At 51.1% G+C, this 56,920-nt stretch carries 56 protein-coding genes, 4 tRNA genes and 2 pseudogenes; 53 read left to right on the top strand and 9 right to left on the bottom strand.

Features of this window, described 5'->3' with window-relative positions:
* From BUB67_RS11620 to BUB67_RS11635, 4 genes and pseudogenes are all read left to right on the top strand, one after another.
* Positions 1 to 336, top strand: a pseudogene (locus tag BUB67_RS11620) (IS200/IS605 family accessory protein TnpB-related protein); the annotation flags it as partial.
* Between the two features lie 307 nt (positions 337 to 643).
* Positions 644 to 1,552 (top strand): GTPase Era, encoded by a 909-nt coding sequence (gene era / locus BUB67_RS11625; protein WP_073239600.1) that lies wholly within the window; start codon positions 644 to 646, stop codon positions 1,550 to 1,552.
* A gap of 24 nt (positions 1,553 to 1,576) precedes the next feature.
* Positions 1,577 to 2,926: a magnesium transporter gene (gene mgtE / locus BUB67_RS11630; RefSeq protein ID WP_238457038.1), complete on the top strand. Its 1,350-nt coding sequence runs from the start codon at positions 1,577 to 1,579 to the stop codon at positions 2,924 to 2,926.
* A gap of 152 nt (positions 2,927 to 3,078) precedes the next feature.
* Complete coding sequence (locus BUB67_RS11635; protein WP_073239602.1) at positions 3,079 to 4,290, top strand: S-layer homology domain-containing protein; 1,212 nt, start codon at positions 3,079 to 3,081, stop codon at positions 4,288 to 4,290.
* 70 nt (positions 4,291 to 4,360) lie between these two features.
* Here the strand turns inward: BUB67_RS11635 and BUB67_RS11640 are convergent, their stop codons facing one another.
* Complete coding sequence (locus BUB67_RS11640) at positions 4,361 to 4,915, bottom strand: UbiX family flavin prenyltransferase (RefSeq protein ID WP_073239603.1); 555 nt, start codon at positions 4,913 to 4,915, stop codon at positions 4,361 to 4,363.
* Positions 4,916 to 5,081: 166 nt separating this feature from the next.
* Positions 5,082 to 5,501: a ferritin-like domain-containing protein gene (locus BUB67_RS11645; RefSeq protein WP_073239604.1), complete on the bottom strand. Its 420-nt coding sequence runs from the start codon at positions 5,499 to 5,501 to the stop codon at positions 5,082 to 5,084.
* 131 nt (positions 5,502 to 5,632) lie between these two features.
* Here BUB67_RS11645 and recO point away from each other — a divergent pair, with 131 nt between their 5' ends.
* From recO to BUB67_RS11740, 20 genes are all read left to right on the top strand, one after another.
* Positions 5,633 to 6,403 (top strand): DNA repair protein RecO, encoded by a 771-nt coding sequence (gene recO, locus BUB67_RS11650; protein WP_073239605.1) that lies wholly within the window; start codon positions 5,633 to 5,635, stop codon positions 6,401 to 6,403.
* Positions 6,404 to 6,536: 133 nt separating this feature from the next.
* Positions 6,537 to 6,986 (top strand): DUF4342 domain-containing protein, encoded by a 450-nt coding sequence (locus tag BUB67_RS11655; RefSeq protein WP_073239606.1) that lies wholly within the window; start codon positions 6,537 to 6,539, stop codon positions 6,984 to 6,986.
* 338 nt (positions 6,987 to 7,324) lie between these two features.
* Positions 7,325 to 8,212: a glycine--tRNA ligase subunit alpha gene (gene glyQ, locus BUB67_RS11660; RefSeq protein ID WP_073239607.1), complete on the top strand. Its 888-nt coding sequence runs from the start codon at positions 7,325 to 7,327 to the stop codon at positions 8,210 to 8,212.
* Positions 8,205 to 10,292, top strand: coding sequence for a glycine--tRNA ligase subunit beta (gene glyS / locus BUB67_RS11665; protein WP_073239608.1), 2,088 nt, complete (start codon positions 8,205 to 8,207; stop codon positions 10,290 to 10,292). The genes glyQ and glyS overlap by 8 nt, the downstream gene beginning before the upstream one ends.
* A 119-nt stretch (positions 10,293 to 10,411) precedes the next feature.
* Positions 10,412 to 11,047 carry a transcriptional regulator CcpN gene (ccpN, locus tag BUB67_RS11670; RefSeq protein WP_073239609.1) on the top strand — a complete coding sequence of 212 codons (636 nt, stop codon included), beginning with the start codon at positions 10,412 to 10,414 and terminating at the stop codon, positions 11,045 to 11,047.
* Positions 11,022 to 11,891, top strand: coding sequence for a pyruvate, water dikinase regulatory protein (locus BUB67_RS11675; protein WP_073239610.1), 870 nt, complete (start codon positions 11,022 to 11,024; stop codon positions 11,889 to 11,891). The genes ccpN and BUB67_RS11675 overlap by 26 nt, the downstream gene beginning before the upstream one ends.
* A gap of 50 nt (positions 11,892 to 11,941) precedes the next feature.
* Positions 11,942 to 14,590, top strand: coding sequence for a pyruvate, phosphate dikinase (ppdK, locus tag BUB67_RS11680; RefSeq protein WP_073239611.1), 2,649 nt, complete (start codon positions 11,942 to 11,944; stop codon positions 14,588 to 14,590).
* Positions 14,591 to 14,892: 302 nt separating this feature from the next.
* Positions 14,893 to 15,459 carry an RNA 2',3'-cyclic phosphodiesterase gene (gene thpR / locus BUB67_RS11685; protein WP_073239648.1) on the top strand — a complete coding sequence of 189 codons (567 nt, stop codon included), beginning with the start codon at positions 14,893 to 14,895 and terminating at the stop codon, positions 15,457 to 15,459.
* Positions 15,460 to 15,570: 111 nt separating this feature from the next.
* Entirely contained in the window at positions 15,571 to 16,185 is a 615-nt protein-coding gene (locus BUB67_RS11690) for a flavodoxin family protein (protein ID WP_073239612.1), read from the top strand.
* Positions 16,186 to 16,188: 3 nt separating this feature from the next.
* Entirely contained in the window at positions 16,189 to 17,190 is a 1,002-nt protein-coding gene (locus BUB67_RS11695) for a deoxyguanosinetriphosphate triphosphohydrolase (RefSeq protein WP_073239613.1), read from the top strand.
* 201 nt (positions 17,191 to 17,391) lie between these two features.
* A complete protein-coding gene (gene dnaG / locus BUB67_RS11700) occupies positions 17,392 to 19,206 on the top strand; it encodes a DNA primase (protein WP_073239614.1) in 1,815 nt (604 codons plus the stop codon).
* Positions 19,203 to 20,297, top strand: a complete 1,095-nt coding sequence (gene rpoD / locus BUB67_RS11705) for an RNA polymerase sigma factor RpoD (protein ID WP_073239615.1) — start codon at positions 19,203 to 19,205, stop codon at positions 20,295 to 20,297. The genes dnaG and rpoD overlap by 4 nt, the downstream gene beginning before the upstream one ends.
* 101 nt (positions 20,298 to 20,398) lie before the next feature.
* A tRNA-Asn gene (locus BUB67_RS11710) sits at positions 20,399 to 20,473 on the top strand.
* A gap of 7 nt (positions 20,474 to 20,480) precedes the next feature.
* Positions 20,481 to 20,555, top strand: a tRNA-Ile gene (locus BUB67_RS11715).
* A gap of 17 nt (positions 20,556 to 20,572) precedes the next feature.
* A tRNA-Glu gene (locus tag BUB67_RS11720) sits at positions 20,573 to 20,648 on the top strand.
* A 7-nt stretch (positions 20,649 to 20,655) separates the two neighbouring features.
* Positions 20,656 to 20,731 (top strand) — tRNA-Val (locus BUB67_RS11725).
* Positions 20,732 to 20,849: 118 nt separating this feature from the next.
* Positions 20,850 to 20,999, top strand: a complete 150-nt coding sequence (locus tag BUB67_RS16460) for a hypothetical protein (protein WP_159431839.1) — start codon at positions 20,850 to 20,852, stop codon at positions 20,997 to 20,999.
* Between the two features lie 273 nt (positions 21,000 to 21,272).
* Complete coding sequence (locus tag BUB67_RS11730; protein WP_143157072.1) at positions 21,273 to 23,159, top strand: methyl-accepting chemotaxis protein; 1,887 nt, start codon at positions 21,273 to 21,275, stop codon at positions 23,157 to 23,159.
* A gap of 193 nt (positions 23,160 to 23,352) precedes the next feature.
* Positions 23,353 to 24,081 carry a tRNA (adenine(22)-N(1))-methyltransferase gene (locus tag BUB67_RS11735; RefSeq protein WP_073239616.1) on the top strand — a complete coding sequence of 243 codons (729 nt, stop codon included), beginning with the start codon at positions 23,353 to 23,355 and terminating at the stop codon, positions 24,079 to 24,081.
* 7 nt (positions 24,082 to 24,088) lie between these two features.
* Positions 24,089 to 25,204 (top strand): Nif3-like dinuclear metal center hexameric protein, encoded by a 1,116-nt coding sequence (locus tag BUB67_RS11740; protein WP_073239617.1) that lies wholly within the window; start codon positions 24,089 to 24,091, stop codon positions 25,202 to 25,204.
* Between the two features lie 37 nt (positions 25,205 to 25,241).
* Here the strand turns inward: BUB67_RS11740 and rnhA are convergent, their stop codons facing one another.
* Together rnhA and tnpA are read right to left on the bottom strand one after the other, a co-directional pair.
* Positions 25,242 to 25,709, bottom strand: coding sequence for a ribonuclease HI (gene rnhA / locus BUB67_RS11745; RefSeq protein ID WP_073239618.1), 468 nt, complete (start codon positions 25,707 to 25,709; stop codon positions 25,242 to 25,244).
* Between the two features lie 63 nt (positions 25,710 to 25,772).
* Positions 25,773 to 25,961: pseudogene (tnpA, locus tag BUB67_RS11750) on the bottom strand (IS200/IS605 family transposase); the annotation flags it as partial.
* Between the two features lie 182 nt (positions 25,962 to 26,143).
* Between tnpA and BUB67_RS11755 the strand changes: the two are divergent.
* A complete protein-coding gene (locus BUB67_RS11755; RefSeq protein ID WP_143157073.1) occupies positions 26,144 to 26,545 on the top strand; it encodes a hypothetical protein in 402 nt (133 codons plus the stop codon).
* Positions 26,546 to 26,606: 61 nt separating this feature from the next.
* Here the strand turns inward: BUB67_RS11755 and BUB67_RS11760 are convergent, their stop codons facing one another.
* Together BUB67_RS11760 and BUB67_RS11765 are read right to left on the bottom strand one after the other, a co-directional pair.
* A complete protein-coding gene (locus BUB67_RS11760; RefSeq protein WP_073239621.1) occupies positions 26,607 to 27,107 on the bottom strand; it encodes a hypothetical protein in 501 nt (166 codons plus the stop codon).
* Positions 27,108 to 27,248: 141 nt separating this feature from the next.
* A complete protein-coding gene (locus BUB67_RS11765; RefSeq protein ID WP_073239622.1) occupies positions 27,249 to 27,398 on the bottom strand; it encodes a DUF1540 domain-containing protein in 150 nt (49 codons plus the stop codon).
* Between the two features lie 273 nt (positions 27,399 to 27,671).
* Here BUB67_RS11765 and BUB67_RS11770 point away from each other — a divergent pair, with 273 nt between their 5' ends.
* The 5 genes from BUB67_RS11770 (at position 27,672) to BUB67_RS11790 (ending at position 33,375) form a co-directional block, all read left to right on the top strand.
* Positions 27,672 to 29,258 (top strand): ABC transporter substrate-binding protein, encoded by a 1,587-nt coding sequence (locus BUB67_RS11770; protein WP_073239623.1) that lies wholly within the window; start codon positions 27,672 to 27,674, stop codon positions 29,256 to 29,258.
* A 128-nt stretch (positions 29,259 to 29,386) separates the two neighbouring features.
* Positions 29,387 to 30,391, top strand: a complete 1,005-nt coding sequence (locus BUB67_RS11775) for an ABC transporter permease (protein ID WP_073239650.1) — start codon at positions 29,387 to 29,389, stop codon at positions 30,389 to 30,391.
* Positions 30,392 to 30,511: 120 nt separating this feature from the next.
* Positions 30,512 to 31,402 (top strand): nickel transporter permease, encoded by an 891-nt coding sequence (gene nikC / locus BUB67_RS11780; protein WP_073239624.1) that lies wholly within the window; start codon positions 30,512 to 30,514, stop codon positions 31,400 to 31,402.
* Between the two features lie 12 nt (positions 31,403 to 31,414).
* Positions 31,415 to 32,395 (top strand): ABC transporter ATP-binding protein, encoded by a 981-nt coding sequence (locus tag BUB67_RS11785; RefSeq protein ID WP_073239625.1) that lies wholly within the window; start codon positions 31,415 to 31,417, stop codon positions 32,393 to 32,395.
* On the top strand, positions 32,395 to 33,375 hold the full coding sequence (locus BUB67_RS11790) for an ABC transporter ATP-binding protein (protein ID WP_073239626.1): 981 nt from the start codon (positions 32,395 to 32,397) through the stop codon (positions 33,373 to 33,375). The genes BUB67_RS11785 and BUB67_RS11790 overlap by 1 nt, the downstream gene beginning before the upstream one ends.
* 45 nt (positions 33,376 to 33,420) lie before the next feature.
* Here BUB67_RS11790 and BUB67_RS17240 read toward each other — a convergent pair whose 3' ends face one another.
* Positions 33,421 to 33,579 (bottom strand): diguanylate cyclase domain-containing protein, encoded by a 159-nt coding sequence (locus BUB67_RS17240; protein WP_084127724.1) that lies wholly within the window; start codon positions 33,577 to 33,579, stop codon positions 33,421 to 33,423.
* 75 nt (positions 33,580 to 33,654) lie between these two features.
* Between BUB67_RS17240 and BUB67_RS11800 the strand changes: the two genes are divergently transcribed.
* The 3 genes from BUB67_RS11800 (at position 33,655) to BUB67_RS11810 (ending at position 35,520) form a co-directional block, all read left to right on the top strand.
* Positions 33,655 to 34,386 (top strand): HAD family hydrolase, encoded by a 732-nt coding sequence (locus tag BUB67_RS11800; protein WP_238457039.1) that lies wholly within the window; start codon positions 33,655 to 33,657, stop codon positions 34,384 to 34,386.
* Positions 34,349 to 34,759 (top strand): (deoxy)nucleoside triphosphate pyrophosphohydrolase, encoded by a 411-nt coding sequence (locus BUB67_RS11805; RefSeq protein ID WP_073239627.1) that lies wholly within the window; start codon positions 34,349 to 34,351, stop codon positions 34,757 to 34,759. The genes BUB67_RS11800 and BUB67_RS11805 overlap by 38 nt, the downstream gene beginning before the upstream one ends.
* A 254-nt stretch (positions 34,760 to 35,013) precedes the next feature.
* Positions 35,014 to 35,520: a hypothetical protein gene (locus BUB67_RS11810; protein WP_073239628.1), complete on the top strand. Its 507-nt coding sequence runs from the start codon at positions 35,014 to 35,016 to the stop codon at positions 35,518 to 35,520.
* A 30-nt stretch (positions 35,521 to 35,550) separates the two neighbouring features.
* Here BUB67_RS11810 and BUB67_RS11815 read toward each other — a convergent pair whose 3' ends face one another.
* A complete protein-coding gene (locus BUB67_RS11815) occupies positions 35,551 to 36,411 on the bottom strand; it encodes a hypothetical protein (RefSeq protein ID WP_238457044.1) in 861 nt (286 codons plus the stop codon).
* Positions 36,412 to 36,581: 170 nt separating this feature from the next.
* Positions 36,582 to 37,400, bottom strand: coding sequence for a 2-phosphosulfolactate phosphatase (locus tag BUB67_RS11820; protein ID WP_073239630.1), 819 nt, complete (start codon positions 37,398 to 37,400; stop codon positions 36,582 to 36,584).
* Between the two features lie 217 nt (positions 37,401 to 37,617).
* On the opposite strand from BUB67_RS11820, the gene BUB67_RS11825 reads away from it, so the two are divergent.
* From BUB67_RS11825 to BUB67_RS11920, 20 genes are all read left to right on the top strand, one after another.
* Positions 37,618 to 38,397: a flagellar motor protein gene (locus tag BUB67_RS11825; protein ID WP_073239631.1), complete on the top strand. Its 780-nt coding sequence runs from the start codon at positions 37,618 to 37,620 to the stop codon at positions 38,395 to 38,397.
* On the top strand, positions 38,397 to 39,179 hold the full coding sequence (locus BUB67_RS11830) for a flagellar motor protein MotB (RefSeq protein WP_073239632.1): 783 nt from the start codon (positions 38,397 to 38,399) through the stop codon (positions 39,177 to 39,179). The genes BUB67_RS11825 and BUB67_RS11830 overlap by 1 nt, the downstream gene beginning before the upstream one ends.
* A 6-nt stretch (positions 39,180 to 39,185) precedes the next feature.
* On the top strand, positions 39,186 to 39,677 hold the full coding sequence (locus tag BUB67_RS11835; protein WP_073239633.1) for a chemotaxis protein CheW: 492 nt from the start codon (positions 39,186 to 39,188) through the stop codon (positions 39,675 to 39,677).
* A gap of 12 nt (positions 39,678 to 39,689) precedes the next feature.
* A complete protein-coding gene (locus BUB67_RS11840; protein ID WP_073239634.1) occupies positions 39,690 to 41,789 on the top strand; it encodes a chemotaxis protein CheA in 2,100 nt (699 codons plus the stop codon).
* Positions 41,776 to 42,846: a protein-glutamate methylesterase/protein-glutamine glutaminase gene (locus tag BUB67_RS11845; protein ID WP_073239635.1), complete on the top strand. Its 1,071-nt coding sequence runs from the start codon at positions 41,776 to 41,778 to the stop codon at positions 42,844 to 42,846. The genes BUB67_RS11840 and BUB67_RS11845 overlap by 14 nt, the downstream gene beginning before the upstream one ends.
* Before the next feature lie 66 nt (positions 42,847 to 42,912).
* Positions 42,913 to 43,212, top strand: coding sequence for a flagellar biosynthesis anti-sigma factor FlgM (flgM, locus tag BUB67_RS11850; protein WP_238457045.1), 300 nt, complete (start codon positions 42,913 to 42,915; stop codon positions 43,210 to 43,212).
* 12 nt (positions 43,213 to 43,224) lie between these two features.
* A complete protein-coding gene (locus BUB67_RS11855) occupies positions 43,225 to 43,713 on the top strand; it encodes a flagellar protein FlgN (RefSeq protein ID WP_073239636.1) in 489 nt (162 codons plus the stop codon).
* Between the two features lie 67 nt (positions 43,714 to 43,780).
* A complete protein-coding gene (locus BUB67_RS11860; protein ID WP_073239637.1) occupies positions 43,781 to 45,265 on the top strand; it encodes a FlgK family flagellar hook-associated protein in 1,485 nt (494 codons plus the stop codon).
* A 16-nt stretch (positions 45,266 to 45,281) separates the two neighbouring features.
* Positions 45,282 to 46,250 carry a flagellar hook-associated protein FlgL gene (flgL, locus tag BUB67_RS11865; RefSeq protein WP_073239638.1) on the top strand — a complete coding sequence of 323 codons (969 nt, stop codon included), beginning with the start codon at positions 45,282 to 45,284 and terminating at the stop codon, positions 46,248 to 46,250.
* A gap of 156 nt (positions 46,251 to 46,406) precedes the next feature.
* Positions 46,407 to 46,775 carry a flagellar protein FlaG gene (locus BUB67_RS11870; RefSeq protein ID WP_073239639.1) on the top strand — a complete coding sequence of 123 codons (369 nt, stop codon included), beginning with the start codon at positions 46,407 to 46,409 and terminating at the stop codon, positions 46,773 to 46,775.
* Between the two features lie 214 nt (positions 46,776 to 46,989).
* Entirely contained in the window at positions 46,990 to 48,189 is a 1,200-nt protein-coding gene (locus BUB67_RS11875; protein ID WP_073239640.1) for a flagellin N-terminal helical domain-containing protein, read from the top strand.
* An 80-nt stretch (positions 48,190 to 48,269) separates the two neighbouring features.
* The gene (locus BUB67_RS11880) at positions 48,270 to 50,102 is read left to right on the top strand and encodes a motility associated factor glycosyltransferase family protein (RefSeq protein WP_073239641.1); all 1,833 of its coding nucleotides are present in this window, start codon (positions 48,270 to 48,272) and stop codon (positions 50,100 to 50,102) included.
* Between the two features lie 12 nt (positions 50,103 to 50,114).
* Positions 50,115 to 50,402, top strand: a complete 288-nt coding sequence (locus tag BUB67_RS11885; RefSeq protein ID WP_143157074.1) for a hypothetical protein — start codon at positions 50,115 to 50,117, stop codon at positions 50,400 to 50,402.
* 66 nt (positions 50,403 to 50,468) lie between these two features.
* Positions 50,469 to 51,473, top strand: a complete 1,005-nt coding sequence (locus tag BUB67_RS11890; protein WP_073239652.1) for an NAD-dependent 4,6-dehydratase LegB — start codon at positions 50,469 to 50,471, stop codon at positions 51,471 to 51,473.
* Between the two features lie 14 nt (positions 51,474 to 51,487).
* Positions 51,488 to 52,651 (top strand): LegC family aminotransferase, encoded by a 1,164-nt coding sequence (locus BUB67_RS11895; protein WP_073239643.1) that lies wholly within the window; start codon positions 51,488 to 51,490, stop codon positions 52,649 to 52,651.
* Positions 52,652 to 52,673: 22 nt separating this feature from the next.
* Positions 52,674 to 53,912 carry a UDP-N-acetylglucosamine 2-epimerase gene (neuC, locus tag BUB67_RS11900; protein ID WP_238457040.1) on the top strand — a complete coding sequence of 413 codons (1,239 nt, stop codon included), beginning with the start codon at positions 52,674 to 52,676 and terminating at the stop codon, positions 53,910 to 53,912.
* A 1-nt stretch (position 53,913) separates the two neighbouring features.
* Positions 53,914 to 54,993 carry an N-acetylneuraminate synthase gene (neuB, locus tag BUB67_RS11905; protein ID WP_238457041.1) on the top strand — a complete coding sequence of 360 codons (1,080 nt, stop codon included), beginning with the start codon at positions 53,914 to 53,916 and terminating at the stop codon, positions 54,991 to 54,993.
* Complete coding sequence (locus tag BUB67_RS11910) at positions 54,990 to 55,625, top strand: acetyltransferase (RefSeq protein ID WP_073239646.1); 636 nt, start codon at positions 54,990 to 54,992, stop codon at positions 55,623 to 55,625. The genes neuB and BUB67_RS11910 overlap by 4 nt, the downstream gene beginning before the upstream one ends.
* Positions 55,622 to 56,695: a nucleotidyltransferase family protein gene (locus BUB67_RS11915; RefSeq protein ID WP_073239647.1), complete on the top strand. Its 1,074-nt coding sequence runs from the start codon at positions 55,622 to 55,624 to the stop codon at positions 56,693 to 56,695. Before BUB67_RS11910 ends, BUB67_RS11915 begins: the two co-directional genes overlap by 4 nt.
* Entirely contained in the window at positions 56,685 to 56,831 is a 147-nt protein-coding gene (locus tag BUB67_RS11920) for a cytidylyltransferase domain-containing protein (protein ID WP_084127723.1), read from the top strand. Before BUB67_RS11915 ends, BUB67_RS11920 begins: the two co-directional genes overlap by 11 nt.
* The last annotated feature ends 89 nt before the right edge of the window (positions 56,832 to 56,920 follow it).

A 56,920-nucleotide genomic window follows, 5' to 3' on the forward strand; every position in this document is an offset into this window, starting at 1 on the left:
GCGCACACGTCCACCATCGGCTATTACAAATACATGGAGCGTTACGGCATAATTATCCACCACGCCGCGGCATTGGTCATCGCCCGCCGGGCAATCGGTTTCAAAGAGCACATAACCAAAGAGTTAAAGCAGAAAGTTCAGGCCGTCAAAGAGAAGCTGAGTCAAAAGGTAAATTCCTTGCCTGGGGAAGGAAGAGGGATGACCCGAAAGGTGAAGCAACTCTTCAAGCGGCTGGACGGAAAAATTCCCATTTACAACGGGCTGACCCGTTTCCAACAGGAATCGTTTCACTCTGTCTGGCATGACTTGAAGCACCTTGCTTTATCAAGTAGGTGACCCCGTTTAGCCGGAGTACGGGAACAACCGGTAGGCCGCATCTAACAGATCGCGGGAAGCAGAGCCGCAAGGCTTTCGCTGGACGGTCAACGCAAGACGGAAACCCCCGTGGTTTTCCATATGGCCGCGTTTTGCGCCCGTAAAGCACTGTTTTTCCGTCCGGGTGGGACTCCCGGGGCCGAGGCCCCCTGTCACCCCAGGGAAAATTTTTCATGGAGGTGTAAAGCCTGGTCATGGGGGGCCGGGTTTACAAAAATCTAACTTATTGTTAGGTATTGTGAACTTTTTTGAACCAGGATGTTAAACTATGCTCAACACTCCGGAAAACTTTCGCTCGGGATTTGTAGCCCTGGTGGGGCGGCCTAATGTTGGGAAATCAACTCTATTGAACAAACTGGTTGGGCAAAAGGTAGCCATCATGTCAGACAAACCCCAGACCACCAGGCATAAAATTCACTCGGTACTCACCCGCAATGATGCCCAAATTGTTTTCCTGGATACGCCGGGTATTCATAAACCAAGGCATAAACTGGGAGAATACATGGTGGATGTGGCCCTGGGAGCCCTCAAGGAAGTAGACGTGGTGCTATTCCTGGTGGAAGCCACCGGCCCGCCGGGCGCCGGGGACCGTTACATTGCTGAACAATTAAAGCAAATTAAGACGCCTGTTTTTCTTATGATTAACAAGATTGATTTGGTCAAAAAGGAAGAGATCCTTGGTTTAATCATCCGCTATAAAGACCTGCTGCCCTTTGCGGAAGTGATTCCTGTTTCCGCCTTGGCCGGGGATAATGTGGACCGGTTGATCGATACCATTATTAAATACCTGCCGGAAGGCCCCCAGTATTACCCGGCGGATATGATCACCGACCGGCCGGAGCGTTTTATTATGGCCGAAATTATCCGGGAGAAGGTGCTGCACCTAACCAGCGAGGAAATTCCCCATTCGGTGGCAGTGGTGGTGGAACAGGTCCAGGCAAGGAACAACGGCGTGGTGGCTGTCCATGCAGTGATTTATACCGAGCGGGATTCCCAAAAGGCCATCTTGATTGGCAAAGGCGGTACAATGCTCAAAGAAGTGGGGCGCCGGGCCAGGGAAGAAATAGAAAATTTATTAGGATCAAAGGTTTATTTGGAACTCTGGGTCAAAGTAAAAAAGGATTGGCGAAATAAAATGGCCGACCTCAGAAATTTTGGCTTTACCAAGGAAGAATAAGGAAGAATAATGGAGGATGCAGGGTTGCATAAGCGTGTGAAGGAGCGGGCACCGGCAGTTGAAGAATGTTTACACCAACTTAATGAAAATAAACTGCAGGACTGCCTGAAGGACCTGCATCCTGCAGATATTGCCGAAGCCCTTCCCCGGGTTCCGCTGGCCCAAAGGGTTCGCGTCATGAGGGCGGCCGGACCGGAGAAGGCCGCCCTCATTTTATATGAATTGGACCGGGATATGATTCCTCCTTTACTGGAGGCCCTGGGGCCGAAAAGACTGGCCGAAGTGTTAAACGATATGTCTGATGATGATGCGGCGGATATCCTGGGGGAATTGCCGGAAAACCAGAAGGACCAGCTTCTGAACCTGATGGAGGACGCCGAAGCCAACGACGTGCGGGAGCTTCTGAAATACGGCAAGAATACTGCCGGCGGCATTATGACCACCGAGTATGTCTCCCTGAAAGAAGATATTACCGTAGCCCGGGCCATTGATCACCTGCGGCAAGTGGGCTCCGAGGTTGAGACCATTTATTACGTTTACTCTATCAATGAAAATGCCGAACTGACGGGAGTTATTTCCCTGCGAGAGTTAATCATGGCCCCGCCGGATGCCCGGCTCGAGCAAGTGGTCACCCGGCGGGTGGTCAGTGCCAACGTGTGGGACGACCAGGAAAAGGTTGCCCGGATGGTGGCTAAATACGACATCATTGCCATCCCGGTGGTCAATGACCACAACCAGTTGCTGGGTATCGTAACGGTGGACGACGTACTGGATGTCCTGGAAGAAGAGGCCACCGAGGATATCCTGAAGCTGGCCAACCTGGATGTGGGGGGGCAGGACTTGGTGGAGACCGGCCCCTGGCAAAGGGCTTTCAGACGGTTACCCTGGTTGGTCGGCCTGTTGTTCGGCGGGCTGATTGCGGGGAATGTCATCAAAGGGTTTTCCGGCACCCTGGAACAGGTTACCGCACTGGCTTTCTTCATCACCGCCATGGCGGGCGGGCCCGGCAATGCCGCAACCCAATCCCTGGCTCTGGTGGTACGAGGATTGGCAACCGGGGAAGTGAACCAGCGGCGCCTGCTAAAAACTATTTTCAAGGAAGCTCAGGTAGGGGCTATTGTGGGTATCGTGAGCGGCGCGGTTCTGGCCCTGGTGGCGGTGCTGTGGCAGGGCAATACTTCTCTGGGCCTTGTGGTGGGGCTGGCCCTGGCCATTAACATTACCATCTCCACCATGCTGGGCAGTTTCTTTCCGGTCATTATCCAGCGCTTGGGCGCTGACCCGGCAGTTGCCTCCGGCCCCTTTATATCAACCCTGATGGATGTCACCAGCATGTTTGTTTACTTCAGCCTGGCCACCTGGCTGCTACTCTAACATAAGAACCTATCAACGGTGAGTTAAGGACTCCCGTTGTTTTTTGGGACTTAAAAATAGGACCAATGTCCCATAACTAAACCCTAACAAAAAAGGATACAGTGACGTAAAAAAACAATATAAGAAAATAATCCAGTAAAGGAGTGTTTTTTATGAACAAACTCAGGACTGCCATGATTACGTTAACCCTGGTGGGAACCCTGCTGGTGGGCGGCGCCGTAGCGGATGCGGCCCCGGGACATGGCAAAGGGTCCTCTGACAAGGGCAGTAAGCCATCCAGCAGTCATGTGCAAAAGGGCGGCAACCATGTAACAGGCCAGCAAATCAAAGAAAATAAAATGCAGGCAAAGCCAGCCAACAAGGCGAACCGTGCAGTAAAATTCCAGGCGAAGAATGAAGTCAGGGCCTTTACGGATACCAACAAACACTGGGCCCAGGTCCCCATTCAGAGATTACAGCTGCTGGGTGTCGTCTCCGGATTTCCTGATGGGTGCTTCCATCCCGAAGAACCCGTAACCCAAGAACAGGTTATCGCTATGGTGATGGGGGCCCTCGATACCCAGGAGGAGACAACCGTTAAGGAAATCGCTGTTGAAACCGGTACAAAGGAGCAAACCGAAGGACAAACAACCACCGGGGAATCCGGGACTAGGGATAAACTCAGCGGGGTTCCGGACTGGGCCAAAGGTTCTGTAGAGAAGGCCAGGGCTAAAGGAATTATTAACCTGAACCGCTTCCACTCCGGTGTTCAGGCCAGCCGGGTACAGGCCATGGTCTGGGTGGCCAAAGCCATGGGATTACAACCGGTGGATACCTCCAACCTGCCTTTCAAAGACGGCCTTTTGGTGTCACCGGAAGATATCGGATATGTCATGGCACTGTATAACGAAGGAATTATCAAAGGGGGCCCCGGCGGCCTGCTAAACCCCAACAGTTCCATTACCCGGGCCCAGATTGCCGCCCTCATCGACAGGGTTCTAACCCAACAGCAACAAAACCAGGACGCCAATACATTTCAGGCAGTTGAAACGGTGGACGGCAACCAGGTGCTGAAAATCGGTACAGGTGACAACGCCACCGAAGTGGAACTGGCTGAGGATGCCGTGATCTTCATAAACGGTCAAAGGGCTGAAGCATCCGCACTGGTGCCCGGATCCCCGGTAAGAGTGGTCACCAACGAAGAGGGAGAAGCCGTCTTAGTGGAACAAACCGTTGAGACAACCCAGCCCGAGACGGGATCGACCAATACCGATGTCAACCCCACCACTGAGGAAAGCGCCAACAGCGATACCACCACTTCCAATGAGGCCAATACGGACACTGCCGGAAATAATACCACGACAGATACCGGCTCTGCCTCCTAAACATAAAAAACAAGTATGAGCCACGGGTTTGCGTGGCTCATACTTTCAATAGCTTGCTCCCCGAGCATAATTACCCGGGCCATCTTTTTACCAGGTCGTTCTCCAGTCCCAAACGGTCTAAAATACGCCCTACCGTCTGGTTGACGATATCCTGGACGGATTCGGGCCGCTGGTAAAATGCAGGCATGGGAGGCAGAATAACCGCCCCGGCTCGCGCCAGTTTCAACATATTTTCCAGATGAATGATGTTTAAAGGCGTTTCCCTTGGCACCAAAATCAAAGGCCGACCTTCTTTTAAGGTCACATCGGCAGCCCTGACAACCAGGTTTTCAGCGTAACCATGGGCCAGTCCCGCCAGCGTTTTCATGCTGCAAGGTACGATCACCATCCCCTGGTGCCGGAAGGAACCGCTGGAGATGGCAGCAGCCAAATCATCCTCGGCATAGCAAACATCCGACAGTTGGGCCACATCTGCCGGCGTATAGGATGTTTCCAGTTCAATGGTACGCCTGGCCCACCGGCTCAAGATCAGGTGGGTTTCCACACCCAGCTTTTTTAATTGTTCCAACAGAGTTATTCCATACAGTACACCGGTGGCTCCGGTGATGGCCACAACAAGACGCAAGTTTATCTCCTCCCCCCACCATTGTACAGGTATTTCCAAAAAAATCAAAGCAGGGAAAGAAGAGGAACTAACAATTCAAGTTGGGGACGGTTCTTAACTTGAATTCTAATCTGTCAAATTCAAGTCAAGAACCGTCCCCAACTTGAATTGAAAAAGGCCGATGGCTTTATGAAAAATACCTGTCCAGTAGACCCTTAATGGCCCTGGCGTGACGGGCTTCGTCTTTGGCGGCTTCATCAAAGACGTCATGGGCCTCGTCAACGTCATTTTGTTTGGCCAGTATGGCTGCTTCCCTCTTACCCTTGTTGGACATGGTTTCACCGGCCAGCGCTTTCTCTAGGTTTTCTTTGGTGCTGGTGGAAATTTCACCGTTCAGCTCGGCAAAACGGGCGGCGTGCCAGGCCTCTTCCATGGCAATGGTCTTTAAAACCTCAGCGATTTCCGGGTAACCTTCCCGCTGGGCGTTTCTGGCCACGGCCAGGTACCAGCCAACCTCGCTGTTTTCCCCTTTATAGTTTTTATTCACATGCTCCTCTACTGCAGTCCCCCTGGTCACGCCATATTTGTTTTCGGTGGCAAAATCCATGATAACCCTCCTTGTTGAAATATAATCCTTATTATTTTGTCCCGAAGGAAACCGTAATTTACGTTATAATAGATTAAAATAACGTAACGTTATTTTACTAAGTAACTTAAGAAAGGTGACAAAGTCGCCCGATGAAACTTTATAAATTAGATGCTGTTGTTTTAAAAGCCCGGGACATGAGGGAAGCAGACAAAATGATCACCCTTTATTCCATACAAAGGGGAAAGCAACGGGCGGTGGCCCACGGGGCTGCCAAACCAAACAGCCGCAAGCGGGGGGCTGTGCAGCCCTTTTGTTATTCCACCTTCATGATGCATCAGGGCAGAGAACTGGATTCGGTAAGCCAGGCCGAGTTGCGGGAAGCCTTCCCGGAATTAAGGTCGGACTTGGACCGTCTGACCGCGGCCGCCTATGTGTCGGAACTGACCGATGGTTTTACGGGGGAAGGAGAGCCCAACCAGGGTATCTTTGCCCTGCTGCTCAGCGCCCTGCACCTGATTGCAGCAGGGGAAACAGAATTGGCGCTGCGGGCCTTTGAAGCCAGATTGATCGGCCTGGCCGGTTTTAAACCGGAATTGAATGTCTGCTCCGGCTGCGGGGAACCCCTGAGGGAGACTAAAATTCATTTTAGCAGCCATCTGGGCAGCCTATTATGCAGGGCCTGCGCTTCCTCGGAAAGTAAAATCACGGTATTCAGCCGGGGGACCTTGGAAGTGCTGAAGACCCTCTACCGCTGGGAGTTAACAAAGCTCCATCAACTTAAGGTTCCCGAGGCTCTCAAGAAGGAACTAAGCGCCCTGCTGCGGGCATATATTGAGTATAACCTGGAAAAAAGACTTAAAACTACGGATTTTCTGGATAGATTGTATAAAAGTAGCCCTTGCAGGGGCACAAATATATAGTACAAAGGACGAAGGGAGGAGTGATCCGGTGACCAGTGAACTGGAAAAAACACCCAAAAGGGGTCTGACCCCCGAAAAGATTGTCGAAGAGGTACGAATATGTAGTACGAAGGACTAAGGGAGGAGTGATCCGGTGACCAGTGAACTGGAAAAAATAGACCTTCTGCGCGCCCGGTTGGGTGTCAGCTACAAAGAGGCGAAAGAGGCCCTGGACGCAGCCGGAGGAGATGTGGTGCAGGCCCTCATTAAGCTGGAAGAGAAAAACAGAAATTGGAACGAAAAACTGCACGGCAAAGGCAATGAAGTGATAGGCCAGTTTAAAGCGCTATTTGAAAAGGGACAAAAGACGAAAATTAAAATTAAGAAGGATGACAATACCGTTGTAGAATTTCCCGCAACACTGGGAGCCCTGGGGGTCCTGGGGGCCATGGCCAGCACGCCGATATTGATTGTGGGGGCTCTGGGTACCATCGCGGGGTTGGCCAGTAATTACCGCCTGGAATTCAGCGATCAAAGTGATAACTGGCAGCCCGAGGTGGAAATACCCGAGGACGAGGTTCAAGGAGATTCTCCCAAACACTAAAACCCAAATATTGAAGCTATTGACATGATTCCGGTCTTTTGATAGATTTTTGTTGTGATAATTGAAAAGTATGCGATGAAGGAAAGAGTATTTGGCATAAAGTTTTGGCAGCGAGCCGGGACGGTGGAAGCCGGTAAAACAAGCCAAATATGGGGGTTCCTGAGCAGCGGGGGGAAAGCCTGGGTCTGGTTAGTAAATCCCGCAACAAATGAAGGCGGGCTGTGAAAACAGCCAAGCAGGGTGGAACCGCGGGAAGCATCTCCCGTCCCTGACGTACTGTCAGTGGCGGGAGTTTTTTATTTTCAAGCATTACACAAATATGAAGGAGGCACATGACTTTGAATTTCCAGGAATTAATACTGGCCCTCAATAAATTCTGGGCCGAACAAAACTGCATTATTCAGCAGCCCTACGACATTGAAAAGGGCGCCGGCACCATGAACCCGGCCACCTTTTTACGGGCCCTAGGCCCGGAACCCTGGCGGGTGGCCTATGTGGAACCCTCCCGCCGTCCCACCGACGGCCGTTACGGTGAAAACCCCAACCGGTTGCAGCACTATTTTCAATATCAGGTCATTCTCAAACCCTCCCCGGATGACGTCATCCCCATATATCTGGATTCCCTGCGGGCCATCGGCATTGACCCGGACAAGCATGATATCCGTTTTGTAGAAGACAACTGGGAATCCCCCACTCTGGGCGCTTGGGGACTGGGCTGGGAAGTGTGGTTGGACGGCATGGAGATTACCCAGTTTACCTATTTCCAGCAGTGCGGCGGTATTGACTGCCGTCCGGTCAGCGCGGAAATCACCTACGGTCTGGAGAGACTGGCCATGTTTATCCAGCAAAAGGACAGCGTCTTTGATATCATCTGGGTGGATGACATTACCTACGGGGACGTCTACCACCAGAACGAAGTGGAGCAGTCCGGTTACAACTTTGAAGTAGCCAATACCGAAATGCTCTTTGATTTGTTTGACATGTATGAGACCGAGGCCAACCGCATCCTGGAAAAGGGACTGGTGCTGCCTGCCTATGATTATGTTTTAAAATGCTCCCACACCTTTAACCTGCTGGATGCCAGGGGAGCCATCAGTGTGTCCGAACGCCAGGGCTTCATTGCCCGGGTGCGGCAAATGGCCCGGGCCTGTGCCCAGGCCTATGTGGAACAGCGTGAAAAATTGGGATTCCCCCTGCTAAAGAAAGGTGGTAACTTTAATGGCTAAAGACTTTTTACTTGAGATTGGTATCGAAGAAATGCCTGCCCGCTTCCTGGGCCCGGCTTTGGCACAGCTAAAAGAACTTGCCGCCAAAACCCTGCAGGAGCAGAGGATCGCACACGGCGACATCCAGACCTATGGCACCCCCCGCCGGCTGGTGCTTTATGTAAAAGACGTGGCTGAAAATCAGGCTGCCCTGGAAAAGGAAGTGAAAGGCCCGGCCAAAAAGGCCGCCTATGATGTGGACGGCAATCCCACCAAAGCCATTTTAGGTTTTATCCGCTCCCAGGGGGTTGGCCTGGAGGACCTGGTGGTCCGCAACATCGGCCAGGTGGAATATCTTTATGCCTTGAAACGGGAGGAAGGCCGGCCCACCGCCCAGGTGCTGGCTGAAATTTGTCCCGGCCTGATCACCGGTCTGCATTTTCCTAAACCCATGCGTTGGGGGAATTTGGAACTCCGCTTTGCCCGCCCCATCCGCTGGCTGCTTTCCCTGTTCGGAGAAGAAGTGATACCCTTTGAGCTGGCGGGTTTAACAGCGGGCCGCTCTACCTATGGTCATCGCTTTCTGTCCACCGGAGAATTGTCTGTCTTAAATCCTACGGACTACTTTACCAAAATACGGGCTGCCTATGTGCTGGTGGACCCCGCCGAGCGTAAGGAAATCATTTGGCAACAGGTACAGGAGTTAGCCGCTGCCGAAGGTGGCGTGGTGGAGATGGACGAAGACCTGCTGGATGAGATTACCAACATCATTGAGTGGCCCACTGCCCTGTGCGGCAGCTTTGACCCGGACTATTTGAAACTTCCCGCTGTGGTTTTGGTGACTCCCATGCGGGAACACCAGCGTTATTTCCCGGTATTAGGGAAGGATGGAAAACTTTTAAACAAATTTATTGCCGTAAGAAACGGTACCAAAGCATATATAGAAATTGTGACGGCCGGTAATGAAAAGGTACTGCGGGCCCGCCTGGCCGATGCCGCTTTCTTCTTTGAAGAGGATTTGAAGCAGCCCCTGGCCGGCAGGGTAAACGGCCTGAAGAAAATAGTTTTTCTGGAGGGCCTCGGCTCCATTGCCGACAAAGTGGACCGTATCGGCGCCCTGGCGGACCACCTGGCCGGGGAACTGGGCGCCGATGAACAGGAAAAGGAAAAAATTCAGCGGGCAGCCCTGCTGGCCAAGGCAGACCTGGTCACCAACATGGTCTACGAGTTTCCGGAATTGCAGGGTGAAATGGGACGCGAATACGCCCTGCGCAACGGGGAGGATCCGGTGGTGGCTGAGGCCATCTTTGAGCATTACCTGCCCCGTTTTGCCGGTGACCGCCTGCCTGAGACACTGGCGGGCCGAGTCTTGAGCCTGGCCGACAAAATGGATACCATTGTCGGTTGCTTTGCCATCGGCATCCAGCCCACCGGTTCCCAGGACCCTTATGCTCTGCGCCGCCAGGCACTGGGAATTTGTCACATTTTAATTGAAGGTAAAATCCACCTTTCACTCAAGCAACTCATTGCCTGGGCTTACCAGGGTTATGGCGAAGAAGTGGAATTAAAGCATGACCTGGCACAGGTAACCGGTGAAATCGAAGAGTTCTTTAAGCAACGTCTGAAAGGTATCCTCAGCGACAGAGGTCTCTCCTATGATACCGTGGAAGCGGTGCTGGCCGCCGGCTTTGACGACCTAGCCGATGTGGTGGACAGAGGGCTGGCCGTGGCCTCCTTCCGGGAACTGCCGGCTTTCGGCGCTCTGATGACGGCCTTTAACCGGGCCAACAGCCTGGCCAAACATGCAGCTTCTACAGACATTCAGGAAGCTCGCCTCGAGCATCCGTCGGAACAGGAATTGTACAGCCGGTTGTCAGTTCTCCAAACAGAAGTGCAGCCGCTCCTGGAAAACAGGGATTATGCCACCGCGTTGCAACGTATTGCCACGGTCCAGAAACCCCTGGACGCCTTCTTTGAAAATGTCATGGTCATGGTAGAAGACGAGGCGGTAAAGAACAATCGCTTGGCCCTGTTAAGAAGACTGGTGGACTTAAGTAAAAGCGTGGCAGATTTCAGTAAAATTGTGGTTGAGGCAAAATAATTATTAAAAAATGACCAAAAAAATTTCACAAAAGTAGGGATTTTTTACGAAAAATATTATATATTATAAGTGTTGGCTTCTTAATTAGTATGTTACATTTGAGGTTGGTGGGTGAGGGGATGGAACTTTCCAAGCGGCAGGAAACCATTATAGAAATTGTTAAAAAGCATGGTCCCATCACCGGTGAGCAAATTGCGGAAAAGCTCAACCTGACCAGAGCGACCCTGAGACCTGATTTATCCATTCTTACCATGGCAGGGTTACTGGAGGCCCGTCCGAGGGTCGGATATTTTTACAGCGGCAAGGCTGCGGACCGGGTGCTGGCGGATAGAATCACCCGCATCAAGGTGGGGGATGTTAAATCGGTCCCCATTGTGGTGCCCGAGAACTGCACCGTTTATGACGCAGTGGTTACCATGTTTATTGAGGACGTAGGGACCCTGTACGTTGTCCGGGAAGGCGGCCTGCTGGAGGGAGTTGTGTCCCGCAAGGACCTGCTGAAAACCACCTTGGGAGGGCATGACATTCATAAGCTGCCGGTGGGCGTCATTATGACCCGCATGCCCAACGTCCATATGACCTTTGAAAACGATTCAGTCTGGCTGGCAGCCCACAAGCTGTTAACCCATGAGGTTGATTCCCTGCCGGTGGTGAGAGCTGTTCAAGGCGCCAAAGATAAAGATTATGAGGTCATTGGAAGATTTTCTAAGACCAACGTAACCCGGCTCTTTGTTGAATTGGGAGAAGGGTCTTGAGGAGGGGTTAGCCATTATTGCGCCGAAAGACGACAATCCGGTGGTTTACATCGTATCCGATTCCATTGGTGAAACAGCGGAACTGGTGGCCAAGGCCGCCGTCAGCCAGTTTAACGGTGGCAACGTGCAGATTCGCCGGGTTCCCTATGTAAATGATCCCCAGGATATCGTGGATATTATTGACGAGGCCCAGGGACAAAACTGTATTATTGCCTTTACCTTGGTTCTGCCGGAACTGCGGGAGGTTTTGGTGCGGGAAGCCGACCGGCATCATATTCCTACGGTGGATATCATGGGTCCTTTTTTGGATGCCCTGACCCTGATCACTTCCGGTCCGCCCAAATTGGAACCGGGCCTGGTGCGCAAGCTGGATGAGGAGTATTTCCGGCGGGTTGAGGCCATTGAATTTGCCGTTAAATATGATGACGGCAAGGACCCCCGGGGCATTCTCAGGGCAGATTTGGTGATCTTAGGGGTGTCCCGAACTTCCAAGACACCCCTGAGCATGTACTTGGCCCACAAACGGATTAAAGCGGCCAATGTTCCGCTGGTGCCGGAAGTGGCGCCACCCCAGGAGATTTTCAATCTGCCGCCTCACAAGGTCATCGGCTTAACCATTAAGCCCCAGCAGTTAAACATTATTCGTACCGAGCGGTTGAAAACCCTCGGCCTTACCTCCCATGCGGATTACGCCAGTCCGGAGCGTATTCTTAAGGAATTGGAATATGCTGAGGGGATTATGAAGCGGGTTGGCTGCCCGGTCATCGATGTCACCAATAAAGCAGTGGAAGAAACTGCCAGTAAAGTGCTGGAGATTTATTACCGGGGCGAACGACATAAATGAGAAGTGAGATGTGAGAAGTTAGAAGTGAGAATAAATGGAGGGGAATTGAATTGGCGAACAGAAAATACGTGTATACGTTTTCTGAAGGAAGAGCTGATATGAAAGGCCTTTTGGGCGGTAAAGGCGCGAACCTGGCGGAGATGACCAATATTGGTCTGCCGGTCCCCCCGGGCTTTACCATTACCACCGAGGCTTGTAAAGAATTTTACATAGCCGGGCGCAAATTTCCCGCGGGCATGGAAGAAGAAGTGGCGGAAAAGGTCGCCTGGTTGGAGCAAACCCTGGGCAAAAAATTCGGCGATCCCAACGGACCTCTCCTGGTCTCTGTCCGCTCAGGCGCGGTCATCTCCATGCCGGGGATGATGGACACCGTACTGAACCTGGGCCTCAACGACCAGACCGTCATCGGCCTGGCCGCCGGCAGCGGCAATCCCCGCTGGGCCTATGATTGCTATCGCCGCTTTATTCAAATGTTTGGCAATGTGGTACTTGGCATCGAGCATCACAAATTTGAGGCTGTTTTAGAGGAGCAAAAATACAAGAGAAACGTTCAGTACGACAACCAATTAACTGCTGAAGACTGGCAGGAAGTGATTGAAAAATACAAGTTTATCGTTCGCAAAGAGACCAGTCAGGATTTCCCGCAGGATCCCAAAGAACAGCTCTACAAAGCCATCTATGCAGTATTCAATTCCTGGGAAAATGACCGTGCCATTGTTTACCGCCGGATTCACAAAATTCCCGACGACCTGGGAACCGCTGTCAACGTGCAGGCCATGGTGTTCGGCAACATGGGCGATGATTGCGGTACCGGTGTGGCCTTTACCCGTAACCCCTCCACCGGTGAAAAGGTTCTCTACGGAGAATTTCTGACCAACGCCCAGGGAGAAGACGTGGTGGCAGGTATTCGTACCCCCCGGCCCATTGACAGGCTACAGGAAGAAATGCCGGATGTCTATCAGCAGTTTGTCCGCATCTGCACCCTCCTGGAAAACCATTATAAAGATATGCAGGACATAGAGTTTACCATTGAACGCAATAAATTATGGATGCTGCAGACCCGCAACGGCAAGCGCACTGCCCAGGCAGCCATTCGCATTGCGGTGGAAATGGTCGAAGAAGGTATTATTACCAAAGAAACCGCCATCACCCGTGTTGATCCCGCCCAGTTGGACCAGCTGCTGCACCGCCGCATTGACCCCAATGCCAAATTAAATGTTATTGCCAAAGGTTTGCCCGCTTCCCCCGGTTCTGCCTCCGGCGCCGTTGTGTTTAATGCGGACCTGGCGGAAAGCCTGAGCCAACAGGGCAAAAAGGTCATCCTGGTAGGGACCGAAACCACCCCGGATGATATTCACGGTATGGTGGCGGCCCAGGGGATTCTGACTTCCCGGGGCGGCATGACCAGCCACGCCGCCGTTGTGGCCCGGGGCATGGGTAAACCCTGTGTCTGCGGCTGCGAAGCCATTAAGATTGATTACGAAAACAAACAATTTTTTGTTGGAGATATTGTGGTGAAGGACGGCGACGTTATTTCTATTGACGGCTCCACCGGTCAGGTCATGCTGGGCGAAGTTCCCATGATTGAGCCCGAGCTGTCGCCGGAGTTCCAGAAACTGTTGCAGTGGGCTGATGAAATCCGTACACTGGGCGTCCGGGCCAATGCCGACACGCCGGAGGATGCCGCCAAAGCCAGGGAATTTGGCGCCGAGGGTATTGGATTGACCCGTACTGAGCACATGTTTATGGCCCAGGACCGTTTGCCCATTGTACAGCAAATGATTCTGGCCACCGATCCGGAAGAAAGGGCGGAGGCCCTGGCCAAGTTGCTGCCCATGCAGGAAGGCGACTTCTATGGCATTTTAAAGGCCATGGAGGGCCTGCCGGTATGCATTCGCCTGCTGGACCCGCCGCTGCACGAATTCCTGCCCAATGCGGAGGAACTGGCGGTGGAAATCAGCCGTCTCAAGCTGATGACCGACGGTGATCCGGCGGAACTCAAACAAAAGGAAGACCTGCTGCGCAAGGTCCGTTCCCTGTCCGAGTTCAACCCCATGCTGGGGCACCGGGGCTGCCGCCTTGGCATTACCTGGCCGGAAGTTTACGCCATGCAGGCCAGGGCCATTTTCCAGGCCACTGCCCGTTTGGTGAAGGAAGGCTACCAGGTTGAACCGGAGGTGGAAATTCCTCTGGTGATTGATGTAAAAGAACTGGCATACCTGCGTAAACTGGTGGAAAGTGTAGCGGAAGAAGTAAAAGAAGCCACCGGCGTGAACTTCCATTACACCGTGGGCACCATGATTGAGGTGCCTAGGGCAGCGCTGCTGGCTGACGAAATTGCCACCCAGGCGGAATTCTTCTCCTTCGGCACCAACGACCTGACGCAAACCACCCTGGGCTTCTCCCGGGACGACGCCGAGGGCAAATTCATGCAGCCCTACCTGGAAAAGAAAATCCTGGCCGACAATCCTTTCATTGTGCTGGATCGCAAGGGCGTCGGCAAGCTCATGCAGTGGACGGTGGAAAACGCCCGCCGGGTGAAACCCGACCTGTTAATCGGCATCTGCGGCGAGCATGGCGGAGAACCCAGTTCGGTTGAATTCTGTCACCTCATCGGCCTGAACTATGTTAGCTGCTCACCCTACCGTGTACCCATCGCCAGGTTGGCAGCGGCCCAGGCGAAAGTAAGAAACAGCTAACAAAGGAAGCGAAATTCGAAGTTTGAAAGTAAAATAGTCCTATGCAAATAAAGGAAACAGGGCAGCCCGGGTTGCCCTGTTTTCTTGTTGTGGTAAAAACTCGTTGCTCAAACTCGCCATTACGATCACGGGGAATCTTAATTTCTGTTCTGCCCAAGGTTGAAAACATTGCAATACATGGCAATATTAGAAACAAAATCTGTTTACTACAGGTACATGGGCTTATTCAAAACTATTCCTGGTCAAAAGGATTTATTTTGGGGTCCGTCGAATTAACCTGTATCAAAGGAAGGCAGGGTTTTATGAACAAACTGAGGCTGTTTATCGCCATTCATCTTCCCGACGGATTAAAGGAACAGTTGGTAAAAGTACAGGATGCGCTGCGGCATACCGGGGCCGATGTAAAGTGGGTTGCCAGGGATTATTTCCATGTTACCCTGAAGTTTTTAGGAGAAACCCCGGACTGTCAGGTTCGTGACATTGTGCAAGCCATGGGCCGGTGCTGTATTGGCTTTTCTTCCTTTAAACTAAACCTTAGCGGCCTAGGCACCTTTCCGCCCAGAGGAAAGCCTAGGGTGGTCTGGGCAGGCCTGGGGGGAGAAAAGGACATCCTGCTGGCCCTGCAGGGTTCCTTGGAACAAGAATTACATAAATTGGGTTTTCCCCTGGAAGGGCGCCCATATTCCCCTCATTTAACCCTTGGCCGGCCCAGGCAATTTGGGGAGATGGATCCTCTGGTCAGGGAAATTGAGAAACAAAAACAGACGCTACGGGAAGAGTGGCAAGTCACGGCCATTCATCTTATACAAAGCACCCTCACGCCTCAAGGACCTATTTATACCACACTTGCCACGGTACCCTTGAGTTAACGGGGGTCTAATCATAAACTCTCCGGCATAAGTTCTTATAAACATGCAATTTCTATATTTTTCTTACCTCTAACGCCTCACCTCTCACTTCGCAAATGAGGAGGTTAATTTATGCTCATACTTGCACTAAACGGCAGTCCCCATACCAATGGCAATACAGCGTTTATGCTGAATCAGGCCCTGGAAGGCGCCGGTGAAATGGGGGCCGCCACCAGGCTGGTTCATGTGGCGGATATTGTCAAAACGCCCCGGAAATTATTTTGCGATGCCTGCACCAATCCCTGTGCCGGTGTTTGCTATCAAGGCACCCCGCTGGGAGATTTATTCGATTTGATTAAATCCGCGGACGGCATCATACTGGGGAGTCCGGTTTATTTTGGCACCGTTGCATCACCGTTAAAACTTCTGTGGGATAAAAGCAGGGCTTTGCGAAAGGAAAAGGCCCTGGTGGATGTGGTGGGCGCAGCGGTATCCGTGGGCGCTTCCCGGTTTGGCGGACAGGAAAGCACCGTCAGGGCTCTGCAGGATATCATGCTGGTGCATGGCATGACCGTTGTGGGGGATGGGGCCTTTGGCGACGATGCCGGCCATCACGGGGCCAGCGCCCAGAGACCGGCCAAAGATGATCCCGAGGCGGCAAAACGCTGCCGCATTTTGGGGCGCCGGGTGGCTGAAGTAGCCCAGGCCACCGCTCCTTTACGAGAAAGGAAAAAGGGGCAGGATTAACTTATGGATATCAGGCTGCGGACTGAAGAATTGGAAAACAAAAACCTGTCACCCTATGCCTGCCGGAGCAGTATGAGCAGAGGGAGAGAACGTTCCGAAGAACCCTGCCCGGTCCGCACAGTTTTTCAGCGAGACCGGGACCGCATTATTCATTCCAAGGCATTCCGTCGTCTAAAACTAAAAACACAGGTATTTATTATTCCCGAGGGGGACCATTACCGCACCAGGCTGACCCATACCCTGGAAGTGGCGCAAATCGCCAGGACCTGTGCCAAAGCTCTGGGCCTCAATGAAGATTTAACCGAGGCCATCGCCCTAGGGCATGACCTGGGACACACCCCCTTCGGTCACGCCGGGGAACAGGTGCTGGACAGGGTTTACGCTCCCGGGTTTAAACATAATGAACAAAGCCTCCGGGTGGTGGAACTGTTAGAGGGCCAAAAGGGCCTGAACCTCACCTATGAAGTGAGGGACGGCATTTTAAACCATACCGGGCCTCGCAAACCCGTAACCCTGGAAGGGCAGATTGTCAGGATCGCCGACCGCATTGCTTATATCAATCACGACATCGACGATGCCTTGCGGGCCGGCGTATTGAACCAGCAGGACCTGCCCGGGGAGTGCTTACGGGTGCTGGGTGCAAGCCACAGCCAGCGGATCAATACCATGGTTCTGGATTTGGTTCAATCAAGCATGGGCAAACCGGAAATCACCATGAGCCCGGCAGTGCAGGAGGCCATGGACAGATTGAGAACCTTTATGTTTGATCATGTATATATTGGTTCAGAGGCCAAAAAAGAGGAGGATAAAGCCCGGCATGTGGTGGAAGGGCTCTATTTGTACTATGTAGAACACCCCCATTTGCTGCCGGATTACCTGCTAAGCAGGGTGGAGCAGGAAGGCATAGCCAGGGTAGTGGTGGATTATATTGCAGGTATGACCGACCGGTTTGCGGTTGCCCAGTATAAAAAATTGTTTATTCCCAAAGGTTTTCCCCTGGGATAACCGGTGATGCTATATTGATTGTAAATATTGGTAATAATAAAGCTATTGCCGTAAGAAAAAATGTCGAAGCGTTGCAGGAAATTTTTTAGCAACAGCGAATAAACTTTAAACTGTAGTTCAGATTCGGGTTTCTTCCAGTGGCAGGAAAAGCACCCTCGGACAGAGAAAACGTTAAGTATTTGCGGTAGAAGGGTGGTTTTTATGGCAGGACGGATCCCGGATGCCGTTATTGAAGAAATCAGACAAAGATCCGATATTGTTGAAGTTGTTTCCCGGTATGTCCGTTTGGAAAAGCGTGGCAAAAATTATCTGGCCCTTTGCCCCTTTCACCAGGAAAAGACACCTTCCTTTACCGTCAGCCCTGAAAAGCAGGCCTTTCACTGCTTTGGCTGCGGTGTCGGAGGAAATGTCTTTAAATTTCTCATGATGGTGGAGGGTCTTTCTTTCCCGGACGCAGTCAAATCCCTGGGCGCCAAGGTGGGAGTTGAGGTTCCGGAGGAAGCGTCGCCCGCGGAGCTGGCGCGTCAGGGAAAAAAAGACAGGGCCTTTAAAATATACGGCCTGGTCAGGGATTTTTATCGTATCCTGCTGGGCAAAGACATTGGCGCCAGGGCCCTTCAGTACCTGGAGTCACGCAACCTGTCAGGCGCTGCCAGAGAAACCTTTCAATTGGGTTATGCGCCCCCCGGTTGGGATAACCTGATCAAATTTTTGGCTGCCAGGGGAATCAGAGAAGAAGAAATGGTTAAGCTGGGGCTGGCGCAAACCAGGGAGACCGGAGGTTGTTACGACCGGTTCAGAAACAGGGTGATGTTCCCCATTTGGGACAGCCAGGGGCGAGTGGTGGGGTTCGGCGGCAGGACCATGGGAGATGACAATCCCAAATACCTGAACTCTCCCGAAGGTGAGTTTTTTAATAAAGGCCAGCTTTTATACGGTCTTCATATTGCCCGGAAAGGTATCCGAGAGATTGGTTATGCCGTTTTGATGGAAGGCTATATGGATGTTGTTTCCACCTACCAGCATGGTGTCACCAATGCCGTTGCTTCTTTAGGAACCGCCTTCACGAGGGATCAGGCCAAATTATTAATGGCTTACACCCATGACGTGGTCATTGCCTATGATGCGGACGCCGCCGGTGTCAAGGCAGCCGTCCGGGCCGCTGAAATACTGCAGAATTCAGGATGTCAGGTTCGCATTGCCACCATCCCCGGGGCCAAGGATCCCGATGAATTCATCCAGAAAAACGGCCTGGCTGGCTGGCAAAAGATTATTGAAAATGCTGTCCCCCTGGTACAGTATAAGCTGATGCAGGCAGTTAAAACATATGGGCTGCAAAACAAAAGGAAAGTCCTTCAGGAGGTGTTACCTAACTTGGCTGCTGTGGCCAGTCCAATTGAATTAGAAGAAGCCATCAAACAAACGGCCACGGTTTTACAGGTGAATTGGGAGACCGTGCTGGAGGAAATTAAATCATTCAGGAAAAATACCAGAAAAATATCCCAAATTGGGGATAATTCTGTAAAAAATAGCCATAATATAGCGAGCACGTCAAATTCTTTGTCAACCGCCCAGCCTAGGGATGCCCGTTCCCATGCTGAGGCAGGGATCCTTCGATTTGCTTTGGAAAACAAGGTGTGGTTGGAACGAATTGTGGCGGAGTTGGGCCGGGAGTTCTTTCAAAACCGAGATTATCAAGGGATTTTCGATGCTTACCTGGCAAGCGGCGTAGAACAGCCCCTTTCCGGATTGTTTGATTTACTGGACGAACCCCGTCAAAGGGTTTTAAGCAGTATTCTGGTACAGGAAATACCCGGGGAAAATATTGATCAAATGGTAACAGATTTCATTACTACCATCAAGAAGTCCAGTGAAAAGGCCAGACTGGAAAATCTGCTGGCACAGTTGGCAGCGGCCGAAAGGGCCGGCGACACTGAAAAAGTCCGCAGTCTCAGTCGCCAGATTCACATGACTATGAATAAAACCGAGTGGCCCGAAAGGGGAGTGGCAACATGAGGGACGAAACAAAAGTAGAACAAGTTAAAGAACTGATCGAAAAGGGCAAAAAACGAGGCGTTCTAACCTATACGGAAATCATGGATACCCTGCAGGGTACTGAACTGTCGCCGGATCAAATTGATGACATTTATGAAAAAATTGCCGCCATGGGTATTGAAGTCGTCCCTGAAACCACCGATTTGGAGCCACTGGAAGTAGACGACACCGTTGACGCCCCGCCTGAAGAGGTGGAAGTTGACCTCACCATTCCCGAGGGTATTGGTATTGACGACCCGGTAAGAATGTACCTCAAGGAGATAGGCCGGGTCCCCCTGCTGTCTCCCGAAGAAGAGGTGGAGCTGGCCAAGCGTATGGAGCAGGGAGATGAGGAGGCAAAGCGCCGCCTGGCCGAGGCTAATTTACGGTTGGTTGTCAGCATCGCCAAGCGTTATGTGGGCAGGGGCATGCTGTTCCTGGATTTGATCCAGGAAGGCAACCTTGGCTTGATTAAAGCGGTGGAGAAGTTTGATTACCGTAAGGGATATAAATTTAGTACCTATGCCACCTGGTGGATTCGCCAGGCAATTACCAGGGCCATCGCCGACCAGGCCCGGACCATTCGTATTCCGGTCCATATGGTGGAGACCATTAACAAACTGATCCGGGTTTCCCGACAACTGCTGCAGGAACTGGGCAGAGAACCAACCCCCGAGGAAATCGCCAAGGAGATGGATATCTCCAGCGAAAAAGTACGGGAAATCATGAAGATCGCTCAAGAGCCCGTATCCCTGGAGACCCCCATTGGTGAGGAAGAAGACTCTCACCTGGGAGACTTCATTGAAGACGCGGATGCCCGAGCCCCCGCGGAGGAAGCATCCTTTACTCTGCTGCGGGAACAGCTGGATGAAGTCTTGAAGACCCTTACCGACCGGGAGCAAAAAGTTTTGCGCCTGCGCTTCGGGCTGGATGACGGCCGTGCCAGAACACTGGAAGAAGTGGGTCAAAAATTTGGCGTGACCAGGGAACGCATTCGCCAGATCGAAGCCAAGACCTTGCGCAAACTCCGGCACCCCAGCCGCAGCAAAAAACTCAAGGATTACCTGGATTAAAACACATGTTTAACATAAAAGTTAAAAAAATAGGGGATAAAACAAAAATATAAGGTTGACCTCACAATGTTGTTTTAGTATAATAATTTTCGTGGTGATGCTCCTCGATAGCTCAATGGTAGAGCAACCGGCTGTTAACCGGTAGGTTGCAGGTTCGAGTCCTGCTCGGGGAGCCAAAACATCGGGCCTATAGCTCAATGGTGGAGCATCCGGCTCATAACCGGCGGGTTCCAGGTTCGAGTCCTGGTGGGCCCACCAAATAATATGTGAGAATCGGCCCCTTGGTCAAGTGGTCTAAGACACCGCCCTTTCACGGCGGTAACACGGGTTCGAATCCCGTAGGGGTCACCATATATCAGGGCGATTAGCTCAGCTGGGAGAGCGCCTGCCTTACAAGCAGGATGTCGGCGGTTCGATCCCGTCATCGCCCACCATTGAAACCTCACTGTTTACAGTGAGGTTTTTACAATTCAAGTTAGGGACGGTTCTTAACTTGAATTCGACAATTTGTCGAATTCAAGTTAAGAACCGTCCCTAACTTGAATTGGAGAGATGGCGCCCGATGGTGATGCCGTCCGGCGTGGCAACGAAAATGCCGACCCCGTGTTTAACCTCCAGCAGCCCGATACCGGCCAGGGTCTTACGGCATCCCTGTATTTATTGCCGGGACATCATTCCACCAAGGAAAAACAATTAAAATAGTCTTTTTGCGATCCTTCTAACCGCAGCGATTTATGGCACATTCACAATGTTTTTGGAAGTACCCACGCCTGTTGGCATTTTGTTTTAATATCAGGTCAGCAAGCCTCTGTCTACATTTAGACAGGGGCTTATTTTGCAAAAAATTGTCGCCAGGTTTACAGTATTTTGGCAATAAACATGACATATAGGGCCGGGACATTAATGATAATTTAATATTATATGGAATAAAAGGTTAAAAATTTCCTAAATAGGTAACAGTAAGGGGTGCGGTGGGTGCTGCAAAGTGTTAAAACAAAGTTATTAATTCCCCTGGTCATGCTGGTGAGCATCTCCCTGGTTACAATGGTGACGCTGGGGTACCGGCAAATGAGAGACGCCATTTTACATCAGGAGCAGGTCCGCTACCGTAACATCGAGTCCATTGTCAGGAATGACCTGGAGGCGGTGTTTGCCTCCGCCAGGATGGGCCTCAGTGCTGTGATTCATATGCCGGATATCCAGAAGGCCTTTGCCGAGAGGAACAGGGAGGAACTTTTCCGGCTCACTGCGCCGGTCTTTGAACAGGCCAAAAGGGACGGCATAGAACAAATTCAATTTCATGTACCGCCGGCCACTTCCTTCCTGCGCCTTCACCAACCGGAAAAATTTGGGGATGATTTGTCGTCCTTCCGGGCCACCGTTGTGCAAAGCAACAAAGAAAAGAAATGGGTGGCCGGGCTGGAGGAAGGACGGGGGGGCTACGGCTTCCGGGTTGTTGCCCCGGTTTATTACCAGGGCGAACATGTCGGAAGCGCTGAATACGGCATGGGCTTTGATTCCAAGCTGCTGGCCCGCTGGAAAGAACAATGCGGAGGGGAATTCTTTATGTACCCCTACGCCAGTACCGGTGTGGCCTGGCAAAAGGTTGACAAAGACAAACCCCTGGCCGGAACAACCGGCAAGGACCCTTTGGCGGTGGATGCCGGAGAGGTAAAGAAAGCCATGTCCGGCAAGGGATATCATCTGGTGTACCTAAACGGCGCATCATCGGCTGTGCTGATCATTCCCATTTATGACTACAGCGGTCAGCCCATCAGTTATGTGAAGGCCAATCTTGACCGCACAGAGGTATTAAGGCAGTTGGATAAGGTGCTCAAAGACAGCGCCGTTCACCTGGTTCTTTCGCTGCTGGTGATGGGATTGATTATGTACTGGTTAATCGGTAAAATCCTCAGGCCCCTCAACCGGATCTCTGAACATATGACTGTGGTGGCCCAGGGGGATCTAACCAGAGATTTTCACGTCCAGGGCAACGATGAGGTGGCCAGGCTGGGTCACAGCTTTAACACCATGCTGCAGAACTTCAGGCAGCTCATGGGTCAAACCTATAAAGTTGCCGGGCAGCTTATCGATTCCAGTAAAACCCTCAACATGTCTTCAGAAGAAACCAGCGCCTCCCTGCAGGGAGCCAACGACCAAGTGGAACAGCTGGCTTATTCACTCAAGGATTTGAGTGCCATTGCCCAGGAGGCCGCCGATTATTCCCAGCAAGCCTCCCGGGCTGCCGAAGAGGGCCAGCAAGTTGTGCTGCGGGCGGTTCAGCAAATGCGGGTCTTACATAGCATGGTGGAGAATCTGGCAGGGGATACCGGTAGTTTGGGGCATAAGATTGAGGACATTAGCAAGTTTGTGCAGCTTATTGGCGATATCGCGGAACAGACCAACCTGCTGGCCTTAAACGCGGCCATTGAAGCGGCCAGGGCTGGGGAACACGGCCGGGGCTTTTCGGTGGTGGCCCAAGAGGTCCGCAAACTGGCGGACAGGTCCAACCAGGCGGCCAAAGACGTAGAAAAGATTATCCAGGAAATTACCGAGCAGTCCCGGGATGTCATTTACAGCATGGGTGAAGGGCTAAATGAAGTAAAGACCGGGCATCAATTAATCGATGAAACGGGCGAAAAGTTTCATTATATTAAAACGCTGGTGGATTCCCTGGTGGAACAGTCTCGGGCGGTGGCGGCAGCCTGCTCCCGGGCCACGGCCAACAGTTCGGAAATTGCCGCTGCTGTTCAACAGCAATCGGCAGCGGTCCAGCAGGTGGCTTCTTCCGCCGGCGTCCTGGACCAACTGGCTCAGGATTTGCAGCAACATATAGGAAAATTTAAAAGTGATGTATGTTAGAACCGCGCCTGTCCTGATACCTGCTCTCCGGGTTTACTGACCCGGAGCTTTTTTGTGGGGCTGCATCCCGGCGAAGGTTGTCGAATTAATAATATATTGAAAAATGGCTATGCTTTTAAGGAAAAGCTTAGAAATAAAAGGAGTTTGAGGGTTCGCCAGCGAAATAAGCTGTTAGAAAGGTAAGGATTTCAGAATGATTACAATCAGCAATCGTTTAAAGATCCTGGCAAACTACGTACCCGGCGGAAGTATCGTGGCTGATATTGGCACAGACCACGGTTACCTGCCTGTTTACCTTGTTTTGACCGGTATTTCACCCAGGGCTATCGCTGCCGATATTCGCCGGGGCCCCCTGGAAGCGGCCCGCGCCAACGTCCACCGGTACCGGGCGGTAGATAAGATCGATCTTCGTCTGGGGAACGGTTTGCAGGTGCTCCGGCCGGGGGAAGCGGATACCATCGTCATTGCCGGCATGGGCGGAGGTACCATCAGGGATATTTTACAGGCTTCTCCGGAAGTGGCGGCCGGCGCCCGCAGGCTGATCTTGCAGCCCATGGCCGATGAAAAGGAGCTGCGGCAATTTTTGTTACAGCATGGATGGACCATTGTGGATGAAACCCTGTTGCTGGAGGATGGCAGGCTGTACCTGGCGGTGGCGGCAGAGAGAGGACACGAGGAGATCAAAGACCAGCTGATGCTGGAAATAGGCCCCAGGTTATGGGAGAAAAGACATCCTTTATTGACGGAACATTTACAAAGACTGAGACAAAAATACCGGCGCGTTCTGGAGGGTTTGCAACAAAGCAGTCAACCGGCGGCCAGGGAAAAAGCCGCCGGGATCAAAGAAAGATTGGCGGAACTGGAGAAGTTGGCAAAGTCTCTGCAAAATGATAAAAATAATATGAGTGAGATAGGGGGTTGACAGGAGCATGGCAACTGCCAAGGATATAACCGATATTATCGAGGGGCTTGCCCCCCGCTGGCTGGCGGAGGAATGGGATAACAGCGGCTGGCAGCTTGGGGACCCCCGGGCTAAAGTAAAAAAAGTGCTGCTGGCACTGGACGTGGATGACGTGATCCTGCGGGAGGCCCGGGAGAAAGATATCGATTTAATTATCTGCCATCACCCGCTGTTTATGAAAGGGATCAAAAGTATCCGGTTGGATGAGCCCCGGGGCGCCCTAGTGGCCGAGCTCATTAAAAATAATATCGGAGTTTATGCTGCCCATACCAATTTGGACAGCGCTGCCGGTGGCGTCAATGAGCTGCTGGCGGAACGCCTCGGCCTGACAAATTCAGAAATTATGCACCCGTCCAAAGGGGAGAAATATTGCAAACTGGCGGTTTTTGTGCCGGTGGATCATGTGGAAGCCGTGCGGCAGGCTGTTTCAGAGGCCGGCGCCGGTTGGCTGGGGAACTACAGCGATTGTACCTTCCAGGTTCAGGGTACAGGCACCTTCCGTCCCCTGGCAGGAACCAATCCCTACATCGGACGGCAGGGTCAACTGGAAAAGGTAGAGGAAATCCGCCTGGAGACCATTGTCCCAGCCGCCAAAGTAAAGACCGTACTGAAAGCTATGATGGAGGCGCACCCCTATGAAGAGGTGGCCTATGACCTCTATCCGCTGGAAAACCGGGTTGGTTCCTCCGGTCTTGGCAGAATCGGTAATTTGAAAGAGCAAAAAAGTTTTGCCGACTTTATTATTTCCGTCAAAGAAGCCCTGGGTCTGGCCACCGTAAAAGTGGGCGGCGGTATGTGGAGGGATGTCCGCAGGGTGGCTGTTTGTGGCGGTTCCGGGGGAGAACTGTGGCCTGTTGCCGCCGCCAGGGGGGCGGATGTGTTCATCACAGGCGATATCAAGTACCATACGGCCCAGGATATGCTGGCAGCCGGCTTGAATTTTATTGACGCCGGCCACTTTGCCACCGAACATTTGATATTGCCGGAACTGCAAGACAAACTGGTTAAGGCCTGCCGGCAAAATAAGCTGGACGTTACGTTTGAATTAACCAAACGCCAATCCGATCCCTTTATGTTTATTTAGGGATAGCGGGCTATTTGCCCCTGTCCCTTTATGATTTTTACCGGGGATCAGGCGGCAAATCCGGTTGTTTGGCTGCTTCCACCGCCAGCCGGTCGCAGCGTTCATTTTCCGGGTTGCCTGCATGCCCCCTCACCCAAACGAACTTAACATGATGGTACTCGCACAGCTTTAACAACCTCTCCCAGAGATCCGCATTTAAAGCGGGCTCTTTGGGGTTGCGCATCCAGCCGTTGGCCCGCCACTTTTTGGCCCACCCTTTTTCCATGGCATTGTATAAATACTGGGAGTCGGTATAGAGGGTGACACTGCATCTTTCTTTAAGATTTTCCAGTGCTACGATGGCGGCAAGTAATTCCATCCGGTTGTTGGTGGTATCCCGGAACCCCCCGGACAGTTCTTTGCGGTGGTCTTTGTACAGCATCACCACCCCATAACCGCCGGGTCCCGGATTGCCGGAGCAGGCGCCGTCTGTATAGATGGTAACATGTTTAAGATGTGAACTCATAAACCAAACCTCATTTCCTATTATTTAGTGTATGATTCCACTATTTACCGTGACGACTCCCCAGTGGACGTGGTCTGGCATTACCTCAAGGGCAACAATTTCCCACGCCATTGCCTTTGCTACCTGCCGAAGAATTTCTTTTGCCCTGGATGCCACATGCCCGACTAATACCTTGCGCCGGTACTTGGGTATCCACACTATGTGATAGTTAATATGGTATCGTGAATGTCTTGTTGATTTAACCTTATCCATATCTAAAATTTACCATACTCAAAAGAAAATACTCAATACTTAAAAACCAAGCCGCCTTTCATCCCCGGACTGCGGTCCAGAGTTTTCCCGGCGGCTAAAGTATAAAAATTACCGGCAGCCACCCTAAAAATTGCGCATGTGAGCTTATTGATTATGATATGATAAAGTCAGGGGGGATTTTGGTGAATAATGCCAAAATAATCAAACTGGCTTTACTTTTATTGTCGGTTTTTCTTCTACAAGGGTGTCTACTCAAAAAGTCCGATAAGCAGCCAGTAAAGTTAGATGCCGTTGTCAGCAAAGTCAAAATTGAATCTGTGGTCAGCCATCAAGAGGCGGGCTGGCTGAGAGTTTCTGGTAACATAAAAAACACCTCTGAATATCCGGTAACTTCCGTTGAAGTCAAGCTAATCCTTACGGGAGACGCAGAGGTTTTTGACGCCAGGCACCTTATACTGTCCCAGGGAAAAAGACTGGAACCCGGGCAAACCGTTACCTTTGACAGTACCTTTGATTACGGAACGAAAGAAATTCCCAAAGTTACAGTCGATGCCGCTGTTGTGACCCTGCAGGTGTTGGAATAACTCCAAGTCAAAGAATAAGCCGTCATGGTGACGGCTTATTCTTTACAGTAACGACCCGTTATTATTTTTCTTTTTCTTCCTCTTTAACGTCTTTGACCTCCATCATACCGGGCGGCATCATGGGGCCGCCGGGCATCGGGCCCATGCCCATGCCGGGAGATATGGGCCATCCGGGAGGCGGACAATCGCCGGGCTTCGGGCACCCAGGCATCATACCGGGTCCCATACCCATGCCAGGGCTGACCGGGTACTGGGGCATGCCTGGATAGGGTTGGGGCGGCGGGCAAATTTGATCCATGGCGCCGGCCACCTGAACAGCGCAGACATTCCACAGGGGGATAATGGTGGCCTGGGTGTTGGCGCTGGTGCCGTTATGCAGTTCAATGTAATCCTGGCCCACCGCGTGCAACATGCCTGCCACGGGAGCGGCGCCGGGACAGTTCAGAGACACAGTAATCCTTTGATGCAGCAGGTCGCACAAACGCTGCATGAAAGTGGGGGCCACCATGGTTGGCATTGTCGGCTGCATCATACCGCCTTTCGCTTCCACTTGTTCACTCATAATTAAATCAAACCTCCTAACAAGAATTTGCTATATATTATTTCAACAAATGTAAAAAGGTGCCAAAAATAAAAATACCGGTCAAAATTAGACCGGTTTGTCAATTCAAGTTAAGAACCGTCCCCGACTTGAATTCGACGTTTATGCTTTGGGCTTGAAGGTATCGCATTGTGTTTCTTCAGAGGTCTTGGAATTTTCAGCGCCGGAACGATTCACTTGAATCATCGGTGCGTCACACATAACGTTGGAGTTATATGTGCACTCGGTAACAGTGCATTTAATGTTGGGCACTTCATTTCACCTCCCTGCTCAGATTATTTATAGTTTGCCCAGACAGGGAGATAGAATTCATTTTTTAACACCAATTGTATAATTATAATGCATTTATTATAATTAAACAATAAGTATCCAAAATGCATACAAAATATTTCCCGAATTTTGTGAAGGAAAATCCTATTTTTCGCAGAAAAAATTATTAGTCTCATGTGGATAATTGTCTGAGGAGGGGACACTGGGACAACGTTTTCGGAAAGAAATGAATCAAGGAGAGGAGATGCCAAGTTGATGTTCCGGAAAAAAAATTTATTCGTGCTGCTGCTGGTATCTTTACTGGCTGTGGCGCTGGTTGGCTGCGGTGGCGGAGATAACAAGGAAAAAGCTGCCGACAATGCCAAACCCAAGGTTTTTGTGTTTGCCCAGGGCGCCGACCCCAGGGGTCTGGATCCTGCTTATGTTGATGACGGCGAGTCTGCCAACCCCATTGTAAACATTTATGACGGCCTGGTACGCTACAAGCCCGGCAGTACGGAAATTGAGCCTGCCCTTGCCACCGAGTGGTCCGCTTCCCCGGACGGCAAAGAATGGACCTTCAAACTTCGTCAGGGTGTTAAGTTCCACGACGGTACTCCCTTTAACGCGGATGCGGTGGTATTCAGCGTATCCCGTCAATTACCTCCTCAGCGCACCAATGAAATGCCCTATGCTTCCTTTACCTTCGGCCCGGTGCAAAAGGTCGAGAAGGTGGATGATTACACCGTTAAGTTTATCTTAAGCGAGCCCTATGCTCCCTTCCTGGCCAACCTGGCCATGGCTCTGGCAGCTCCCATTGTAAGCCCGGCTGCCGTTCAGAAATATGGCAAGGACTTCATTGAGCACCCCGTAGGCACCGGCCCCTTCAAGTTTGTTGAGTGGAAAAAGGGCCAGCAAATTGTGCTGGAAGCCAACAAGGAGTATTGGGACGGCGCTCCCAAGATTGACAAACTGGTATATAAGATTGTGAAAGAAAACTCCGTGCGGGCCAGTGAGTTAAGGACCGGCAGCATCCAGGCCATGAACGGTGTTGACCCCAACGATGTCAAGATGCTGGAAGATGCCGGTTTTACTGTGATCAAGAACCCCGGTATGAACATTAACTACCTGGCTTTCTTCTGCAACAAGAAACCCTTTGACAATCCCAAACTGCGCCTGGCAGTTGCCCATGCCATCAACCGTGAAAACCTGATCAACTACTTATACCAGGGTCTGGCTGAACTGCCCAACAGCATGCTGCCCAGCTTTATGCCCGGCCATGACAAGACCCTGAAGGCTCCCGAGTATAACCCTGAAAAAGCCAAGCAGCTGCTGGCGGAAGCCGGTTACCCCAACGGTCTGAAGGTGACCCTGTTAACCTATTCCACCGTTCGTCCTTACAACCCTGTGGGTGGCGACAAACTGGCCGCCGCCATCCAGGCGGATCTGCGTAAAGTAGGTATCGATGTTCAAATCAAGAGCTACCCATGGAAAGAATACAAAGAAGTTTACACCCCGGAAATCGTTAAAGAAGGCGACTTTATGTTGTATGGCTGGATCGGCGACAACGGCGACCCGGATAACTTCCTGTCCCTGCTGGAAACCAAGGAAATCAAGAGTACTCTGAACGCTGCCAAGTACTCCAACAAGAAAGTCGACGAACTGCTGGTGAAAGGCCGTACTGCCAGGACCCAGGAAGAACGTAACGCCGCTTACAGCGAGCTCCAAAAGATTGTTCAGGAAGAGGCTCCTTGGGTATTCCTGAGCCATAGCAAAGATATGGCAGCCGTCAGCAAGAATGTAGTAGGCTTTGATCTGCATCCGGTGGGCGTTGTCTACTTCCGTAACGTTGACATTAAGTAACCTGGACACAAAAGTTGAACCGAAACACGAATATGGCCCCGCGCCATATTCGTGTCTTCATGTTCGGGGAAATTAGGAAAAATATTAGGACTTTAATACGATCCCCCGATGGGGAAAGAGGGATGGAAATGCTGAAATACATTGTCAAGAGACTTTTGCTCCTTATTCCGGTTCTCTTTGGTATCAGCCTGTTTGTGTTTTTGGTGCTGCACCTTTTTACCGCAGACCCGGCTGCCATGATGCTGGGCCAGCATGCCACCGCCGAACAGGTGGCGGCCCTGCGGGAGGAACTGGGCTTTAACAAACCATTGTATGTCCAGTTTGGTATCTTTTTAAGTCAAATTGTCCAGGGGGATTTTGGCCGGTCTCTGATGACCCGGGCGCCGGTTACGGATGAACTGCTTACCCGCTTTCCGGCCACCGTGGAACTGGCTGTGGCCGCTATGCTGATTGCCACTGTGGTTGGTGTTACCATTGGTGTGATCTCGGCCGTTAAACAATATTCGATTTTCGATTACCTGAGCATGGTGGGCGCCCTGTTGGGTGTTTCCATGCCCATCTTCTGGCTGGGTCTGATGCTGATTATTTTATTTTCGGTTACACTGGGCTGGCTGCCAGTGTCCGGCCGTATTGCGGTGGGCATGGAACCGACCGCCATCACCCATTTCTACCTGCTGGACAGTCTTTTAACGGGCAACTGGGAGGCCTTTAAATCTGCCCTCAGTCATTTGATCCTACCCGCCGTGGCGCTGGCCTCCTACTCCATGGCCATTATTGCCCGCATGACCCGTTCCACCATGCTGGAAGTAATCCGCCAGGACTACATCCGCACCGCCCGTTCCAAGGGCCTGGCCGAGAGTGTGGTGGTCTTTAAGCACGCCCTTCGCAATGCGTTGATTCCGGTGACCACCGTCATCGGCCTGCAAATGGGCTCCCTGCTGGGGGGCGCCGTATTGACCGAGACGGTATTCTCCTGGCCGGGCATCGGCAGCTTCATCGTCAATGCCATCCTGGCCGGTGATTTTCCCGTTGTCCAGGGAGGCGTCATTATGGTGGCCACCATCTTTGTGGTGGTCAACCTGATCGTGGATATCCTGTACGCCTACCTGGATCCGAGGATTAAGTACTCTTAATAGTTGTCAGCCATCCGCCATCAGCCGTCAGCTTAGGGACTAGGCAATTTCAAAAGCTGATGACTGAAGGCTGACAACTTGACCCCAAAGAATTACCTATAAGAAGAAAGGACGCTTTGTATGTCACAAGCTCAAGTTTCTGTACAGGTGAATGAACCTGTGGAACAGGTTTACTCGCCGGCGGCAGATTTCTGGCGCCGGCTGCGCAAAAATAAGCTGGCCATGGTAAGCCTGGTATTTCTGCTGGCCCTGACCATGGTGGCCGTCTTTGCCCCCTATGTAGCGCCCTATGACCCTTATTTAAGCGACATGCCCAAAGCCTTGCAGGGTCCCAGTTCCGAGCACTTGCTGGGAAACGATGAACTGGGGCGGGATATTTTAAGCCGCATTATTTACGGCGCCAGAATTTCGCTGCGGGTGGGTCTCATTGCCGTGGGCATCGCCCTGTCGGCGGGCATGGTGCTGGGTTCAACGGCGGGTTACTATGGTGGCCGGCTGGACAACATCATTATGCGTTTGATGGACATTATGCTGGCGTTCCCCTCCATCTTGCTGGCCATTGCCCTGATGGCGGTGCTGGGCCGGGGGGTTGAAAACGCCATTATCGCCATCGGCATTGTCTCTATACCCGAGTATGCCAGGATTGTCAGGGGTTCGGTACTGTCTGTTAAAGAGAATGAATATGTTCAGGCCGCCTGTGCCATCGGTAACAATGATTGGCAAATTATCTTCAGGCATATCCTGCCCAACGTGATGGCTCCTGTCATTGTACGGGCCACCCTGGGGATCTCCACTGCCATTTTGGAAACCTCTGCCCTAGGCTTCCTGGGGCTGGGTGTTGTGCCACCCTATGCCGAATGGGGGACCATGCTGGGCAGCGGACGCGGTTATATGTTTAATGCGCCGCATCTGGTGTTTTTCCCGGGTATTGCCATTACCCTTACGGTGATGGCCTTTAACCTGCTGGGGGACGGTCTGAGAGACGCGCTGGATCCCCGGTTACGACGCTAGGAGGTGGGTCCGATGACACAGACATTATTACAAGTAAAAGACTTAAAAACCCACTTTTTCCTGGAGGATGGAGTGGTACCGGCAGTGGACGGGGTGAGCTTTCACCTCAACCGCGGGGAAACCCTAGCGGTGGTGGGGGAATCCGGCAGCGGCAAAAGTATTACCGCCACTTCCATTATGCGGCTGATTCCCAATCCTCCCGGGCGTATCGTGGGGGGAGAAATCCTGTTCAACGGGGAAGACCTGCTGAAGAAAACAGAAAAAGAAATGAGAGCCATCCGGGGCAACCGCATCTCCATGATTTTTCAGGAACCCATGACCTCCCTGAACCCGGTGTTCCGGGTGGGGCACCAGATTGCTGAATCCCTGATGGTTCACCAGGGCTTAAACAAGCAAGAAGCCCTGGAGAAAAGCATTGAAATGTTAAGGCTGACCGGGATTCCTTCACCGGAAAAACGAGCACATGATTTTCCTCACCAAATGAGCGGCGGTATGCGCCAGCGGGTGATGATCGCCATGGCCCTTTGCTGCCGTCCGGAACTTTTAATCGCCGATGAACCAACCACCGCGCTGGATGTTACCATCCAGGCCCAAATTTTGGACCTGATGCTGGAACTGAAGGAGCAGTTGGGAACTGCCATTATCATGATTACCCACGACCTGGCGGTGGTGGCTGAAGTGGCGGACCGGGCGGTGGTGATGTACTGCGGTAAACTGGTGGAAGAAGCGCCGGTGCTGGAATTGTTTGACAACCCGCTGCACCCTTATACCAGGGGTTTGCTAAAGTCCATACCCCATATCAATGACAACCAGGAAAGGCTGTACATGATCGAAGGCATGGTGCCGGCTTTAACCAACCTGCCCCCGGGCTGCTCCTTTGCCCCCCGGTGTCCCGAAGCCCGGCCCCGCTGCCACGTGGAACGGCCCTCCTTGAAAGAAGTTTCACCGGGCCGCAGGGTCAGCTGTTGGCTGCATGAAGGGGGTGTGCGATAGTGTCTGTGCTGGTTCATGTAACAAACCTGACCAAATATTTTTCCATCCGCAAGGGGATTTTCGGCAAAGAGGTGGGACAGGTCAAAGCCGTAGACGGCTTAACCTTTGATATCCGAAAAGGGGAAACCCTCGGACTGGTGGGAGAGAGCGGCTGCGGCAAATCCACCACGGGACGCCTCATTCTGCGCTTGCTGGAACCCACCGCAGGACGGGTGGAATTTGAGGGGAAGGATGTCTTTAAAGCAACCCCCGGGGAAATGCGCGCCCTGCGCAAGGACATGCAGATCATCTTTCAGGACCCCTATGCGTCCCTCAATCCCCGCATGTCGGTGGGAGACATCATTGCCGAACCCATCAAACTGTACAAACTGGCCTCGGGACCGGAGATACAGAAAAGAGTGGAACACCTGCTGTCCTGTGTGGGTCTGGCCTCCTACCATGCCCGGCGCTACCCCCACGAGTTCAGCGGCGGCCAGCGCCAGCGGGTGGGCATTGCCAGGGCCCTGGCCCTCAACCCCAAGCTGATAGTATGTGACGAACCTGTTTCCGCCCTGGACGTCTCCATCCAGTCCCAGGTGTTAAACCTGTTAAAGGACCTGCAGCAGGAATTTGGCCTCACCTACCTGTTTATCGCCCACGGCTTAAACGTGGTGAAACACGTCAGTGACCGCATCGGGGTCATGTATCTGGGCAAAATGGTGGAGCTGGCGGGGGATGATGAGCTGTATAACAACCCGCTGCATCCCTATACCAAAGCGCTGCTGTCCGCGGTTCCCATCCCCGATCCCAGGGCCAAAAAGCAGCGGATCATCCTTACCGGAGACGTGCCCAGCCCGGTCAACCCGCCCCGGGGTTGCCGGTTCCATACCCGCTGTTTCTGCAGCCAGGATATTTGCAAACACCACGAACCGGTGTTTAAGCGAGTCAAACCGGGCCACTGGGTAGCCTGCCACCTAGTGGAAGAAGAGAACAAGAAGTAAGAAGGTGGCCGCGGACCCACCCGGGTCCACAACCACCTTCTTTTTTTACTTACACGCAACCTTTACCCTGTTGCGGCCTGCCGATTTGGCAGCGTACAACGCTTTATCCGCCAGTTCCAGTAATTCCCCGGCATTTATGCTATGGATTGGGTAATGGGCGATGCCCAGGGAGGCTGTGACAGGCCGGTGAGGGCACCCGACAATTTTTCAAACTTTTTATAACATTATTTTAAAGTTAGCTTAGATTTTGCTGCATGTTGGCTTATAATTGGGGGTAGGTTGTTTAAATGCGTAAAGAAAACCGGAGGGATTGCCATGGCCATTCATACAGTATTGTTTGATCTGGACGGAACACTGATAGACTCGCTGCCGCTGATTCGAAGAACTTATGAAAAGGTCTTTGCAGAAATGAATATTCCCTGGGGGGATGCAGAAGTCATGAAGCATATCGGCCTGCCCCTGGCAGATATTGCCAAAACATTTGCAGGGGAAGACAGGTATCTGGAATTTTTCAAGCTCTACCAGCATCACTATGCCCTGGAACATGACGCCCTGACCAAAACCTTTCCCGGTACCATGGAAATGTTGGAAGCTTTAAAGGCCAGCGGCATCCGGCTGGGCATTGTCACCTCCAAAACCCGCCGGGTGGCCCTGCGCAGCATTGGCTTTCTGGGCATTGACCGTTATATGGAGGCGGTTGTGGCGGTGGAAGACGTCACCCGCCACAAACCCCAGCCCGACCCGATCTTCAAGGCCCTGGAACTCATGCAGGCGCCGGTGGAAACCGCCGCTTACATCGGAGACAGTCCCTTTGATATCATATCCGCCAACAGGGCCGGTGTTACTTCCATTGGCGTAACCTGGGGGATGTCCGGGAGGGAAGAACTGGTGAGGCACGGGCCTGATTACATATTGGAAAAATGGGAAGACTTGATCCGCCCAAACATCATTTCCGTCCATGAGAGGAGAGTCTATGCATACCGTCATCGTAACCGCTGCCATCATTCATAAAGAGGATAAAATTTTGATTGCCCAGCGCAACAAGCATGCAGAACACGGCTTGAAATGGGAATTTCCCGGGGGAAAACTGAATTTTGGGGAAGACCCGAAGGTAGGTCTGCAAAGGGAGATACAAGAAGAATTGGATATGGCAATCGAAGTGGGCGATATCTTTGAGGTTGTTTCCCACCGTTACGGGGAAAGGCATATCCTGTTGTTATGCTACACCTGCCGCTACCTGGGGCAAAATCCCGTCGCCCGGGACTGCCGGGACTTTCGCTGGGTGACCCCCGCCGAGATGAACCGGTACGATTTCACGGCAGCCGATGTTCCGGTGGTCAAGAAGCTGCAGAAATTATTAGACAAGAAAGAAGCCTGCCCCTAAAGAGTGGCAGGCTTAAACATTGGTGTATTTTAAGGAGACAGATTCGTATTATGTATACAATTGTATCATAGATGACAAACTTTGACAACAAGATGTACAGTTTTGTACAAAAATTCCTGTTCGCCCGCCGTAAAAATCTTATTGACGGACCGGTTTTTGTGTTATAATTCCTTTTAAAGGCCTGCTTGACGACCCCGGCGAACAACCGGGGATATTGTTTTTAGATACTTTCCATGATCAAGGGGAGGTCAATTTTGGTAAAACAGGTGGTATTTCCTGAATTTCTGGGGGAATCTGAAATAGCGGTGGTTATTATCATTCCGTCTCTCAAAGAGGATATGGGCGACTTGTATGAACGTTTCCACTCGGGAGAAGAGATTGACTACTGGTTTTCCTGGGACCTGGTGGTCACCAATACCGCGGAGTACCTGGTGGTATTAGAAATCGACTGGGATCGGGGGGAAGGGCTCATTGTGGCCTTTACCCCGGAGATGTGGGAATTCATCAACCTGATTGCCCAAAAGCAAAACTTAGTCATTTTGGGGGATTGGGGTGCATTGGAGGAAGGGGCTTCCCTGGCCTTCGAAGAGGAAGGGGAGTACCGGCCCTACGCTTTATTAATCCGGGATGTACATACCGGGTTGGAGAAGCTGTATGATCATGTAAAGGAACTGGTCTCCGTTAACCGGGAGGTCGAAGAACTGGCTAAACTTCAACTGATACTGGAAGGGACCGGGTCCCAGTCCACCACCTATCATTAAAGGGCGCCGCAAAGGCGCCCTTCCGTTCGTTTAACAAATGCCGCCTGTGGAGCGGGTGTTGGCAAAACAGGCCGGATGACCGCAGAGGAGCCGGTTGTCCTCATAGGCATAAAAGGTCTTTTCGCCGGGTTCCACCGGCCTGCCGCAAAGGGCGCAGTGTATTTGTTCCGGGCAGGGCACCAGAATGCCGGTTAGTTGACCGCCCTTCCAGGGGACCTCCAGCCGGTCCAGCTGGCACTGCAGGGGTTTTACCGGGCTGCAGGCCGGGTGGAAAAAATACCTCAACTTGCGGCCGTTCTGGCGGTATTTTAATTCAACAGCGGGGCTGAAGGGAGGGATCCTTTGGTTGCACTGATGGCAGTTGCGTGCCCTGCCCAGAGTGCTTTTCAGCACATACCTGGGTTGGGCCGGTTTTTTGCGTACTTCCCTGTCCTTCCAGTACCGTTGTTTCCTCGCCGGGTCACTGGACACCCATTTTTCGATTTCGTTATAATAACTGCGGTAATCCCTGTCTGCCAGTTTGATGTTGGCGGGAAATCCGGCTTCCACCACCATGCGGTGGAATTCATTCTCCGCCGCCTCATGGGCCAGCCCGTCCATCTTATGGGTTTTCCAGTTATAACCATGGTCCGATAACCACTTGTGGTAGGTATGAAAAATATTGCCGGAACAGACCAGAAACCGGTCGTCCCGGCTTGCTTGGGCCTTTTCCATCAAGTCAATCATTAACTGGCAAACCAGTTCCTCCCAGCCCATCTTGTTGGTCCAGGTTACCGGGACCCGGGCCGAGTAAACCTCGCCGGTTTCCTCACAAACCAGCACCAACACCTCACCAAAGGCCCGGCAGCCGCCGCCGGCATCCTCAACATACCAGGTTTTCAAGGTGATCACCTCTTCAATAAAAACAGGCTTCCGGTTGGCAACCAAGAAGCCTGCCATGCATCTGCCAAAACTTTTCCTCTTTAATATTACCTAATTTTCATCAAACTTTCAATATCGTAATCCATATCTACCAGGTCCCTTTCCCGACGGGAACCAATTACAGACCTGTCCCGTAACCTTTAAGGCTGTTCCACGGTAATTTTCCCATCCCTGTAGACCGGCGCCACATCCAAAAGATCCACCTGAGCGCAGTAGGCCAAATCGGCGGCCAATCCCATTTGGGCCAGTTTTTGCCCGTGCAGGGAGTCATAAAGGGCCCGCAACGGGTTATTACCGTAGAATTCCGCCAGGCGCAGGGCTGCCACCACAGCATCCTCCAGTACCAGGTCGTGGCTTGCAACCACCGGCGCCTCATCCGGGTAAACGGGGCCGTTAAGGGGCAGGTTTTCCCTCTGAGCAGCAGAGGGAAAACCTTTTGTCTGCCGGAGCTTTAATAATTGCCGGGTCACCATCCCTGCCGCCAGTGTGTCTTCCAGCGAAAATTTCCCCCTGGTGCCGGCACACACCAGCACGATGTCCCGGTCCATTTCCAGCAGTTGTTTCGCCACGGCGGAAACATTCAGCAAACTGCCGATAAAAACCTGTCCGCTGCCTGCGGCGGCCAGCCGGGTGGCCCTGGTGCCGTTGGTGGTGGTTAAAATAACGGTCTTATCCTTAACGGCGTTGGAAGTATACTCCAGGGGGGAATTGCCCAGGTGAAACCCCGGCACCTTGACGGCGCCCCTCTCACCGCCCAGTAAAAAGCTATTGTCCGGCAGAGTTTTCGCCAGGGTAAAGGCATCTGCCACCTCCACCACCGGAATCACTTCCTTGCAGCCGCTGGCCAGGGCTGTACAAACTGTAGAACTGGCTCTTAAGATGTCGAACACAACTGCCGATTTATTAATAAGGGCCTCCCTGCTGATAGCCGCGGCAGTGGGAATGAGAGAAATGTTCATGTTTATCGTTCCTTTCCAACCAGGATCCTCCATACTCTCATTCTATTATACATTATTATACATAATATTACGAAAGAAGGGGGTTAACATGGCTCCAAATATGGCAAGTCAGGGAAGGTCTTAAATAAAAATTAAAATAGTGCATATTTGCAGGATTTTAACGGCAACAAGTCGTAATTTAGAAAATAATTCAATTTTTATTGAGGATGTGACGACATTGGAAATCATGACCCCCTTGGGGATTGTTTTTGCGGCCACCTGCCTGATTGCCGGCTTCCTCTGGGAAGGAGGACATGCCGGCGCCCTGCTGGCCCCCAGCGCCTTTGTGATTGTCATCGGCGGCACCCTGGGAGCCACGGTGATAGCCTTTTCCACCAGCGAGGTTCTCTCGATACCCAAATTGGTTAAAACAGCCATGACCCAAAAACTGCCGGATTTTACTGAAACCATTAACTTGATTGTGGAACTGTCCGAAAAGGCCCGCCGGGAAGGTCTGCTTTATCTTGACAGTCAGCTGGATACCATTGAAGATCCCTTTCTCCGCAAAGCCATGCAGTTGGTGGTGGACGGCACCGACCCGGAGATGGTGCGCAGTATTTTAGAAACGGAAGTCTATGCTTCCTATGAAAGACACCAGGTGGGCGTCCATATTTTTGAAGCAGCCGGCGGTTATGCTCCCACCATGGGTATTATCGGGACCGTCATGGGCCTGGTGCACGTGCTGGGGAGCCTGCAGGACCCCGACAGCCTGGGGCCGGCCATTGCCATGGCCTTTATCGCCACCCTCTACGGCGTATCTTCGGCCAACATTTTCTGGCTGCCCATCGGCGGCAAATTAAAAAACTTGAGCAAAAAGGAATTGATTCTGCGAGAAATGATGATTGAGGGCGTTCTGGCCCTGCAGGCCGGTTACAACCCCACCATCATTCGGGAAAGACTCAACGCCTTTATTAAACCCGGGCAAGCCAAGCCCCAAACAGATGAAGGTGAAGCGTAATGAAAAAACGGGGCCAGGAACCGGTAAAGGAAAACCACGAACGGTGGCTGATCACCTACGCCGACTTAATCACCCTGCTGTTAATCTTTTTTGTGGTCATGTATACCCTCAGTAAGATTGATGCCAATAAATATTATGCCATCGCTTCCTCCCTGGCCAAAACCATGGGCGGCAGCCAGAGCATTATGGAAAGCGGCGGGCCTTCTTTGGTGCCCGGGGCAGATGAAAGTAAAGAACTGGAGTCTTACCTGGACAAGGCCGAAGAAAAAAATATGGAAAAAATTCAAAAACAGATACAAGAGTATGTCGACAAGCAGGGCTTAGCCGGGAAAGTCACCGTATCTATAGAGGAAAGAGGAATTGTGGTAAGCTTCCAGGATGTGGTGCTTTTTCCCCTGGGCGTTGCGGAACTGAATCCTTCCTCCAGGGATATCGTCGACAAGGTTGGGGCCATCCTGCGGCAGACCCCCAATTACATCCGGGTGGAGGGACACACCGACAACCTGCCCATCAGCACCAGCAGGTTTCCGTCCAACTGGGAACTGTCCCTGGCCCGTTCGGCCAGCGTGGTTCACCGGTTAATTGAGTTCAGCGATATTCCCCCGGACCGGCTCTCCGCCACCGGCTACGGGGAGTACCGGCCCAGAAAGCCAAATGATTCGGAGGCAAACCGCCAGCAAAACAGGCGGGTTGACATTGTCGTATTAAGAACCAAGTTCCAGGAAGTGGAACCGGAGGCGGTTAATAGACCTGTGGAAAGCAAGCAATCCGGTAAGGAGTGATGGGACATGGCAAAAGCCATGCAAAGCAACCAGGAAGAACAAATCGTTGTGTTTCAACTGGCAGAGCAAGTCTACGGCATAGATATTAATTCCGTTTATGAAATTATCCGCATGGAAAGCATTACCAAAATCCCCCGCGCCCCTCATTTTGTAGAGGGGGTCATAAACCTGCGGGGGCGCATCATCCCGGTGATCGACCTGAGCGTGCGTTTTGGTTTGGGCCAAAACCAGAGAACCCAGGCCAGCCGCATTATCATTGTGGAGGTGTCTGGCCAAACCATCGGCATGATTGTGGATTCCGTCCAGGAAGTGCTGCGGATACCCGTCAGCAGCATTGAACCTCCCCCGCCGGTGGTCAACGGCATCGATGCGGCTTACCTGAGGGGCATCGCCATTTTGGAAGAAAGATTAATTATCCTTTTAGACCAGGACAAAATCCTGATGGAAGAAGAAAAGCACCAGTTGCTGCAGGCCAATATCGGTGGGAGCCAGACCTAGGAGGGACGGAACATGTTTTCAGATCTGGAAATTGGGGTATTTATAGATGAGTTGGAAGAAAAAATTCAGGTCATTAACGACGGCCTGCTGGCTCTGGAACGGGATGAAGGGAACCCCGACATCATCCAGGAGATTTTTCGTGCGGCCCATACCATAAAGGGTTCCTCCGGCATCATGGGTTACCAAAACATGGCCAACCTTACCCACGAAATGGAAAACCTCTTTGATAAGATCCGCCATGGCGAAGTACATGTAACCTCCGCCATGGTTAATGTGCTGTTTGAGGCCCTGGACACCCTGAAGGCCTTGAAGGAAGAAGTAACCGGGGACGGCCCGGCGGTGGACACCTCTGCGGTGGTGGGCAAAATCAAAGAATTTGTAGAAGGCGGCGCAGCCGTCGAAGTACCGGTACAACCTGCGGCCGTGCCTGAGGCGCCGGCCCAACGGGCTGCCGCCGACAGCGCCCCGGTCGCCCGCCGCTGGCTGGAAATAAGTGATGTAGAAGAAAATGTGATTCGGGAAGCAGAATTAAGGGGTTTCCAGTGCTATAGAGTGGCCGTTGATATCGACCGGGACTGCCAGATGAAAAACGTGCGGGCCTTCCTGGTTTTTGAGACCCTGCAGCAGGTGGGCGAAATCATCAAATGCGAGCCTGCCGCGGAGGACATTCAGGAAGGCAAATACGATGTGGGCTTCCAGGTGTTGTTGATCACCAAAGAGGACGCCGACAGGATTAAGAATTTAATGATTACCATTTCGGAAGTAACCGAGGCGGAAGTTCAACCGGTGATCCTGAGCAGCGCAGAAAGCCCCAAGACCCCGGCCAGGGCTGAAGCAACCCCGGGGGTGCGGCCTGTCACACCGGAAAATAACGCGCTCAAACAGGAACCCGGCGACAAGAAGGCCGTAAAAACCGTCCGGGTGGATGTAACCAAGCTGGACAACCTGATGAACCTGGTGGGCGAACTGGTCATTGACCGCACCCGCCTGAACCGCTTTGCCGAGATTTTTGAGTCCCGCTATGGTTCCGATGACCTGGTGGAAGCAATTAACGAAATTTCCAATCACCTGGGTCAGGTAACCGGCGACCTGCAGGAACAGATCATGAAGGCCCGCATGCTGCCGGTGGCCCAGTTATTTAACCGGTTCCCCCGCATGGTGCGGGACACCGCCCAGAAGCTGGGCAAAGAAATTGACTTTGTGGTGGAAGGCAAGGAAACCGAACTGGACCGCAACGTTATCGAGGTGATCGGCGACCCCCTCATCCACCTGATTCGTAACGCCATCGACCACGGCATTGAGTCCCCGCAAGAGCGTCTGGCGGCCGGCAAGCCTGCCACGGGTACCCTGCTGCTGAAGGCCTCCTATGCCGAAAGCCATATCGTCATCACCGTCCGGGACGACGGCCGGGGCATCGATGCCAATAAAATCAGAAACAAGGCCGTGGAAATGGGCTTTGCGGATCGGGAAACGGCAGATCGCATGAGCGATCGCGAGGCCCTGCAGCTGATTTTTAAACCGGGCTTTTCCACCAAAAACAATGAAGTCAGCGACTTATCAGGCCGCGGCGTTGGCATGGATGTGGTGAACACCGCCATCGAGCAAATCAACGGTACCGTGGAACTGGACACCAAACCCGGCGCCGGCACCACCATCACCATCCGGCTGCCCCTGACATTGGCCATCATTCGGGCCCTCATGGTGACCCTAGGCAAACAGGTTTATGCTTTCCCGTTGACCAACGTGTCCGAAACCATTCGCATTACCGACCAGGATATCCGCCGCATCGGCAACAACGAAGTCATTGTGGTGAGGGATAAAATTCTGCCCTTGGCCAGACTGGGCCGGCTGTTCAACTGCCCGGACTGTGTGGAAGACAGCAAAATGTTTGTGGTGATCCTGGGCTCCGGCGACAAGAAAATCGCGGTGGTGGTGGATAAACTGCTGGGCGAGCAGGAAATCGTCATCAAATCCTTGGGCGATTACCTCGGTCAGGTACCGGGCCTCTCCGGCGCCTGCATCCTGGGAGACGGCAAAGTGGCTCTCATTGTTGACGTACGGGGACTGGTGAAAGACCTGGGGGCCGAGGAGACGGCCTATGCTGCCGGTTAAGGTTCTGGTGGTAGACGATTCCTCCCTCATGCGGCGGCTGATCAGCCGCCTGCTGGAGGAAGACTGGGACATTAAAGTCATAGGAACCGCGGCGGACGGCCTGGAGGCCCTGCAGCAAATCAAAGCCCTCAAACCGGATGTTGTCACCCTGGACGTGGAAATGCCCAAACTGGACGGCATTGCCACCCTGCGCCGCATGATGGTGGAATGCCCCACCCCCACCGTGATGCTGAGCGCCCATACCCACGAGGGCGCCAGGGCCACCATGGATGCCCTGTCCGCCGGAGCGACGGACTTTGTGCCGAAACCGGGTACCTCTGCCGAACTGCCGAAAATGGTGGAGGACCTGAAGACCAAAATAAAGGTAGCCGCCAGGGTCTCCCTGCGCCGGGTGGTGAAAGCCGCGGTATCGCCCCCGGCACCGGCCAGGCCAGCACCGCCCCAGAGGCCGGTTATGGCGCCCAGAAAAAAGCTTTGCGGCAAAATCGACCTGGTGGTCATCGGCTGTTCCACCGGCGGTCCCGCTGCCCTGCAGCAAATCATTCCTTACCTGCCTGCCAATTTGCCCGCCGGTGTGGTGATTGTTCAGCACATCCCGGTGGGTTTCTCTAAATCCATGGCGGAACACCTGGACAAGAAAAGCGCCATCTCGGTCCGCCATGCCGAAGAAGGCGACGAAATAAAACCCGGCCAGGTCCTGGTGGCCCCCGCAGGCTATGACTTAAGTTTCAGGCCCAAAGGAAACGGCGCCACCGTGACCCTCAGTAATTTCGGTCAACCCCTGCCCCCCGGCGGCTTCCGCCCCTCGGTGGACTGGGTGATGCAATCCGCCGCCGAAGTCTACGGCTGCCGCACCTTGGGTGTGCTCCTCACCGGCATGGGCCGTGACGGCGCCCGGGGCATGCTGGCCATTAAAGAACAGGGCGGCCTCACCATTGCCGAGCACGAAAGCACCTGTGTGGTCTACGGCATGCCCAAGGCGGCGGTAGATTTGGGGGCGGCCCAAAAAATAGTTCCTTTACCGCAAATTGCCCGGGAAATTCAGGCGGTATTTTAAAAAATCAGTGTAAAGAAAAGGTCTTGACCTGCCGATATATAGACCAGTAGAGAGGATTTGCAGGTGATGGAGATGAAAATATCAGGATTTAAACCCGCCGGAGAAGTTCTCAAGGCTTATAACCAGCATAAGGCGGATCAAAGCAAGCTGAACAGGGCCGACCGGCCCGCAGGAGATTCCGTACAGCTTTCCGACGAAGCCAGGTTTAAAAAGGAAATTGAGACTGCCCTGAAAAACCTGCCGGAAATGCGGGAAGACCTGGTAAACCGCATAAAAAGAGACATCCAAGCCGGCGCCTACAAGCCGGATGCCGATAAAATTGCAGATGGCATACTTAAAGAGAGGCTCCTGGACAAAATGATTTAAAGGATGGTGCAGATGGAGTCTTTATTTTTTAACCTGCTGCAGATACTGACGGCGCTCCATGAAAAACTTGCCGCCATGCTGCGGGCCACGGAAAAGCACAATGCTGCCCTGCGGAACAACGACATCGCGGCCATTCAACAGGCGGTTAAAGAGCTGGACAGCATTTCAGCTCAGGCGAAGTTTCTGGATAAGAAGAGAGAAGAAATACAAAGGGCCCTGGAGGCAAAACTTCATTTGCCCGCAGGCGCTACATTAAGTGAAACCCTGGTCTACGCGCCTGCCCAGGCAGCGCAGGATTTAAATAAAATTGCTCAGTCACTGAGAGAAACAACCGAAGCAATCAATCAGATGGTTCAGATCAATAAAATCCTTGCCAGGCAGGCCCTGCAGTTTAACGATATCCTTATCAAGGTCTTGCAGCCGGGTCAAGCGACCTACAACCCCGGCGGACAGACATCTGTTGCCAAGGAAACTGTTTCGCTGATAAACAGAACTGTTTAAGAAAGATCATTCTAATAAGCTGAAGGCCGCCAGCCCATGGCTGAAGGCCCAAAAAGGTGGTTATTACATGCCCGGAACATGGTTTGGACTGGAAATAGCAAAACGGGGCGTTATGTCCCACCGCACCGCCCTGGATGTCACCGGCCACAACATTGCCAACGCCAACACCGCCGGCTACTCCCGCCAGGAGGCGGTGTTAAAACCCACCGATCCCTGGACCCTGCCGGACCTGGCCACCAAAATGCTGCCGGGCCAGCTGGGCACCGGCGTCACGGTGGAAGAAGTGAGGCGCATCCGGGACTATTACCTGGATGTGCAGGCCCGGCAGTCCGGCAGTTACGAGGGCTACTGGGAGAAAAAACTGGATCTTGCCAAGCGTATGGAAACGGTATTCCCGGAACCGGACGGCCGGGGCCTGCAGACGGTGCTGCTCAATTTCTTTAACGACTGGCAGGATGTGAACAACAACCCGGAGGACCCCGGGGTGAAAAAGGCAGTTATTGAATCGGCCGACGAGCTGGCTGGCATTTTCCGTCAAATGCACACCCAGCTCAGCACCATTGGCGAGGGTATCGCTGTCACCTCGGACAGCGAATCCCCACCGGGCTATTACCAGGTGGTGGGTGGCATGATGAGCTATGAGGCGGATAAGATCAACCTGTTAACCAAAAGGATAGCGGATCTTTCCAATACCATCATTCGCTTAAGGCAAAACGGCGCCTCTCCCAACGACCTGCTGGACCAGCGGGACGCTTTGCTGGATGAACTGGCCAAGTTCGGCAACATTAAAACCGTCGTCAGCGACAGCGGGCAAATCCAAGTGAAATTCATTGATGACAGCGGCAGCTTTGACATTATCCGTATGAACGGCGGCCAGGTGGAGGCAGGCAAGGTAGCGGTTTTTAAGGATACCGCTGCTGACCCCCATTACCACCTGTTCCTGGACTTTGACGGCTCCTTTGATGCGGCCGATGCCAGGCTGGATTTAACTGCCAGGGCCGCCTACTCTCCGGCCCTGCCCGGCTCCGGCCAGGGCTCCCTGCTGGGGCTGGAATCCGCCCGGCTGGATAACCAAAAATTGTTAAAGGATTTGGACGATCTTGCTCTGACACTGGTGGCCCGGGTGAATGCTGCGGCTACCGACACGCCGCCCGGCTCCGGCATTGAATTTTTTGACTCAGCCACCACCGGGGCCGCAGATATTAAAGTAAAGGCCGGCTCCACTGACATTATCGGACAAAACGCCATCCATGTGGCCCGCCTGCGCAGCACCCTCCTGACCATTGGCGATGTTACCAATACTACCTTTGAAAACTTTTACCAGGGTATTGTGGCCCAGGTGGGGGCCAGTGTGGATCACCATGCCAACATGCTGGAAAACCAGCAGGCCATCGGCGGGCAGATTGAAGCCCTGCGCCAGTCGGTGTCCGGTGTCTCGGTGGACGAAGAACTGACCCGCATGATGCAATTCCAGTACGGTTACCAGGCCTCCGCCCGTATGATCGCCTTACAGGATGAGATGCTGGACTATTTAATTAACCGCATTCGATAAAGGGGAGGTGCAGTAAATGCTGCGAGTTTCCAATACCCTGCTGGCCAATAACATGTGCCGTTATATTCAGAATAACCTGCAGCGGTCGGCCAAAACCCAGGAACACAGCGCCACCGGCAAAACCATCAACAGGCCTTCTGATAACCCGTCAGAAATCAGCCACCTGATGGCCATCAATGCCACCCTGATGGGCAATGAGCAGTACCTGCGCAACATCCAGGACGGCCTGGGTTACTTAAACCAAAGCGACACCGCCCTAGACACCGTCGGCAAAACCCTGCAGGATGCCAAGGTTTTAGCCCTGCAGGGGGCCAATGATACCCTCACCCAAGAGGACCGCCAGGCCATTGCCGAGCAAATCGACAAACAAATTGACGCACTGGTGGACCTGGCCAACAGCAGCTTGGGCGGCAAATACCTCTTTGCCGGCACCCAGAACGGCATGCCCCCCTTTATGCGCAAAGACGATAAAATATATTACCGCGGCAATACCGACCTGGTGCAGCGGGAAATCCTCTTTGGCAGCAGTTATGCAGTGGTGGCGCCCGGGGTGGAAGACGCCGGCTCAGCCAATAACGGCGTCTTTGGCAAGCTGACGGCCAACACCATTGAAGACCCGCCCGGTTCCGGCCAAATCTGGACCGAGGTGAGCGGCGGCCCCCTGGACGTGCTGAAGAACCTGCGGGACCAACTAAGGGCCGGGGACACCGCCGGTATTAACGCCGCCCTAGGCCAGCTGGACACCGCCCACGACGAAATATTAACCCACCGGGTGGCGGTGGGCGCCCGCACCCGCCACCTGGAGGCAGTGCAGGAACAGCTGGCAGACCAGGAAACTAAGCTGAAAGAAAGACTGGTGGACATTCAGGGGGCAGACATCGCCAAACTCACCATCGAAGCGGCGGAAAACCAGCTGGTGCACCAGGCCTCCCTGATGACCGCCGCCAACCTGCTTAACGTCAGCCTGCTGCAGTATTTGAAGTAACAGCAGATATTCCGGCCACACAGCCTAACCTGCCATGCCTGGACGGCATAACAAACCCAAAATGCCGCAGGCTACCTTGTTTATGAGTTAGCCACCCAACCTCCTACCCCTGTTGCTTGCCGGCCCCGGCCGGCTGACCCAAGGAGGTGCTGCCTTATGAAAATCGGCGCCGGCGGCCTGCAAAACCTGGCCGCCCAGGACCTTATCGCCCGCCAGGGCGACGCCGCCGGCAGGGTCAAGCCCCTGCCCGACCCCGCCGTCCTGCAGGCCCGGGATATGGCCCAGAACCTGCTTCACCACGACCTCAACCGGGCGGTGGAACAGCTGAACCACCTGGCGTATTTATTAAACCAGGCCCTGGAATTTGCAATAATCAAACAGGGCAAAGTGACCAGGGTAAGGGTGAAAGACAGGGCGAAGGGCCAGACCCGGGACCTAACCCCGGAGGAAGCGCTGGCCCTGCTGGTAAAAACCGATGAACCGGAGGAAAAAACAAAGGGGCGGTATTTGGACGATTATGCCTGAGGGCAATATTTTATCCGGGCATTAAAATTGCGTCCTAATTAACAAACATTGGCATAATGCTGCACAGATAAAATTTTTAGTTTTGTCCCTAAACTTTACTGCCGAACTACCGATAACAATAGCAGAAAGGGAATCCCGGCGGCCGACGGGGTATAACCTAAACCAACTACCGCAAAGGACTGCGGTACATAAAAAATTCAAGGAGGAAATAAGGATGAGAATTAACCACAACATTGCAGCGCTGAACACCTATCGTTCACTGTCTACCAACAATGTTTTAACCCAGAAGTCTTTGGAGAAACTGTCTTCAGGTCTGCGTATCAACCGTGCCGGTGATGATGCTGCGGGTTTGGCTATTTCTGAAAAAATGCGTGGTCAAATCCGGGGCTTAGACCAGGCATCTCGCAACGCCCAGGATACCATCTCTCTTATCCAAACTGCTGAAGGTGCATTAAATGAAACCCACTCTATTCTTCAGCGTATGCGCGAACTGGCTGTGCAATCCTCTAACGACACCAACACCGATGCTGACCGTAAAGCTATTCAAGATGAGGTTAACCAGTTAGCAAACGAAATTGACCGCATCGCTAACACCACCGAGTTTAACACCAAAAAACTGTTAAATGGCGATGTAGTGGGTGTTAATGCTGAGAAAAAAGGCACCTACAGCATACAGGCTAATAGCGCAGCTGCCTTAAGTGCTGCAACTGGCGCAGCAACTAATATAGCCGACAAATGTATTGTTAATGGTGCTATTACCATTACCAGGTTAACCGAGGCTGCAGCTACGGTAGGTGCGTATGAGTTCAGAGATTCTCTTGGCAATAAAATTGATGCTTCCAAAGTTACTGTTAGCACTACTAACGGTACATTTGATTTTGCTACAGGCATAATTGCCTCTGGTGCTGCCGTAAAATTTAAGGTTGATGATCTTACCAAGTTTAAATCCGGTGATAGCTTTACCATTATTTTGAATAAGCATGTTGCTGAATCCACTGATACCACTAAAGCTATCACTACACAGATCGGCGCTAACTCCGGCCAAACCATGCAGATTGGTATTAATGATATGAGGGCAGAAGCGTTGGGGATTAAGGATAGTACCGGTAAGATTATTAATGTCAGCGACAAGTATGCTGCCAACGCTGCTGTATCCACTATCAACAACGCCATTGAAAAAGTTTCCACCGAGCGTTCCAAGTTGGGTGCTATCCAAAACCGCTTAGAGCACACCATCAACAACTTGGGCACCGCCAGTGAAAACCTGAGTGCTTCTGAGTCCCGTATCCGTGACGTAGATATGGCCAAGGAAATGATGGAGTTCACCAAGATGAACATCCTTTCCCAGGCTGCCCAGGCTATGCTGGCGCAAGCTAACCAGCAACCCCAAGGCGTACTTCAGCTTTTACGTTAACCTAAAACAAAATATATTGGAGCCAGCCCAAAAGGCTGGCTCTTTTAAAATAAAGACTTTTTTGTTACAGGGGAGCTAACATGGACAAAAAGATATTTAACCAAAATCTTCAGTGGCTAAAGAAGCATAACCATGCATTATTTCAAAAAATAAGAAAAACAAAACCTCTAAGCACATTATTAACTTTAAATAAACAAGGGCTTCCCAATCTGATAAAAAAATATAATGGCAAAGACTACCCAATTTATAGTGATTATAACATTGGCAGGCAATGCTCGCTCTGGTTGGATAATTTGCCAAAGGCCACTGGTAAACAAATTATAGTTATTTATGGAATGGGTTTGGGTTATGAATTGCTGGAACTGTTAAACAGTGAGGTTTTTTATTCTTTGCTTATTATCGAGCCAGATGAAGAGATATTTTACTATAATTTGCATTTTTTTGACCTTTCTTGTTTAGAGAAACATAATGTTTATTTTATTCAAGATAATCGTCCAGAGGAGATTTCTCGCTTTATTTCCGAGGTGATTAAGCAGCAAAAAAGTGTGAAGTTTTTCTTCTCCCCCCTGCCCGGTTATGACTACCTGTTCCGAGGACATATTGAGCAAATTCAGTTGGCAATAAAGGAAAAAATAAATGCTCTGTTGGTATCTATTAATACTGTTAGAAGTCATGATAAGCAGTGGGTTCAAAATTATATATTAAACTTAAAACAACTTTTTAATTGTGTACCTGTTGAAAGATTTGGCAGTATTTTTAATAATGTTCCTGCTGTTATGGTGGGAGCTGGCCCTTCCTTAGAAAATGACCTGCCAATTTTAAAGGAATTATATGATAAGGCATTAATAGTTCCGGTTGGCAGTGCTTTCTCTGTTTTAGAAAATAACGGGATTAAAGGGCATGCGGTTGGTGCCATTGATGGCAGTTTTGCAGAAGCCAGATTATTTGAAAAAAACGAATATAACCAGGACATAGCCTTGTTTTTTAGTTTTATGGTAAATTATAAAGTGTTACCCATGTTTAAAAGAGAAAAATTTTTCTTTGCGCTGCATAGTTTTGATCAATACGTATACAGCCAACTGGCTCAAGAATGCGTGAAAATTGCCTCCGGGGCCTCGGTGTCCATATCTGTGTTGGATTTACTAGCAAAAATGGGTTGTAACCCCATTATCTTGGTTGGTCAAGATTTATGCTACTCTAAGAATCAAACTTACGCCAAGGGGGCCACTTATTTTGAAGAAACCAGGCCGGAATTTTTAAAAGGAAAGGGTTACATAGAAACTAAAAATAAACATGGAGAACTGGTTTACACCACCAGATCCATGCTAGCCATGAGGTCTGCCACCGAAGCATTAATTAAAATATATCCTGAAACAACTTTCATAAATTGTACCCAATATGGTTTACCCATAGCAGGCGCTTATAATGCTTGCCTGGAAGATATTAAAAAAGAGAAATTAAACCGTTGTTATGAAATAAGTCAAAGATTTAGGCAAATCTATCAAAACCATAAACATATTGTATTACCGGAGCAAGTCTTAAATATTATTAACCAGATAGAAGCACAGGCAACAAAAATAAAAGAATATTGCGCTAAGATTATAACAACCATTGAAGAGGTATTTAATCACACCAAGGACAATAGGTTTAAGATAAAAAAATTAACTATTGTTAAACAGTTAGAGAAAAAGTTAGATCAACTTCTGTTTTATAATCAGGTGATAAAGCAAGAAGTATCGCTATATAATTTTTTATTTAATAATCTTAGTGAACATGCTGCTCAATTACAGGAAATAGATTTACCTTTGGAAGCGAAGAAAAGATACTATTCTAAAATATATGAGCTTTGCTTAATAGTATTAAATGCTATACAATATGGCGACGCAGAATTGCAGTCTCTTAATAACATGTAAAGGATTGATGATATGTCAGCTAACAAGGGGTTAAATAATTGTTTGTGTTTAATTAAAGATTATTGCACCCTTGCTTGGCGTTATTTACTTACCGGGGAAGAAAAGAAAGCTATGGACCTGGTTTTAAAAATTATTGAAATGATTGAAGAAATTATGAATATACAAAGTGAAGATATTTCTGTCTATAATTTAAAAATAAAAATAGCTAATCTTCTTCCAAGATTATTAAAAGCTATGGAAGAAAAAAACGGTATAGTGCTTGCAGATATATTAGAGTATGAGTTAAAAAATATTATCTAAGTATAAGATAAATGCAAATGAATACCAGCATAGTCCTGAAAGTCGAAAATAGAGGTGTAAACTTTGATTAATAAAAAAATACTGGTAACAGGAGCCGACGGTTTCATAGGTTCCCACTTAGTGGAAGAACTGGTGCGCCGGGGTCACCAGGTGAGGGCCTTTGTTTTATATAATTCTTTTAATTCCTGGGGATGGTTGGACGGAGTTCCGGTAGATATAAAAGATAATATTGAAATTTTTGCCGGTGATATCCGGGATCCGTACGGTGTTAAAAAGGCCTTACAGGGTTGCCAAGTTGTACTTCACCTGGCAGCCTTGATTGCCATCCCTTATTCCTACCATTCGCCGGACACCTATGTGGATACCAACATAAGAGGTACGCTCAATCTTTTGCAGGCCGCCCGGGAGGTGGGCGTGGAAAAGTTTATCCAAACTTCCACCAGCGAGGTTTACGGCACGGCCCGTTTTGTGCCCATTAATGAAGAGCATCCTTTGCAGGCTCAGTCCCCCTATGCGGCTACCAAAATAGCTGCGGATCAGCTGGCTTTATCTTTTTACCTATCTTTTGGTCTGCCCGTAACCGTTGTGCGCCCTTTCAACACCTATGGCCCTCGTCAATCTGCCCGGGCCGTCATTCCCACTATTATTACACAGCTGGCAGGCGGGCAGCGGCGGCTGAAACTGGGTGCTTTACACCCCACGCGGGATTTTAATTACATTAAAGATACAGTAAACGGTTTTATCGCCACCCTGACAGCCGAAAACTGCGCTGGTGAAGTGATTAATATCGGTAGCGGTTATGAAATATCTATTGGTGATACGGCCCGGCTGATTGCTGAGTTGATGGGGGTGGACGATCTTGAAATCGTTACCGATGAAATTCGTTTGCGCCCAGCCGCCAGCGAAGTGGAGCGCTTGTGCGCCGACAACGGTAAAGCCTGCCGTTTGCTGGACTGGCAGCCCCGGTATGCCGGGCGGGAGGGACTGGCTAGGGGCCTTGGGGAAACCATTTGCTGGTTTACCAACCCGGCCAACTTGTCCCGCTACAAGGCGGAATTGTATAATATTTAAAGGTCTGGTGGAGTATGGACAGCAATAGCTTGGTGGAACAAATAATAAACGCCATCAAATCGGTTTTACCTGCGGCAGAACAGATAGCCCTGCACGAACCTTGCTTTGTCGGCAACGAATGGGCCTATGTAAAGGACTGCCTGGACAGCGGCTGGGTTTCCTCGGTTGGCGGTTATGTTACGCGCTTTGAACAAATGCTTGCCGAGTACACCGGCGCCGGCTATGCAGTAGTCACTGTTAATGGCACGGCCGCCCTGCACATCTGCCTTCAGCTGGCCGGTGTACAACCGGGCGATGAAGTGCTTATGCCTGCCCTCACCTTTGTTGCCACGGCCAATGCCGTGTGTTACTGTGGTGCCCAGCCCCACTTTGTGGACAACGCTCCCGACACCCTGGGGGTGGATCCGGTAAAACTGGGCGACTACCTGCAGGAGATTGCCCAACTGAAAGATAGCTGCTGTTACAACCGCCTGACCGGGCGGCGTATAGCCGTTCTTTTGCCCGTGCATACCTTTGGCCATCCGGTGGATCTGGACCCTTTACAGGAGCTGTGCCAACACTACCATCTGGTGCTGGTGGAAGATGCTGCCGAAGCCCTTGGTTCGCTGTACAAAGGCCGCCATGTGGGTACCTTTGGTCTTTTGTCCGCTTTGAGTTTCAACGGCAATAAAATCATCACTACTGGTGGAGGTGGTGCCATACTGACCAATGATCCTGAACTGGCCCGTTTGGCCAAGCATCTCACTACTACGGCCAAGTTACCCCATGCCTGGAAATTTTACCATGACAGGCTGGGCTATAACTACCGCCTGCCCAACATTAACGCAGCATTAGGCTGTGCTCAACTAGAAAAACTGCCCGAGTTTTTGGCTAAGAAACGAGCCTTGGCGGAAAAATACCAGGCTGCCTTGGCCGGCGTGCCGGGAGTCAGCTTTTTCACCGAACCACCCTTTGCCCGCAGCAACTACTGGCTGAATGCCCTGCTTTTGGACGAAGAATGGGCCAGTTTGCGCGATACCCTGTTGGCTGAGACCCACCGGCTGGGCATACAGACACGCCCGGTATGGCGGCTAATGCCGGAGTTGCCCATGTATGAGGGGTGTCCTCAGAGGCAATTAATTGTGGCCAAAAGTTTGCAGCGCCGGATAATTAATTTACCTTCCAGTTCTCATCTGTAATGAAGCATTTTTACTATATACCTTGCAATTACTAGTTTATTGTCCACAACAAAATATTGGCAAAGAAAAACCAACAACAACAAGCGGTGATAAAATGTCTAGGCGCAAAATATGTGTATTAACCGGGACTAGGGCCGAATACGGCCTGTTGTACTGGTTGATGAAAGAAATACAGAATGACCCAGAATTAGAATTGCAAATTATAGCTACCGGCATGCATCTTTCTCCTGAATTTGGTTTGACATATAAAGTAATAGAAGAAGACGGTTTTGTCATTAATGAAAAAATTGAAATGCTGCTTTCCAGTGATACGCCGGTGGGCATTGCTAAGTCCATTGGACTTGCCACAATTGGTTTTGCTGATGCTTTGGAAAGGTTAAAGCCTGATATTCTTGTTCTGCTGGGTGACCGATTTGAAATTTTGGCCGCCGCTCAGGCTGCCCTAGTGGCCAGGATACCCGTGGCGCATATAGCAGGAGGAGATATCACAGAGGGCGCTTTTGATGATGCTATAAGACATTGTGTAACTAAGATGGCTCACCTGCATTTTGTTACCAATGAGCTGGCTGCTCGTCGTGTAAGGCAATTGGGAGAGGATGTTACTAACATATTCAATATTGGTAGCCCGGCTATAGACAATATAAAACGATTATCACTGCTTAATAAGGAGCAGTTAGAGAAAAAATTAGGATTTAAATTAAGAAGTAAAAACTTGCTTATTACTTTTCACCCTGTGACCCTAGATAACATTCCTTCTGAATACCAGCTGTCAGAGTTGTTACGTGCACTTGGGGAAATATCAACAGAATTATCTGATGATATTGGTTTGGTCTTTACTTCATCCAATGCTGATCCCTCTGGTAGAGGATTGAACAGTTTGATAGGCAAATTCGTAAATGAACACAGTAATGCGGTTTTTCATACATCTTTAGGACAGTTAGTTTATTTGAGTACTATTGCCCATGTCGATGCTGTTGTTGGCAATTCTTCCAGTGGCATTTATGAAGTACCTTCGTTTAAAAAACCTACAGTTAATATAGGTGATAGACAAAAAGGACGATTATTAGCTGCTTCAGTGATTAACTGTCAACCAAAAGCCGAGGAGATAAAACAAGCTGTATTCAAGGCTCTTGTTTTAGATTGTTCTCATGTAGTTAATCCTTATGGTAAGGGTGACAGTTCTTGGAGAATAGTAAATATATTAAAGAGCATTCATAACTACAATTCATTGTTAAAGAAACGATTTTATGAGGTGTTTTAGCTTGTTTAGTCAGAAAACTTTTATTATTGCCGAAGCTGGTGTAAATCACAATGGTTCTTTGGAGTTGGCCAAACAGCTGGTGGATGTGGCCGTGCAGGCCGGGGCTGATGCGGTGAAGTTTCAAACCTTCCGGGCGGAAAAGGTGGTTAGCAGTTCGGCACCAAAAGCGGCATATCAGTGTCGTACAACGGAGGAAAATGAGTCTCAGTTGGAAATGCTGCGTAAGTTAGAGCTTTCCGAGGATCAGCATTCTGAGTTGATAACCTACTGCCAGCAGAAGGGCATCCAGTTTCTCTCTACTCCCTTTGATGAGATCAGTGTTGATTTGCTGGTCAGGAAATTTGACTTGCCTTTAATCAAAATACCCTCGGGAGAAATAACCAACGGTCCTTTTTTGTTATTCATAGCCCGCACGGGTAAACCGGTGATTTTATCCACCGGCATGAGCACTCTGGGTGAGGTGGAAACTGCTCTGGGCGTGTTGGCCTTTGGTTATACCCAGCCCCATACCAAGCCTTCTCTGGCTGCTTTTCAGGCAGCATACGCTTCGGCAGAAGGGCAGCAGGCTTTGCGCCAAAAGGTTACCCTCTTGCATTGTACCACCGAGTATCCAGCACCTTTTGAAGATGTTAATCTAAGTGCCATGGATACCTTACGCGCTGCCTTTGGCTTGTCGGTGGGCTATTCCGACCACACACCCGGTATTGCAGTGCCCATAGCGGCCGTGGCCCGCGGGGCGGTGGTAATTGAAAAGCATTTTACCCTGGATCGCCATCTGCCTGGTCCAGACCACCGGGCCTCCCTGGAACCGGTGGAGCTAAAACAGATGGTTGAGGCCATTCGGCAGGTGGAACAGGCCTTGGGCAGTGGACTAAAAATTCCTGCTGCATCAGAAAAAAAAAAGAATACCCTCGTGGTGCGGCGCAGCCTGGTGGCTGCCTGCCCGATTAAAAAAGGGGAGCAGTTTACTAGAGAAAATATTGCCGCCAAGCGTCCGGGTGATGGTTGTTCTCCTATGCTGTTCTGGGATTATATTGGAAAGTGGGCTGTTAAAGATTATCTGCCCGATGAACAAATATGAGTAATAAAAAGCCAGTGATATTAGTAGGTGGCGGTGGGCATGCCAAAGTCCTCCTTGACATATTAATGTTCTGTGATATACCGGTTATTGGCGTTACTGAAAAGGATAGGGCTATAGGCTTAATTAATGTGCCAGTAATTGGAGATGATGATGTTATATTGAATTATTCACCAGACGAGATACTGTTGGTGAATGGTTTAGGTTTAGCAGGTTCTAGGGAAAAAAGAGAACAAGTATACAGATTGTTTAAGAAGAAAGGTTATCAATTCAAAACATTGATTCATCCTTCTGCTATATTATCTCCCCAGATACGTTTGGGGGAAGGAGTGCAGATAATGGCGGGTGCTGTGGTTCAGGTGGGGTGCCTTATTGGCGATAATACTGTTATTAACACTCGAGCTTCTGTTGATCATGATTGTGTTATTGGTAATAACGTACATATTGCGCCGGGAGCAATTTTGGCCGGCGGTGTAAAGATAGGTGATAGTGCATTTGTAGGTGCTGGCGCTACGGTTATTCAGGGAATTTCTATAGGTAGCAACAGCATGGTGGCAGCGGGAGCGGTTGTTGTGCATGATGTGCCAAATAACGTTACGGTGATGGGAGTGCCGGCAAAGGTGGTGCATAAATGAGAAGCTGGAAAGATGTTTTAGTTTCACCCTGTGCGTCCATATTAAACACCATCAAAGTTATCGACTCCGCCGCCCTGCAAATAGCCCTTGTGGTGGATGATGCTGGGCGGCTGCTGGGTACAGTGACCGACGGCGATATCCGCCGGGCCATTTTGCGCGGCCTCTCACTGGACGAACCGGTATCCAGAGTTATGAATTCGTCTCCCACGGTGGCCAGGGTAAATGAGGACCGTCAGGAAATCCTGGCTGTGATGAAGGCCAGGAATCTGCGCCACATACCAGTGCTGGACGAAACCGGGCGTGTGGTGGGTATAGAAATTTTGGAGGAACTGCTCAAAGGAGGGCGTAAGGAGAATCTGGTGGTGTTGATGGCTGGCGGCCTAGGCAGTCGGCTACGCCCTCTCACCCAGGACTGTCCCAAGCCGCTGCTCAAGGTGGGTAGCCGACCCATTTTAGAGACTATTTTGCATAATTTTATTGAATACGGCTTTGAGCGGTTTTATATTTCAGTTAACTATAAAGCGGACATGATCAAGCAATATTTTGGTAATGGCAACCGCTGGAATGTACAGATTAAATACATAGAAGAAAAGGAGCGTTTGGGAACGGCCGGGTCATTGAGCCTCTTGCCAGAAAAAACCGAACATCCTTTGCTGATAATGAACGGTGATTTACTCACTCGGGTAAATTTTGACCAGCTTTTGAGCTTTCATATTGATAACCAGGTGCAGGCTACCATGTGTGTGCGGGAGTTTGACTTGCAGGTGCCGTTTGGTGTGGTCAAGATAGATGGGCACCGTCTTTTGGGTATTGATGAAAAACCAGTGCAACATTTTTTTGTCAATGCCGGTATTTATGTTCTGCAGCCTGATGTTTTGGAATTGCTGCCACGCGGCATGTATTATGACATGCCCGATTTGCTTGCACGCATTGTGGAACAGGGGAAGGAAACGGCCGTTTTTCCGGTGCGGGAATACTGGTTGGATATTGGACGCCTGAGCGATTATGAGCAGGCCAATGGTGAATATGAGGAGATTTTTGGGGCAAAGGGGAATGTTAATGTACCGTGATAGGACTTTTTTAGCTATTATTCCCGCCCGCGGTGGTTCTAAAGGGATACCACGCAAAAACTTGCGACTGTTAGCGGGCAAACCGCTTTTAGCCTGGACAGTGGAAGAAGCAAAAAAATCGCAGTATATTGTGTGAATTTGCAAATTAAAAGGGTACCCGTTTTTCACAAATAACCAGCATAGAATGTCGTAATATCATGATAATTTTGCACATAAATCTGATAT

The sequence above is a fragment of the Desulforamulus putei DSM 12395 genome (assembly GCF_900129195.1).
Classification (GTDB): Bacteria; Bacillota; Desulfotomaculia; order Desulfotomaculales; family Desulfotomaculaceae; genus Desulfotomaculum; species Desulfotomaculum putei.

Excerpts from the sequence above, each read along its gene's own strand:
- era (WP_073239600.1), top strand. The coding sequence starts at position 644 with ATGCTCAACACTCCGGAAAACTTTCGCTCGGGATTTGTAGCCCTGGTG.
- BUB67_RS11635 (WP_073239602.1), top strand. The coding sequence starts at position 3,079 with ATGAACAAACTCAGGACTGCCATGATTACGTTAACCCTGGTGGGAACC.
- BUB67_RS11645 (WP_073239604.1), bottom strand. The coding sequence starts at position 5,501 with ATGGATTTTGCCACCGAAAACAAATATGGCGTGACCAGGGGGACTGCA.
- recO (WP_073239605.1), top strand. The coding sequence starts at position 5,633 with ATGAAACTTTATAAATTAGATGCTGTTGTTTTAAAAGCCCGGGACATG.
- glyS (WP_073239608.1), top strand. The coding sequence starts at position 8,205 with ATGGCTAAAGACTTTTTACTTGAGATTGGTATCGAAGAAATGCCTGCC.
- ccpN (WP_073239609.1), top strand. The coding sequence starts at position 10,412 with ATGGAACTTTCCAAGCGGCAGGAAACCATTATAGAAATTGTTAAAAAG.
- thpR (WP_073239648.1), top strand. The coding sequence starts at position 14,893 with ATGAACAAACTGAGGCTGTTTATCGCCATTCATCTTCCCGACGGATTA.
- BUB67_RS11690 (WP_073239612.1), top strand. The coding sequence starts at position 15,571 with ATGCTCATACTTGCACTAAACGGCAGTCCCCATACCAATGGCAATACA.
- BUB67_RS11695 (WP_073239613.1), top strand. The coding sequence starts at position 16,189 with ATGGATATCAGGCTGCGGACTGAAGAATTGGAAAACAAAAACCTGTCA.
- dnaG (WP_073239614.1), top strand. The coding sequence starts at position 17,392 with ATGGCAGGACGGATCCCGGATGCCGTTATTGAAGAAATCAGACAAAGA.
- rpoD (WP_073239615.1), top strand. The coding sequence starts at position 19,203 with ATGAGGGACGAAACAAAAGTAGAACAAGTTAAAGAACTGATCGAAAAG.
- BUB67_RS16460 (WP_159431839.1), top strand. The coding sequence starts at position 20,850 with ATGGCGCCCGATGGTGATGCCGTCCGGCGTGGCAACGAAAATGCCGAC.
- BUB67_RS11735 (WP_073239616.1), top strand. The coding sequence starts at position 23,353 with ATGATTACAATCAGCAATCGTTTAAAGATCCTGGCAAACTACGTACCC.
- BUB67_RS11740 (WP_073239617.1), top strand. The coding sequence starts at position 24,089 with ATGGCAACTGCCAAGGATATAACCGATATTATCGAGGGGCTTGCCCCC.
- rnhA (WP_073239618.1), bottom strand. The coding sequence starts at position 25,709 with ATGAGTTCACATCTTAAACATGTTACCATCTATACAGACGGCGCCTGC.
- BUB67_RS11760 (WP_073239621.1), bottom strand. The coding sequence starts at position 27,107 with ATGAGTGAACAAGTGGAAGCGAAAGGCGGTATGATGCAGCCGACAATG.
- BUB67_RS11770 (WP_073239623.1), top strand. The coding sequence starts at position 27,672 with ATGTTCCGGAAAAAAAATTTATTCGTGCTGCTGCTGGTATCTTTACTG.
- BUB67_RS11775 (WP_073239650.1), top strand. The coding sequence starts at position 29,387 with ATGCTGAAATACATTGTCAAGAGACTTTTGCTCCTTATTCCGGTTCTC.
- nikC (WP_073239624.1), top strand. The coding sequence starts at position 30,512 with ATGTCACAAGCTCAAGTTTCTGTACAGGTGAATGAACCTGTGGAACAG.
- BUB67_RS11785 (WP_073239625.1), top strand. The coding sequence starts at position 31,415 with ATGACACAGACATTATTACAAGTAAAAGACTTAAAAACCCACTTTTTC.
- BUB67_RS11805 (WP_073239627.1), top strand. The coding sequence starts at position 34,349 with ATGCATACCGTCATCGTAACCGCTGCCATCATTCATAAAGAGGATAAA.
- BUB67_RS11820 (WP_073239630.1), bottom strand. The coding sequence starts at position 37,400 with ATGAACATTTCTCTCATTCCCACTGCCGCGGCTATCAGCAGGGAGGCC.
- BUB67_RS11830 (WP_073239632.1), top strand. The coding sequence starts at position 38,397 with ATGAAAAAACGGGGCCAGGAACCGGTAAAGGAAAACCACGAACGGTGG.
- BUB67_RS11835 (WP_073239633.1), top strand. The coding sequence starts at position 39,186 with ATGGCAAAAGCCATGCAAAGCAACCAGGAAGAACAAATCGTTGTGTTT.
- BUB67_RS11840 (WP_073239634.1), top strand. The coding sequence starts at position 39,690 with ATGTTTTCAGATCTGGAAATTGGGGTATTTATAGATGAGTTGGAAGAA.
- BUB67_RS11845 (WP_073239635.1), top strand. The coding sequence starts at position 41,776 with ATGCTGCCGGTTAAGGTTCTGGTGGTAGACGATTCCTCCCTCATGCGG.
- flgM (WP_238457045.1), top strand. The coding sequence starts at position 42,913 with ATGGAGATGAAAATATCAGGATTTAAACCCGCCGGAGAAGTTCTCAAG.
- BUB67_RS11855 (WP_073239636.1), top strand. The coding sequence starts at position 43,225 with ATGGAGTCTTTATTTTTTAACCTGCTGCAGATACTGACGGCGCTCCAT.
- BUB67_RS11860 (WP_073239637.1), top strand. The coding sequence starts at position 43,781 with ATGCCCGGAACATGGTTTGGACTGGAAATAGCAAAACGGGGCGTTATG.
- flgL (WP_073239638.1), top strand. The coding sequence starts at position 45,282 with ATGCTGCGAGTTTCCAATACCCTGCTGGCCAATAACATGTGCCGTTAT.
- BUB67_RS11870 (WP_073239639.1), top strand. The coding sequence starts at position 46,407 with ATGAAAATCGGCGCCGGCGGCCTGCAAAACCTGGCCGCCCAGGACCTT.
- BUB67_RS11875 (WP_073239640.1), top strand. The coding sequence starts at position 46,990 with ATGAGAATTAACCACAACATTGCAGCGCTGAACACCTATCGTTCACTG.
- BUB67_RS11880 (WP_073239641.1), top strand. The coding sequence starts at position 48,270 with ATGGACAAAAAGATATTTAACCAAAATCTTCAGTGGCTAAAGAAGCAT.
- BUB67_RS11885 (WP_143157074.1), top strand. The coding sequence starts at position 50,115 with ATGTCAGCTAACAAGGGGTTAAATAATTGTTTGTGTTTAATTAAAGAT.
- BUB67_RS11895 (WP_073239643.1), top strand. The coding sequence starts at position 51,488 with ATGGACAGCAATAGCTTGGTGGAACAAATAATAAACGCCATCAAATCG.
- BUB67_RS11910 (WP_073239646.1), top strand. The coding sequence starts at position 54,990 with ATGAGTAATAAAAAGCCAGTGATATTAGTAGGTGGCGGTGGGCATGCC.
- BUB67_RS11915 (WP_073239647.1), top strand. The coding sequence starts at position 55,622 with ATGAGAAGCTGGAAAGATGTTTTAGTTTCACCCTGTGCGTCCATATTA.
- BUB67_RS11920 (WP_084127723.1), top strand. The coding sequence starts at position 56,685 with ATGTACCGTGATAGGACTTTTTTAGCTATTATTCCCGCCCGCGGTGGT.